Consider the following 47587-nt stretch of genomic DNA (forward strand, 5'->3'; position numbering starts at 1 on the left):
GTCGCTCTATTCGAGCTTCACACCGTTCCGGCTGACGCAGCCGGCATCGCTCTTCACGCTGATCGGCTTCCGCAACTATGTGCGCATCCTGACGGACATCGAATTCTGGACGGCCTTCGGCCGCACCGTGCTGCTGCTCACCGTCGCGCTCAATGTCGAAATGCTGCTCGGGCTTGGCCTTGCCATGCTGGTGGAGAAGGCGACGCGCGGCCAGCGGCTACTGCGCACCATCATGATGTTCCCCATGATGTTCTCGCCGATCCTCGTCGGCTTCCAGTTCAAGTTCATGTTCAACGACAATATCGGCCTCGTGAACAACGCCTTGCAGTCGCTCGGCCTGACGGATCAGGCGATCCCGTGGCTGATCGACGGGTCGCTCGCCTTCTTCGCGATCCTCGTCGCCGAAATCTGGTCGTCCACCTCCGTCTTCGCCATTCTGATCCTGGCCGGCCTGCTTGCCATGCCGAAGGAGCCGATCGAGGCGGCGCGCGTCGACGGCTGCACGCCGTGGCAGACGTTCCGCTACGTCACCTGGCCCTTCATCATGCCCTTTGCCTACATCGCCATGACGATCCGCTCGCTGGATGTCGCCCGCGCCTATGACATAGTGAAGATCATGACGGATGGCGGCCCGGCCAAGCGCACGGAATTGCTCTGGACGCTCGTCTCGCGCACGGCTTACGCCGATGCCCGCATGGGCCTTGCCAATGCCATGGCCTATGTCGCTATCCTGCTGTCCATCGTCTTCACCGTCTATTTCTTCCGCAAGCTCTCGGCCGCGCGGACCCAGATCGCGGCCGAATGGTAGGGAGGACCCGTAAGATGAACGACAACGCAAAAGCCCGTTTCAACAGCTTTCTCCTCGCCGCCGCCCACAAGATCGGCCTGTTTCTGGCCATGACCGTCATCTGCCTGCCGGGCCTGTGGATCGTGCTCGCCTCCTTCCGCCCGACGGTCGAGATCATGGCCAAGCCGCCGGTCTGGATCCCGCGGGACCTGTCCTTCGACGCCTATGTCGCGATGTTTTCCGGCATCGGGCAGGGCGGTATCCCGATCATCGAATACTTCCGCAATTCGCTGATCATTTCCGTCACCTCGACGGTGATCGCGCTCGCCATCGGCATGGCCGGCGGCTATGCCTTCGCACGCTTCCGCTTCAAGGCGAAGTCGTCGATCTTCCTCGGCCTGATGCTGACGCGCACCGTTCCCGGCATCGCGCTCTCGCTGCCGCTGTTCTTCGTCTATTCGAAGCTCGGCATCATCGACACGCATTTCGGCCTGATCACGGCCTATGTGGCGCTCAACGTGCCCTTCACGATCTGGCTGATCGACGGCTTCTTCCGGCAGGTGCCGAAGGATCTCGCCGAGGCCGCGCAGATCGACGGCTGCACGCGCTGGCAGGCCTTCTGGCAGGTGGAGTTTCCGCTCGCCGGTCCCGGCATCGCATCCGCCGGCATCTTCGCCTTCCTCACCTCGTGGAACGAGTTCGCGCTCGCCTCGCAGCTCACCCGTTCCGTCACCTCCAAGACCCTGCCGGTCGGCCTGCTCGACTACACCTCGGAATTCACCATCGATTGGCGCGGCATGTGCGCGCTGGCGGTGATCATGATCATTCCGGCCCTCGTCCTGACCTTCATCGTGCAGAAGCATCTCGTTTCCGGCCTCACCTCCGGCGCAGTCAAAGGATAATCCATGGCAACCGTTTCCCTTGAAAAGCTGGTGAAGCGCTACGGCTCGCTCGAAGTGGTGCACGGCATCGATCTCGACGTGGCGGACCGCGAATTCATCGCGCTGGTCGGTCCCTCCGGCTGCGGCAAGTCGACGACGCTGCGCATGATCGCCGGTCTCGAGCCGATCTCCGACGGCAACATCAGGATCGGCGGCCGGGTGGTCAACGACCTGCCGCCGCGTGCCCGCAACCTTGCCATGGTCTTCCAGTCCTATGCGCTCTATCCGCATATGACCGTGCGCGAGAACATGGGCTTCTCGCTGAAGATCGCCGGTCAGAAGCCGGAAGATATCGCGCCGCAGGTGGAGGAGGCCGCCAGAACGCTCGACCTCACACACCTGCTCGACCGCCGCCCCTCGCAGCTCTCCGGCGGCCAGCGCCAGCGCGTCGCCATGGGCCGCGCCATCGTGCGCAATCCGGATGTGTTCCTGTTCGACGAACCGCTGTCGAACCTTGATGCGAAGCTCAGGACGCAGATGCGCGTCGAGATCAAGAAGCTGCATGCCAAGGTCCAATCGACGGTCATCTACGTCACGCATGATCAGGTGGAGGCGATGACGCTCGCCGACCGCATCGTCATCATGCGAGATGGCCATATCGAACAGGTCGGCACGCCGGAGGATGTCTTCCAGCGTCCCCAGTCGAAATTCGTCGCCGGCTTCATCGGTTCGCCGCCGATGAACCTCAAGGATGCCGAGATCGTGGATGGCCAGGTGGTTTTCGCCAATGGCGACCGCCTTCCGCTGCCGGCCCGCTTCAGGGATCGTGTGACGGCCGGCCAGAAGGTGACGTTCGGCCTGCGGCCCGACGATCTCTATCCGGCAGGCCACGGCATCCATTCCGGTGAAGACGCCGACGTGCACAGACAGGACCTGCGTGTCATCCTGACGGAACCGCTCGGCAACGAAACGCTCGTTTTCTCCGACTTCGCCGGTGCCGAATGGGTCGGCCGCATGCTGAACCCGCGTCGGCTTTCGCCTGGCGAGGCGCTGCCCTTCTGCTTCGACCTGTCCCAGGCGCATCTCTTCGACCGCGAAAGCGGCCGCACGCTGAGAGGCTGACATGGCGAAGATCGAACGCGTCGAACTGAAAATGGTCGACCTTCGCCCGAAGGTCGAACGCACGGATGCCATCCAGAGCTTCGTTTCGCAGGAAACGCCGCTCGTCACCATCACCGACAGCGACGGCGCCGTCGGCACCGGCTACAGCTATACGATCGGCACGGGCGGCTCCTCCGTCATGCGGTTGCTCGCCGATCATCTCGTGCCACGCATTATCGGCCGCGATGCCGACCGGATCGAGGCGATCTGGCACGAATTGGAATTCGCCACCCACGCCACGACGATCGGCGCGATCACCTCGATTGCGCTCGCCGCCATCGACACCGCGCTCTGGGATCTGCGCGCCCGCAAACAGAACCTGCCGCTCTGGAAGCTCGCCGGCGGCGCGAAGGATCGCTGCCCGCTCTACACGACCGAGGGCGGCTGGCTGCACATTCCGGTCGAAGCGCTGGTCGAGGATGCGCTGGCCGCCAAGGCACAAGGCTTTACCGGCTCGAAGGTGAAGATCGGCAAGCCGCACGGTTCCGAGGATTTTTCGCGCTTGTCGGCGGTCCGCAAGGCGGTTGGCGATGGTTACGAGATCATGACCGACGCCAACCAGGGGTTTTCGGTCGACGAAGCGATCCGCCGGGCCGAGCGCCTGCGCGAACTCGATCTCGGTTGGATCGAGGAGCCGCTGCCGGCCGACGACATCGACGGCCATGTCCGCCTCAACCGGTCCACATCGACGCCGATCGCCATCGGGGAATCGCTCTATTCGATCCGCCATTTCCGCGAATATATGCAGAAGGGCGCCTGCTCGATCGTGCAGGTTGATGCCGGCCGTATCGGCGGCATCACGCCCTGGCTGAAGGTGGCGCATGCGGCTGAGGCCTTCGACATGCCGGTCTGCCCGCACTTCCTGATGGAACTGCATGTCAGCCTGACCTGCGCGGTGCAGAACGGCAAATATGTCGAATACATCCCGCAGCTCGACGACATCACCACCTCGCGCCTGAAGATCGAAAACGGCAGGGCGCTCGCGCCGATGACCGCCGGCCTCGGCATCGATTGGGACTGGGACGCCATCCGCGCCCGCTCGATTAGGGAATTTGAGCGGGAAATCCGCAAGGGAGCCTGAGACATGCAGCGCATCGGCATGGTCATCGGCGTCAAGCCGGAGAGGATCGAGGAGTACAAGCGCCTGCACGCCGCCGTCTGGCCAGAGGTGCTGGCGCGGATTTCGGCCTGCAACATCCGGAACTATTCGATCTTCCTGAAGGAGCCGGAGAACCTGCTGTTTTCCTTCTTCGAATATCACGGCGCCGACTATGCCGGCGACATGGCGAAAATGGCCGCAGACCCGAGGACGCAGGAATGGTGGGCCGTCTGCATGCCCTGCCAGGCGCCGCTCGACACCCGCAAGGAAGGCGAGTGGTGGGCCGGTATGGAAGAGGTGTTCTTCCATGGCTGATTTCGATCCGACATCACTGGCCCAATCCTGGCCCCGCCCGTCAAATCCGCGCCCGATCGTCACCTTCGGCGCCGGTTCGATCGTCGGCGATGCGCATTATCCGGCCTATCGCAAGGGCGGTTTCCCGATTGCCGGGGTCTATGATCCCGACCACGACAAGGCCAAGGGATTGGCCGAAAAATGGGGTGTCGCGGCCTATCGCACGGTCGAGGAAGCGGCGTCCGTCGAAGGCGCGATCTTCGATCTCGCCACACCGCCGGCGGCGCATGCGAAGGCGCTGGCCGCCCTGCCGGACGGTGCGGCGGCATTGATCCAGAAACCTATGGGCTCCGATCTTTCGGCAGCGACGGAGATCTTGCACATCTGCCGTGACAAGAAGCTGAAGGCCGCCGTCAATTTTCAGCTCCGTTTCGCGCCCATGCTGCTCGCGCTGAAGGATGCGATTGCCAAGGGTCTGCTCGGCGAAGTCGTCGATTTCGACGTCTATCTGGCGCTCGATACGCCGTGGGAGCTTTGGTCCTTCCTCGAAGGCCTGCCGCGCATCGAGATCGCGATGCACTCGATCCACTATCTCGACGCCATCCGCCAGATCCTAGGCGATCCGCAGGGTGTGCACGCCAAGTCGATCGGTCATCCGAACCATAAGATGGCGCAGACGCGCACGACCGCGATCCTCGACTACGGCGATAGGGTCCGCTGCGCGCTGTCGATCAACCACGACCACAAGTTCGGCCGCCGGCATCAGGCCTGCGAATTCCGTGTTTCCGGCACCGAGGGCGCGGCCTATCTGCAGCTCGGCGTCAATCTCGACTATCCGCGCGGTGAGCCGGATATTCTGGAAATCTATCCAAAGGGCGGCGATGGCTGGGTGGCGGTGTCGCTTGAGGGCACATGGTTCCCCGATGCCTTCGTCGGCCGCATGGCCAATCTCCAGCGCTTCGTTGCCGGCGAAGATGCCGAACTCGTCTCCTCGGTCGAGGATGCCTGGATGACCATGGCGCTCGTCGAGGCCGCTTACGCCTCCAGCGCTGCGTCCGCCACACCGCTTGCCGCGCGACCTTAAACAGGAACATGAGATGGAACAGCTCAAATATTTCGAGGACTACGAGATCGGCGAGGGGCGCAGGACGAGCGGGCGCACAATCACGGAAACGGATTTCGTCGTGCATGCCGGCCATACCGGCGATTTCTTTCCGCATCACATGGATGCCGAGTTCATGAAGACGCAGCCGTTCGGCCAGCGTATCGCCCACGGCACCCTAGTCTTCTCCATCGGCGTCGGCCTGACGGCGAGCGTCATCAATCCGGTCGCCTTTTCCTACGGCTATGACAGGATGCGTTTTGTCAGACCCGTCTTCATCGGCGATACGATTCACACCCGTGTGACGATATCGGCCAAGGAGGACGATCCGAAACGCGCCGGCTCGGGCCGCGTCATCGAGCGCACCGAGGTCATCAACCAGAAGGGCGAGGTCGTCCTCGCCGCCGACCATATCTACGTCGTCGAGCGCCGCCCGCGCGCCTGACGCCCTATGCAAGGAGCAACCATGAGCCTTTCTCTCGAAAACAAGCGTGTCCTCCTCACCGCCGCCGGCCAGGGGATCGGCCGGGCAAGCGCGCTCGCCTTCGCCCGCGCCGGTGCCAAGGTGATTGCGACCGACATCAATGCGGAGGCGCTGAAGAGCCTCGCCACCGAGGCCAATATCGAGACCTACGTGCTCGACGTGCTCGATGCGGACGCCGTCAACCGCGTCGTCGCCGCGACCGGCCCGTTCGACGTGCTGTTCAACTGTGCCGGCTTCGTGCATGCCGGCTCGATCCTTGAGATGGCGGACAAGGACCTCGACTTCGCCTTCGATCTCAATGTCCGCGCCATGGTGCGCATGATCCGCGCCGTGCTGCCGGCGATGCTGGAAAAGAAGGACGGCGCCATCATCAACATGGCCTCCGTCGCCTCCAGCATCAAGGGTGTGCCGAACCGTGCCGCCTATACGATTACCAAGGCCGCCGTCGTCGGCCTCACCAAGTCGGTCGCCGCCGACTATGTCGCCCAGGGCATCCGCTGCAACTGCATCTGCCCCGGCACGGTCGAAAGCCCCTCGCTGCAGGACCGCCTGCGCGCGCAGGGCGATTTCGAGGCCGCCCGCGCTGCCTTCATCGCCCGCCAGCCGATCGGCCGCATCGGCACGCCGGAGGAAATCGCCGACCTCGCCGTCTATCTCGCCGGCGCCACCTACACGACGGGCCAGGCCTACGCCATCGACGGCGGCTGGACCATCTGAACCATCAACGGCCGTCGTCCTTGCGTCGACGGCCAATCCGACCATTTCCAAGGGCGCTTCCATGACCAAGATCACCAGCCTCCGCTCCATCGACCTGCGCTTTCCCACCTCGCAGAGCCTGGACGGCTCGGATGCCATGAACCCCGATCCGGATTATTCGGCCGCCTATGTCGTGCTCGGCACGGATGAGGCGGGGCTGGAAGGCCACGGCCTGACCTTCACCATCGGCCGCGGCAACGAGATCTGCTGCGCGGCGATCGATGCGATGAAACATCTTGTCGTCGGCCTCGATCTCGACTGGGTGCGCGAAAACCCCGGCCGCTTCTGGCGCCATGTGACGAGCGACAGCCAGTTGCGCTGGATCGGCCCGGACAAGGGCGCCATGCATCTGGCGACGGGTGCGGTGGTCAACGCGGTCTGGGACCTGCTCGCCAAGCAGGCCGGCAAGCCGGTCTGGCGCCTCGTCGCCGAGATGAGCGCGGAGGAAATCCTCGATATCATCGACTTCCGCTATCTCACGGACGCGCTGACGCCGGAGGAGGCGCTGGCCATTCTCAAAAAGGCGGAAGCCGGCAAGGCGGCGCGCATCGCGACGCTCGAGAAGGAGGGCTACGCGTGCTACACGACCTCGGCCGGCTGGCTTGGTTACGATGACGAGAAGCTGCGCCGCCTCTGCCAGGAGGCCGTCGATCAGGGTTTCACCCATATCAAGATGAAGGTCGGCCGCGACCTCGAAGACGACAAACGCCGCCTGCGCATCGCCCGCGAGGTGATCGGTGACGACCGCACCATGATGATCGATGCCAACCAGATCTGGGAGGTCGGCCAGGCGATCGACTGGGTGAAGGAATTGCAGCCCTACAAGCCGTTCTTCATCGAGGAGCCGACGAGCCCGGACGATATCGCCGGCCACAAGGCGATCCGCGATGCGATCCATCCCGTGAAGGTCGCGACCGGCGAAATGTGCCAGAACCGCATCGTCTTCAAGCAGATGATCGCCGGCGGCGCGATCGACATCGTGCAGATCGATTCCTGCCGCATGGGTGGCCTGAACGAGGTGCTGGCCGTGCTGCTGATGGCGGCGAAATACGGCCTGCCGGTCTGGCCCCATGCCGGCGGCGTCGGGCTCTGCGAATATGTCCAGCATCTTTCGATGATCGACTATATCGCCGTCTCCGGCACCAAGGACGGTCGCGTGATCGAATATGTCGACCACCTGCACGAGCACTTCCTCGATCCCTGCCGCATCGAGAACGCCGCCTACATGCCGCCCTCATTGCCGGGCTTTTCCATCGAGATGAAGCCGGAGTCGATCGCGACCTATACGTTTCGGCCGTAAGGCCGTCTCAGGTCGGGAATTGCCGGTAACATTCCTCGGCGATCTGCTGGAGCAGGTCGCGGGGAATGTCGCCGGTCACAGCATAACCGAGCGCGCCGTCGATCCAGTAGAAGGTCTCGACATTCTCCGCCGAGGCGAAGCGGAAGCTGGTCTCCCGGTTATCCTCGTTGCGCCCCACTAGCACGGTGATGCGCTGGCCGGTCTCGCTTTCGTACATGAACATCGCCCCCGGCTTGTCCGCGACGGGCAGGAGGCGGCCGCCGACGAGCCTGAAGCCGAGCGTCTGGAGGTTCGGCACCTTCATGTCGTCGATGGCGAGGCGCTTTCCGAGCCAGGTTGCCAGATGCGCTTCCTGATCGGCGAAGACCTCGACGGGGTGACGCACTTCGCTTGCATAGATCAGATAGGCGTTGCGCGCTTCCTGCGGCAGCGCCTCTATCGCCGTCCGCGTCATGGGCTTTCCGAAAAGCGATGGCCCGAAATGGCCGGCAAGGCCGCCGAGCGCGAAGACCAGCACGGCGGCGGCGGCCATGGCAAGGCGGCGCGGCGGGCTTGTGGTTCTCGCACCCGCGACGAGCTGGAGATCCGACGGCCGCGTGGTGGCATAGGAGGCAAAGGCATTGCGCAGCCCGTCGTTCTGCGCCTGCCAGTCGGCGATCATGCGGGCCGTTTCCGGGTGTTCGGCAAGGTGGGCTTCCACGCGACGGCGCGCGGCCTCGTCGAGCAGGCCGTCGGCATAGGCGTGCAGGTCGGCTTCGGCAACGGGATGCGTCTCGCTCATCTCGGGCTCCGCAACTGGATCACGTTTTCCTCCTGCAGCTTCTGCCGCAGCATGTGGCGGGCGCGCGACAGGCGCGACATGACGGTGCCGAGCGGAATATCCATGATATCGGCGACCTCCTGATAGGAATGCCCTTCAACGGCCACCAGCATCAACACCGCCCGCGCATCGTTGGGAAGGTCTCCCAGCGCCCGCACCAGCCGGTTGCGCTCCAGCGGATCGGCCGGAAGCGTGTTCGACGCGACGCCCTCCGCCGCCTCGATACCGACGGAGGGGCGTCGGGCGACGGCGCGGCGCGCGTTGAGGTGAAGGTTGGTCATGATGCGATAGGCCCAGGCGCGGATATTGGCGCCGCGCCATTGCGCGCGGTGGACGAGCGCCTTCTCGACGCAATCCTGCAGCAGGTCGTCGCTCTCGGCATCCGAGCGCGTCAGGCTGCGCGAATAGCGCCGGAGCTGCGGCAGGAGCGCGAGAATCTGGGCGTCGAAGGACAGCGGCGGGGAGGCGATGCCCTCCCGCCTGCCGTCCTCGGGCTTCTGCGGCTGGTCAGGGCTTGGCGACATTCCAGACGCCGTTCATGCCGTCGCCGGTCGCATCGCCTTGCTTCTTGTCCTTGACCCAGTAGTAGAGCGGCATGCCATCCTTGGCCCATTGTTTGGCGCCATCCTTGCGGGTGACGAGCGAATATGCACCCTCCGCCTTCGCACCGGAAGCGGCAAGAGCCGGCGGCCAGTTGGCGGCGCATTTGTCGTAGCAGTAGGATTCGCCCTTTTCGTCCTTTTTGAACGTATAGAGCGTCATGCCCTTGTCGCCGGCGAGAACCTCGCCCTTGGCGGTCTTGACCGTCTTGAAGGGTTCGGCGGCAAAAGCGCTGCCGGCGAGAGCGGCAACGGCGAATGGCAAAAGGATCAGCAACTTCATGGTCGTCTCCCATCGTTACGGCGACTTTTTCCGTGCCGCCAATGTCAAGACACCGGTCCTCCCGCGATTATTCCATCGTCCTTCGAAAAAATGCGAGGGCAGGGGTCTTTATCTTTTCCTTATGCCGCCAGCCCGCCTTCCCAATCGAAACCTGACCCACGCCGCGTCTAGTCTGTCCTCTGCATAAACAGGAGAACGGACATGTCCGATTTCATATTTCTCGCGCTCGGCTGCGGCACCTTCCTCATCTTCGCCGTCTATGCCCGCGCGCTCGACCGGCTGTGAAGGAGGCGACGATGCTCGAACCGCTTTTCGGCCTTCTCGTCGCCGTAGCACTTGGCGTCTATCTCGTGGTCACGCTGCTGCGACCCGAACGCTTCTGAATTCCGGGAGAACCCCATGACCATGATCGGGTGGCTACAGATAGCCCTCTTCTTCCTCGTGGTGCTCGCCACCATCAAGCCGCTCGGCCTCTATATGGCCCGCGTCTTCGCCGGCGAGCGCACGGCGCTGTCGCCGGTGCTCGGGCGCCTCGAGACCGACCTCTACCGCATCTCCGGCATCTCGCCGGGCAAGGAGCAGGGCTGGCTGGCCTATACGCTCTCGATGCTTGCCTTTTCCATCGCCGGCTTCGTCGCGCTCTACGCGATCCTGCGCCTGCAAGCCTATCTGCCGCTCAACCCGCAGGGTTTTGCCGGCATGGCGCCGGACCTTGCCTTCAACACCGCGGTTTCCTTCGTCACCAACACCAACTGGCAGAACTATGGCGGGGAAACCACGCTCAGCCATTTCAGCCAGATGGCCGGCCTGACGGTGCAGAATTTCCTCTCCGCCGCCACCGGCATGGCGCTTGCCATTGCGCTGACGCGGGCGCTCGCCCGCTCCAAGACCGCGACGCTCGGAAATTTCTGGGTCGATATGACGAGGGCGACGCTCTATGTGCTGCTGCCGATGGCCTTGGTTGTCGCACTCGCCTTCGTCGCCATGGGCCTGCCGCAGACACTGGACGCCTCCGTTACGGCAACGACGCTGGAAGGCGCAAGCCAGACGATCGCGCTTGGCCCGGTCGCCAGCCAGGAGGCGATCAAGCAGCTCGGCACCAATGGTGGCGGCTTCTTCAACGTCAATGCCGCGCATCCGTTCGAAAACCCTACGGCTTTTGCCAATTACCTTAACATCTTCGCCATGCTGTCGATCTCTGCCGCGCTCGTTTACGCGTTCGGCGAACTCGTCGGCAACCGCCGGCAGGGCTGGGCGATCATCAGCGCCATGGCCGTCCTGCTGATTTCGGGTGTCGCCGTCATCTACTGGGCCGAAGCCGCCGGCAATCCGATCCTGACCGCTGTCGGCGTCGATCCGGCGCTCGGCAATATGGAGGGCAAGGAGGTCCGTTTCGGCCAGGCGATGACCGCGCTCTATGCCGCCGTCACGACCGGACTTTCGGATGGTGGCGTCAATGGCATGCACGGTTCCTTCACCGGGCTTGGCGGCCTCGTGCCGATGTTCCTGATGCAGCTCGGCGAAGTGCTGCCGGGCGGCGTCGGTTCCGGCCTCTACGGCATGCTGGTCTTCGCGCTTCTCTCCGTCTTCGTCTCCGGCTTGATGGTTGGCCGCACGCCGGAATTTCTGGGCAAGAAGATCGAAGGCCGCGAGATGAAATATGCCATGCTCGCCGTGCTCGTGCTGCCGCTCGCCATTCTCGGCTTCACTGCGGTCTCGGCCCTGTTGCCCGTCGCCGTCGCCAGCATCGGCACGGCAGGTCCGCACGGCCTGTCGGAAATCCTCTATGCCTATACGTCGGCAGCGGCCAACAACGGCTCGGCCTTCGGCGGGCTGACGGGCAATACCGTCTGGTACAACACGACGCTCGGCATCGCCATGCTGCTCGGCCGCTTCGCCTATGTCGTGCCGGTCATGGCGATTGCGGGATCGCTTTCCGCCAAGGTCAAGGCGCCGCCGTCCTCCGGCACCTTCCCGACGGACGGCCCGCTCTTCGTCGGCCTGCTCATCGGCATCATCCTCATCCTCGGCGGCCTGCAATTCTTCCCGGCCCTCGCCCTCGGTCCCATCGTCGAGCACTTCGCCATGCTCGCCGGCCAGACCTTCTAAGGATATTTCCATGTCAAAGGACCATCACGCCGTAAGCCTGCTCGATCCGGCGATCCTGCTGCCCGCAGCGCGCGACGCCTTCGTCAAGCTCGATCCGCGCCAACTCGTGCGCAACCCCGTGATCTTCGTCACTGAAGCCGTCGCGGCCGTCGTCACGGTGCTCTTCCTGCGCGACCTCTTCACAGGCAGTGCCGAGGCCGGCTTTTCCGGCCAGATCGCCGCCTGGCTCTGGTTCACCGTGCTTTTCGCGACCTTCGCGGAGGCCGTCGCCGAGGGGCGGGGCCGCGCGCAGGCCGATAGCCTGAAACGAACCAAATCCGAACTCGTCGCCCGCCGGCTCACCGCTTCTGGCGCGACAGAAACCGTCGCCGCGCCAAAACTCGTCGTCGGCGATATCGTGCTCGTCGCGGCCGGCGAACTCATTCCGGGCGACGGCGAGGTGATCGAGGGGGTTGCCTCGGTCAATGAGAGCGCCATTACCGGCGAATCCGCGCCCGTCATTCGCGAATCCGGCGGCGACCGCTCGGCGGTAACCGGCGGCACGCAGGTGCTGTCAGACGAGATCAAGGTGAAGATCACCGTTGCGCCCGGCTCTTCCTTCGTCGATCGCATGATCGCGCTCATCGAAGGCGCACAACGCCAGAAGACGCCGAACGAGATCGCGCTGTCGATCCTCTTGTCCGGCCTCACGCTGATCTTCCTCTTCGTCTGCGTCGCCATCTGGGGCCTGGCCGGCTATTCCGGCACGGTGCTGACGGTGACGGTGCTGGCGGCACTGCTCGTCACGCTGATCCCGACCACCATCGGAGGTCTTCTCTCGGCCATCGGCATTGCCGGCATGGACCGCCTCGTGCGCTTCAATGTCATCGCCACCTCCGGCCGTGCCGTGGAGGCTGCCGGCGACGTCGATACGCTGCTGCTCGACAAGACCGGCACGATCACCTTCGGCAACCGCATGGCAAGCGATTTTCTGGCAGCACCCGGCGTGGCGCAGAAGGCGCTTGCAGAGGCGGCGCTGATTGCCAGCCTTTCCGACGAGACGCCGGAGGGCCGCTCCGTGGTCGCGCTTGCGACAGGTGAATTCGGTGTCGTCCAGCCGGAAGCCCGTTTCGACGCGATCATCGCGTTCACCGCAGAAACCCGCCTCTCCGGTGTCGATATCGGCGGGCGGCAACTGCGCAAGGGCGCTGTTGATGCCGTATTGCGCTTTGCCGGCGTGGCCGAAGGCGATGCTCCGGCTGAGTTCCGCCAATCCGTCGAGATGGTCGCCCGCAGCGGCGGCACGCCGCTCGCCGTTGCCGATGGCACGCGCCTGCTCGGCGTCATCCATCTCAAGGACGTGGTGAAACCCGGCATCAAGGATCGTTTCGCGGCGCTGCGCGCCATGGGCATCCGCACCGTCATGGTGACGGGCGACAATCCCGTCACCGCCGCGGCTATCGCCTCTGAAGCCGGCGTCGACGATTTCCTCGCCCAGGCCACGCCGGAGGACAAGCTCGCCTATATCAGGCGCGAGCAGCAGGGCGGCCGACTGATCGCCATGTGCGGCGACGGCACCAACGATGCGCCGGCGCTTGCCCAGGCCGATGTCGGCGTCGCCATGCAGACCGGCACGCAGGCCGCCCGCGAGGCGGCCAATATGGTGGACCTCGATTCCAGCCCGACGAAGCTCATCGAGATCGTGGAGATCGGCAAGCAACTCCTCATGACGCGCGGTTCGCTCACCACCTTCTCGATCGCCAACGACGTCGCGAAATATTTCGCGATCATCCCGGCGCTGTTCGTCGCGACCTATCCGGCGCTCGCCACGCTCAACGTCATGAACCTCGCCTCGCCGCAATCAGCCATCCTCTCGGCCGTCATCTTCAATGCGCTGATCATCGTGGCGTTGATCCCGCTGGCGTTGCGCGGCGTGGCCTATCGCCCGGCGGGTGCCGCCGCCCTGCTGCGCCGCAACCTTCTCGTCTATGGCCTCGGCGGCCTACTCCTGCCTTTTGCCGGCATCAAGGCTATCGACCTTGCCGTCAGCGCCCTACATCTGGTGTAACCATGTTGAACCATCTTCGCCCCGCCATCACCCTCGTCCTCGCTCTGACCGCGCTGCTCGGGCTCCTCTATCCGCTCGCCGTGACCGGCGTCGCGCAGGCCGTGATGCCCGCCGCGGCCAACGGCTCGCTGATCGAACGGAACGGTGCCGTCATCGGCTCCGGCCTGATCGGCCAGGCCTTCACGACGGATAGATATTTCTGGCCGCGCCCCTCCGCGACCGGCCCGGACGCCTACAATGCCGCGGCCTCGTCCGGCTCGAACCTCGGCACGACCTCGGCGAAGCTGAGGGATCGCGTCGCGGCCGATGTCGAAAGGCTCAAGGCGTCGGGCCTCGCCACCCCCGTGCCGGCCGATGCGGTAACGACCTCCGGCTCGGGCCTCGACCCGCATATTTCCCCGGCTTTCGCACGGGCGCAGGTCGCGCGCGTTGCAAAGGCGCGGGGACTTTCGGAAACGGAGATAGCGAACCTTGTCGAAAGTCGTATAGAAAGCCGTCTTTTCGGTGTCATCGGCGAACCGCGGGTGAACGTGCTACAGCTGAACCTCGCGCTCGATGCGCGCGGACCTTGAGAGTGAGAATGACGGAAAACGAGCGAGGCGACAGTCTGAGGCCCGATCCCGATGCATTGCTTGCCCTGGCGGAGAAAGACCGCCGGGGCAAGTTGACTGTTTTTCTGGGGGCTGCTCCGGGGGTCGGCAAGACGTACGCGATGCTGATGCGCGCCGGCCGACTGAAGGCCGAGGGCGTGGATGTCGTCGTCGGTCTTGTCGAAACCCACGGGCGCGGCGAGACCGCTGCCCTGGTCGACGGTCTCGAAGTGCTGCCGCGCGCCCACATCGAGCATCGCGGCAAGGTGCTCGAGGAATTCGACCTCGACAGCGCGCTTGCCCGGCGTCCGAAGATCGTGCTGGTCGATGAGCTTGCCCATTCCAATCCCGAGGGAAGTCGCCACCCCAAGCGCTACCAGGATATCGAGGAGCTGATCGCCGCCGGCATCGATGTCTGGACCGCGCTCAACATCCAGCATCTCGAAAGCCTGTCCGACGTCGTGGCGCAGATAACAGGCGTGACGGTGCGCGAACGGGTGCCTGATGTCGTGCTGAAAAAGGCCGACGAGGTGCTGCTGGTCGACCTGCCGCCCACCGATCTGATCGAACGGCTGAAGGAGGGCAAGGTCTATCTGCCCGAAAGCGCCGGCCGCGCTGTCGATCGTTTCTTCCGCCTCGGCAATCTGACCGCGCTGCGCGAGCTGGCGCTGCGCCGCACCGCCGATCGCGTCGATGAGCAGGTGGTCGATTATCTCAAGCAGAATGCCATTGAAGGCCCCTGGGCGAGCGGCGAGCGGCTGCTGGTCTGCGTCGGGCCGGATGATCTGTCGGAAAAGGTCGTGCGCGTCGCAAGCCGCCTTGCCTCGGGTCTCAATGCGCCCTGGATCGTCGTTTCCATCGACCGCGCGGACCGGGAGGTCGAAACGACCGAGCGCCTGCAGCGCATGGAGGCGCTCTTCCGGCTCGCCGAACAGCTCGGCGCCGAAACGCGCCGGGTCGTCGGAAACGACTTCGTCGAGGAGATCCTGAAGCTCGCCCGCCGCGAGCACGCCACACAGATCGTCATCGGCGCAAGGCGCAATCGCGGCTGGCGGAAATTCCTGCTGCCATCGCTGCCCGATGCCCTGTCACGCAAGGCTGCCGGCCTCGGCGTCTATTTCGTGACGCCCGACAAGACGGAAAAGCCGCCGGCACCCGCCCGCTTCGCGCTGCCGGGCATCGCCTCCTACAAACAGTCGGTGCTGATTGCCGTGGCGCTCAGCGCAGCCACCGCCGCTTTCGGCAAGCTCGTCTATGTCTTCGCCGAACTGCCCAACATCTCGCTGCTCTTCCTGCTCGCCGTTCTCGGTGCCGCTGTCCTCGGCGGCTATGTCTCGGCCTTCATCGCGGCGGTCCTGTCGGCGCTTGCCTACAATTTTCTCTTCATCGATCCGCTGCACACCTTCACGATCACCGCGCCGCACGAAGTCTTCGCGCTGATCGTCTTCCTGTCGGTGGCGATCATTGCCGGCGGCTTCGCGTCGCGCATCAAGGAGCAGGCGGAGGTCGCCCGGGTGCGCGCCACCGCCTTGCAGTCGCTCTACGAATTCTCGCGCAAGCTCTCGACGGCCGGCAAAGCGGACGATGCGATCTGGCTGGCCGTCTCGCATCTCCAGGCGAGCCTCAAGCGCAATATCGTGCTGCTCCTGCCCGACAAGAGCGACCTCCGGGTCGCCGCCGTCTGGCCGCCGGATACCGAACTCGACGTCACCGATTTCACCGCCGCGCGCTGGACGCGCGACAAGCAGGAAGTGGCGGGTGCGGGCACCGGCACGCTGCCGAACAGCCGCTTCGAGTTCCGTCCCCTGATGGGGCCGCACGGTCTCGTCGGCGTCTGCGGCATCCAGCAGAGCGAAGAGCAGCTTGGTCCGAATGCCGAACGCGCGCTGTCGGCCATCCTCGACCAGACCGCGATTGCGCTTGATCGTGCACGGCTGTCGGAAGAAAGCCTCCAGCAGGCCGCGCGGCTGGAGGGCGAGCGTTATCGCGAGGCCCTGCTGTCGTCGATTTCGCATGACCTGCGCACGCCGCTCGCCACAATCATGGGCGCCGTCACCAGCCTTCGCCAGCTCGGCGACAAGATGGAGCCGGAGAGCCGCGACGACCTCCTGGAATCGATCGAGGAGGAGGGCGGCCGCATGAGCCGCTTCGTCTCCAACCTGCTCGACATGACGCGCATCGAAGCCGGCACGCTGAAGCCGAAAAGCGACTGGATCGACGTCTCCGACGTCATCCACGCCGCCGTCGACCGGGCGCGCAAATATTTCCCGGGCACGGTGATCGAGACGGGCATCGCGCCCGACCTGCCGCTGGTCGAGGGCGACAATGTGCTGCTCGGCCAGGTGCTGTTCAATCTGCTCGACAATGCGGTGAAGTTCGGCGGCGAGGAGCCGGTTAATGTCTATGCGCGGCGCGACGGACAGGACGTGCTGATCTCCGTCACCGATCTCGGCAAGGGCATTCCTCCGGCCGAGATCGACCGCGTCTTCGAAAAGTTCTACCGGCGGGGCAAGCCGGACGGGCGTTCGCCGGGCACGGGGCTTGGCCTTTCCATCGCCCGCGGCTTCGTCGAGGCGATGGGCGGCAAGATCCAGGCGGAAAGCCCGGCGGTGAAGAAGCGCGGCACGCGCATCGTGATCCGTTTCCCGGCAGGTGAGGCGGCAAAGGCCGACAAGGCGAAATGACCAGCGAACGCATCCTCGTCGTGGATGACGAACCGCAGATCCAGCGGTTTCTCAGGCCCGCCCTCAAGGCGGCCGGTTACGACGTGGTGGAGGCGCTGACCGGCGGCGAGGCGCTGAAGGCCGTGGCGACGGCTGCACCCGATCTCGTCATCCTCGATCTCGGCCTGCCCGACATGGACGGCAAGGACGTCCTCACCAGCCTGCGCGGCTGGACGACGATCCCCGTCATCATTCTCTCGGCCCGCGAGCGCGAAAGCGAGAAGATCGCAGCCCTCGATCTCGGCGCGGACGACTATATCGAAAAGCCCTTCGGCATCGGCGAGCTCACCGCCCGCATCCGCACGGCGCTGCGCCATCGCGAGCGAGCCGCAGCGGGGCCTGCGGTCATCACCACCGACGGCCTCGTGATCGATACGGTCAGGCGGTTGGTGACGCGCGGCGAGGAGACGGTGCGGCTGACGCCGAAGGAATATGATCTGCTGACATTGCTGGCGCGCCATGCCGGCCGCGTCGTCACGCACAAGACGCTGCTCACCTCGGTCTGGGGGCCGGCGCATGGTGAGGACCTGCATTATCTGCGCGTCTTCATTGGCCAGCTCCGCCAGAAGATTGAGCGTGACCCGACGCAACCGGCCATCGTGCGCACGGAGCCCGGCGTCGGCTACCGATTGGTGATCGATCTCTAGCCGATCTTTTCGACGATGGGCGGTATCTGCACGACCGTGATGTCCGTCGCGCCGGAATCGATGATGCCGAAGACGGCCTCCAGCATTTTCGGCACGTCCTGCCGCACCATCTCGATATGGTCGCCGAGCATGGCGACGAAGGGGTCCCAGTCGAAGCAGCCGAGATGCGGCATGCGTTCGGCATAGTGGCCGGAGCGGCGGATCCAGCGCATCACGCCTTCCAGCGAAATCGTCGAATTGACGAACATGCCGCGCGGCAGCGTGCTCGTGCGCTCGGCAAGCTGCTTCATGACCGTTTCGGCCTTTTCCGGCGCGTAGCCGCAGGTCTGCACCAGTGCTTCATCGACGGGAACGCCGGCCTCCGCATGGGCATCGCGAAAACCGCGCACGCGCTCCATCGTGTTGTGATCCGTGCCGCGTCCGCCGACAAAAAGGAGAGGGGCCTTTTCGCCATATTCCCGCTCGCAATTAGCCAGCACCCGCCGCGTCAGTTCCAGCGCGCCGCCATAGTTGTCGGAGATGACGGAGGGGGCGCGGGAGCCGGGCAGGTCGAGATTGATGGTGCGCACGCCGGCGCTCGCGCAGAGATCGACGATGCGGTCGGGGTCGGTCGCGCCGGTCGCGATCAGGCAGTCGACCTGATAGGACAGCATGGCGCGCGCCGCCTCCACCTCCAGCGCCGGATCACGCCGTGTGCAGGTGATGATCGGGAACAGGCCGCGCTCGCGCGCCAGATTTTCGAACTGCTCGACGATCGAACCGAAATAGCGGTTGTCGTATTTCGGCACGATCATGCCGATGATCTTCGACCGCTCGCGGCGCAGCACGCTCGCCTGCATATTGACCGCATAGCCCTGTTCTTCGGCCAGTTTCGTGATCTTTTCCGCAAGCTTGGCGCTGATGCGCCGCTTCTTCCAGTTGCCGTTGAGAACGGCGCTCACGGCGCTGGCGGATGTGCCTGCCAGCTCTGCCAGATCATAGATGGTCGTCCTTTTCGCGGGCGCTGTGCGATTCACATGTCATCTCCATTTCGAAAGCCACCTTGACACCAATCCCGTTTGGTGACAATTCTTGCTTCATCGATTGAGCAAGCCTGCTCCATCGATGAAGTTGCCTGAACAGCAAGGCTGACCCAAGGGAGGAGTCAGACGGAGCATCGACGAACCGGACGTTGCGGCACCGCTGCAGCGAACGATGATCTGCGCGCTTTCGGCGTGTGGAGGCGGTCGGGCTTTGTCGCCCTTGGCGGCTTGAGGTCGCCGGCGAACGAACTGAACATCAACTGTGGAGGAACCCCATGAAGACGCTTAACATCCTGCTCGCCTCGACCGGCCTTGCCCTGTCGCTCGGCAGCGCCGCCCTTGCCCAGGAAAACGCGACCGTCGCCTTCCTGATGCCCGACCAGGCCTCGACCCGCTACGAGCAGCACGACTATCCCGGCTTCAAGGCCGAAATGGAAAAGCTTTGCGCCACCTGCACGGTGATCTACCAGAACGCCAATGCCGATGTCGCGCTCCAGCAGCAGCAGTTCAACTCGGTGATCGCGCAGGGCGCCAAGGTCATCGTGCTTGACCCGGTCGATTCCGCCGCCGCTGCGGCATTGGTCGAGATCGCCCAGTCGCAGGACGTCAAGGTCATCGCCTATGACCGCCCGATCCCGGACAAGCCGGCCGATTACTACGTCTCCTTCGACAATCAGGGTATCGGCAAGGCCATCGCCCAGTCGCTGGTCGAGCATCTGAAGGCCAAGGGTGTTCCGGATGGCGCCGGCGTGCTCGAGATCAACGGTTCGCCGACGGATGCGGCCGCCGGCCTGATCCGCGACGGCATCCACGAGGCGCTCTCCGCTTCGCCCTACAAGACGCTCGCCGAATTCGACACGCCGGAATGGGCGCCGCCGAAGGCGCAGGAATGGGCCGCCGGCCAGATCACCCGCTTCGGCGACGAGATCAAGGGCATCGTGGCCGCCAATGACGGCACGGGCGGCGGCGCGATCGCGGCTCTCAAGGCCGCCGGCGTCAAGGAAATGCCGCCGGTAACCGGCAATGACGCGACGATTGCGGCCCTCCAGCTGATCATCTCGGGCGACCAGTACAATACGATCTCCAAGCCGTCGGAAATCGTGGCTGCCGCTGCCGCCGGCGTCGCTGTCAAGCTCCTGAAGGGCGAGACCCCGGAAGCCACTCACAAGCTCTATGAAACGCCTTCTCAGCTGTTCGTTCCGGCGGTCGTGACGGCGGAGAACATCAAGGCCGAAATCTTCGACAAGGGCATCAACAAGCCCGAAGAGGTCTGCACGGGCGAATATGTTGAAGGTTGCCGCAAACTCGGCATCATCAACTAATTCAGCCCAGCGTATCCGGCCGTGGCCTCCCGCGGCCGGATATCCATCAGTCGAAGGTCTTTCTGAAGGTTCTAGGGGCCATGACAGCCACGTTAAGTCTTCCCGCCAAGGGGCAATCGGTCATACGTCTCAGCGGCGTATCCAAGAATTTCGGCGCCGTCTCCGCGCTGACGGATATCGAACTCGACGTGAAGGCGGGCGAAGTTGTCGCGCTGGTCGGCGACAACGGCGCCGGCAAGTCGACGCTGGTCAAGGTGCTTGCCGGCGTGCACCAGCCCTCGTCCGGCACGATCGAATTCTGCGGCCAGCAGGTGTCGCTCGACACCCCCGCCAAGGCGCTGGACATGGGCATCGCCACCGTCTTCCAGGACCTTGCGCTCTGCGAGAATCTCGACGTCGTCGCCAACCTCTTCCTCGGCCACGAAATGTCGCCCTGGGCGCTCGATGAAGTGGCGATGGAAGTGCGCGCCTGGACGCTGCTGCGCGAGCTTGCCGCGCGCATCCCGTCTGTCCGCGAACCCATCGCCTCGCTCTCCGGCGGCCAGCGCCAGACGGTGGCCATCGCCCGCTCGCTGCTACTCAATCCCAAACTCATCATGCTGGACGAGCCGACGGCGGCGCTCGGCGTGGCGCAGACGGCCGAGGTGCTGAACCTCATCGAGCGTGTGCGCGATCGCGGCCTCGGCGTCATCATCATCAGCCACAATATGGAGGACGTACGCGCCGTGGCGGACCGCATTGTCGTGCTGCGGCTCGGCAAGAACAACGGCGTCTTCACGCCGGAATCCTCCAATCAGGACCTCATTTCCGCCATTACGGGCGCCACGGACAATTCCGTCTCGCGCCGCGCCGACCGCAAGGCCGGCGAAGCCCAGGACCATCAAGGGGGACCAGCATGAGCCAGAATCCATCCCAGCCCCTGCTGGACCGCAGCGACGAGCGCGTGCGCCATGACGACAGCCTCGCCGCCATGGCCAAGGGCTTTATCGACCGCGTGCGCTCCGGCGATCTCGGTATGCTGCCCGTCGCCGTCGGCCTCGTCGTCATCTCCATCGTCTTTTCCGCGCTGAACCCGATCTTCCTGGCGCCGAACAACCTCGTGAACCTTCTGTTCGACTGCGCCACGGTCGGCGTCATCTCGCTTGGCATCGTCTGCGTTCTGGTGCTCGGCGAAATCGACCTGTCCGTAGGTTCGATGAGCGGTCTCGCCTCGGCGATGGTCGGTGTGCTCTGGGTCAATCAGGGCTGGCCGATCGCCGGTGCCATCCTGGCCGCCCTCGTCGTCGGTGCGGGCGTCGGCCTGCTCTATGCCACGCTCTACAACCGTCTCGGCATGCCGAGCTTCGTCGCCACGCTTGCCGGCCTGCTCGCGCTGCTCGGCTTGCAGCTCTACATTCTTGGCCCGACGGGCTCAATCAACTTGCCTTATGCCTCCTCGCTGGTCCGCTTCGGCCAGATCCTGATCATGCCCGACTGGTTGTCCTACACACTGGCATTGGTGCCCGGTCTCGTGATGATCGGCCGCGGCCTTCGCACCCGCAATCAGCGCCTCGCCGCCAATCTTTCGGCCCAGCCGATGCGGGCGCTGATCCTCAAGGCCGCCGTTCTGACGATCGCGCTGGAAGCCGCCGTCTTCTATCTCAATCTCGGCCGCGGCATGCCCTGGATGTTCGCGCTCTTCATCGCGCTCGCGGTCATTCTCAACTATGCGCTGACGCGCACGCAATGGGGCCGCTCGATGTTTGCCGTCGGCGGCAACAAGGAGGCGGCGCGCCGTTCGGGCATCAATGTGCGCCGCATCTATATGAGCGCCTTCATGCTCTGCTCGACGCTCGCCGCACTTGGCGGCATCCTCTCGGCCTCGCGCCTTGCCTCCTCCAGCCAGCAGGCCGGTACGGGCGACGTCAACCTCAACGCCATCGCCGCGGCCGTCATCGGCGGCACCAGCCTGTTCGGCGGACGCGGCAGCGCTTATTCGGCCCTGCTCGGCATCATCGTCATCCAGGCGATCTCGAACGGGCTGACGCTGCTCAACCTGTCGTCCTCGCTGCGCTACATGATTACCGGTGGGGTTCTCGCCATCGCCGTCATCGTCGACTCGCTCGCCCGTCGCTCCCGCGTCAGCCACGGCCGCGCCTAACGCATATGGAAATGGAGTTTTAGATCATGGCTGACCTCATGAAGGGCAAGATCGCCGCCATCACCGGTGCCGCCTCCGGCATCGGTCTCGAATGCGCCAAGACGCTCTTGGCCGAGGGTGCGAAGGTGGTGCTGGTCGATCGCGCCAGGGACAAGCTGGAGCAGCTCTGCGGGGAGCTGGGGCAGAACGCCCTGCCGCTCGTCGTCGACCTGCTGACGCCATCAGATGTTTCCGGCATGCTGCCGCGCATCCTCGAGATTGCCGGCGGGCTCGATGTCTTCCACGCCAATGCCGGCGCCTATATCGGCGGCCCGGTGGCAGAAGGCGATCCGGACGCCTGGGACCGCATGCTGAACCTCAACATCAACGCGGCCTTCCGCTCGGTGCATGCGGTGCTGCCCTACATGATCGAGAAGAAGACGGGCGACATCCTGTTCACCTCGTCGATTGCCGGTGTCGTGCCGGTCATCTGGGAGCCGATCTATACGGCGTCGAAATTCGCCGTTCAGGCTTTCGTGCATTCCACCCGCCGCCAGGTGGCGCAGCATGGCGTGCGCGTCGGCGCGGTGCTCCCCGGCCCGGTCGTCACGGCGCTGCTCGACGATTGGCCGAAGGAGAAGATGGACGAGGCGCTGGCGAACGGCAGCCTGATGCAGCCGAAGGAAGTGGCCGATGCCGTGCTCTTCATGCTGACACGGCCGCGCAATGTCACGATCCGCGACTTGGTCATTCTGCCCAACAGCGTCGATCTCTGAGCGAGCGGCAAGCGGCATGACGCCGCTTGCTCCAAGAATTCCTGATTGCAGGCGGTAGACCCATGAACACTCCTTCCTCCGCGCAGCCTCCGGGCGGCGAACGCTACCTTATCGGCGTCGATGTCGGCACGGGCAGCGCCAGAGCCGGACTCTTCGATCTCTCCGGCCGCATGCTCGCCTCTGGCAAACGCGACATTTCGCTGTTTCGCGAACCCGGCGCGATGGTCGAACAATCGAGCACGGAAATCTGGGCTGCCGTCTGCGCCTCGGTGCGCGAGGCGGTTGAAAAGGCGGGTATCGCACCAGAAAACGTTGCCGGTATCGGCTTCGATGCGACCTGCTCGCTGGTCGTGCTCGGGGAAGGGGGCAAGCCGTTGCCCGTCGGACCCTCCGAGGACCCGGAGCGAGACATCATCGTCTGGATGGACCACCGTGCCGTGGATCAGGTCGAGCGCATCAATGCCGGGGGCTACGATGTGTTGCGCTATGTCGGCGGCATCATCTCGCCGGAAATGGAGACGCCGAAACTGCTGTGGCTGAAGGAAAACCGTCCCGCGGTTTTCGATGCCGCCTGGCAGTTTTTCGATCTCGCCGATTTCCTGACCTGGCGCGCGACCGGCGATCTTGCCCGCTCCACCTGCACGGTCACCTGCAAATGGACCTATCTGGCACACGAGAAGCGCTGGGATCCCGGCTATTTCCACGGCATCGGTCTCGGTGTTCTCGCGGATGAAGATTTCGCGCGCATCGGCCAGCGCGTCGTCGAGCCCGGCACGCCGCTTGGCAATGGCCTGACCGAGAGGGCGGCCGCCGAGCTCGGCCTTGTCGCCGGCATCCCAGTCGGCGCCGGCATGATCGATGCCCATGCGGGCGGCATCGGCACGGTGGGTGTCGATGGCTCGCCGGAAAACAATCTCGGTTATGTCTTCGGCACCTCTTCCTGTACCATGACCTCGACGCATGAGCCGGTCTTCGTGCCGGGGGTCTGGGGACCGTATTTCTCCGCCATGGTTCCGGGCATGTGGCTGAACGAGGGTGGCCAGTCGGCGGCGGGCGCCGCCATCGAGCAGCTTCTCTCGTTCCATCCGGCGGCAAACGAGGCTGCGGCGCTGGCGAAGACGCGCGGCCTTTCCCTGCCGGTCCTGCTGGCGGAGCTGGCTTCGCAGAAGGCCGGCACGCTTTCGGAGGTCGCAAGGCTTGCGGACAACCTGCATGTCGTGCCGGAATTCCTCGGCAATCGCGCGCCGTTTGCCGATCCCCACGCTCGCGCCGCCATTGTCGGCCTCGGCATGGAGCGCGACCTCGACAATCTCGTCGCGCTCTACATCGCCGGCCTCTGCGGCATCGGTTACGGTCTGCGCCAGATCATCGAGGCGCAGGCTGCGGCGGGCGCGCCGGTCGACAAGATCGTCATCAGCGGCGGCGCCGGCCAGCTCGATCTCGTGCGCCAGCTTCTGGCGGATTCCGCCGGCAAGCCATTGCTTTCCACGCGGGCGGAAGAGCCGGTGCTCCTCGGCGCCGCCATCCTCGGCAGCGTCGCGGGTGGTGCCTTCCCGGATGTCCGGGACGCCATGGCTGCTCTTTCAGCCGTCAATCGCACCTACCATCCAGCGGGCGCGGAAACTGAGGCCCTGCACGCGAAGCGTTACGATGCCTTCCGGCGTTTGCAGGATCTGGCGCGGGAAATCCGCTAGGCGCCGAGCAGCAGTGCGACGGGCGCGCCCGAGAGTGCGTCCGAAAGCGGGAGCACGCCGCCGAGCTTAATCGTGCGGCCATCGAGTACGGACCGCACGCTGCGCCCTTGGAAATCCGCCGAGATGGTCAGCGAAATATCCTGCATAGCCTCGTCGCGCAGCCGAAGGCCCTCATGCGCTGTCTTGCCAAAGGCGAGCCGCGGCACGACCGTGATCGCGAAGGCCTCCGGCGTGCCGCGCAGAAAGGCGAGGGCCTGCCGGCCGCCATCGGAAAGCTCCAGCGGACGATAAGGGCCGTCGAACAGCCGGGGTGCGGCATTGCGCGCTGCGAGCACCGTTGCGGTGAGCCATTGCTTGTAGTCGGCGAAGGTTTCACGGTGGGGGTGCGGTTGCTCGGGAACCGTCAGCGACGCAACATCCAGCAGCGGCCGGTTGTCCGGGTCGACGAGGGAAAAATCGCCGCGTTCGCTGCCCTGATAGATGTCGGGAATGCCCGGAGCCGTCAGCTTGATCAGGGTCTGCGACAACGAATTCAGAAGCCCCGCATCTATGAATGGCGACAGCGTTTCCTCGAAATCGGCCAGGAAGGCCTCGTGCCGCAGGATATCCTCGACGAAGCGCATGACCTTCCGTTCATAGTCCACATCGGGCTGGTTCCAATTCGTGCCGATCTTGGCCTCGCGCAGCGCCTTCTCCATGTAGGCGGTCATGCGTTTGCCGAGATCCGCGCGGCCGGATACCGGCCAAACCCCGGCAAGCGCCTGATAGATCAGCCACTCGACATCCGGCTCCGGTACGGTTCGTCCGCCATGCGTCTGACGGAAGTGTCCGTTGAGGGGTGTCCAGCGCCCGACGGCAGCGACCCAGAGGTCGGGTGCTTCGCTCAGCGTATAGAGGCGTGCGCGTGCGTCCTCGCCTCGTTTCGTGTCGTGCGTCGATGTTGCCGAGAGGCCGTGCGGCATGGTCTCCAGCCGTGCCCGCATGGCGTCGTGGAAAGCGGCAGGGCCGCCAGCCGGTTCGCCGGGATTGCCGCCGACCTCGTTGGCCGCAATGAACGCGTTTTCGCGGTAGAAGAGCGTGTCTTCCAACGCCTTGGCCATGATCGGACCGCTCAGCTGCTGGAAGCGGCCTCGGAATTCGGTGCAGGCCTCATAGGCGCCGGCGACGCAATCGTCGACGAGGATTTCCCAGATGAAGTCGATCGCCTCGCGCGCTTCGGGCTGGGCGCGTCCCTGCGCGGCCTGCCGTGCGGCTGCGAGAAGCTGGCGATCACGCTCCGTGACATCGGCCGGCGTCATATAGGTGCGGTAAACGGGCAGCGCGATGATGATGGCGCGGATCGCTTCGGTCAGCGCGCTGCGCGAAAAATCGGCTTGCGAAAGGTCGGCAATGCCCTTCGCCAGTGTGGCGAGGCGGTGCATCTCGCCCTCGAAATTGTCGGTAAGCATCTGCTGCTTGCTGGCCTTGGCCTCTTCGGCATAGCTGCCGCGATGCTCGTCGTCTTTGAGGGCGAGGAAAGCCGCCGCAAGTCGCCCGCCTTCCTGCTCGTCGGCAAGTGCATCGGCAAGCGAGGCGATGAATTCGTAGCCCGTCGCACCCGCCACCGGCCAGTCCGCAGCGAAGGGCTCGTTTTTCTCGAGAATCTTCTCCACGACGATATAAACATCGGGCCCCACGGCGGCGCGCAGGCGCGCCAGATAGCCGGCGGGATCGGCAAGGCCATCGACATGGTCGATGCGCAGGCCATCGACGATACCGTCGCGGACAAGGTCGAGCGTCAGCCTATGGCTGTCGTCAAAGACAGCGGGTTCCTCGACGCGCAGGCCCGCAAGCCCGGCGATCTCGAAGAAGCGCCGGTAGCTGAGATGCCGGCTCGCCGTCTTCCAGTCCGTCAGTTTCCAGGGTTGCGCCGCGTGGATGGCCGTGATCCGGCCGGGCTGTGCGGAGAGGGTGTCGAGATGGTTTTCCAGGGTGCTGCGAGCAGCGGGATCCGGGAGTGCGGTAGAGAAAAGCGCACTGCCCTGCGGGTCCATCTCCGGAGAGGAAAGGGCGGCTGCGATGCCCGCCTCCTGCAAAAGCGCCTGGCAGGTCCTGGGATGCAGGGGATAGAAACTGTCGTGATAGGCAAGCGCGACCGCATCGTATTGCGGGTCGATGGCGAGCCGGATGGTGCCATCGGCCAGTTCCTCCGCGAACCCCTTGCCGAGAAAGGGCAACGTCAGCTTCTGCGACCAGTCGATATCGAAATGGCGGGCGAAGATGCTCTCCGCGCCCCAGGCGATAACGCTGCGCCACCATGGATTTTCAAGGCTCGCCGCCATGTGGTTGGGGACGATGTCGAGAAGGAGGCCCATATCGTGGCTGTGCAGTGCATCCGCCAGCCGGCGCAGCCCATCGAGGCCACCAAGCGCGGGATCGATCTCGTTCGGGTTCGTGACGTCATAGCCATGCGTCGAGCCGCCGACGGCGGTCATCAGAGGGGACGCATAGAGATGGCTGATCCCCAATCGCTTGAGATAGGGAACCAGTTTTTGTGCCCGTGCGAAGTCCATGCCATTGCGGAACTGCAGGCGATAAGTAGAGCGGGGAGATGTCATAAAGCCCAGAAGATGCGAGTAAAGCCCGTTCCAAAACGTAGATTCACCGGTTTTGTTCCAAACGGCGCGGCGGGCGCTTGGGGACGGTGCCCTCGCGGCCAAGGTTCCCACTGGCGTGCCCCGCGCACGATGTGACAAGGTGCAGGCAGCAGGGAGAGGACATATCCATGGGCAATCATCTTTTCGACGCGATCCGGGCGGTTGCAAAGCCGGACGCCGTCTTCATCGAGACGATCGATGGCAGGCGATGGACCTACGGCGACATGATCGCCCTTTCCGGCCGGCTGGCGGGCACGCTTCGGGCGCTTGGCGTGCGGCCGGGCGATCGGGTCGCCGTGCAGGTGGAAAAGAGCCCCGAGGCGCTGATGCTTTATCTCGCCTGTATCCGGGCGGGCGCGGTCTATCTGCCGCTCAACACCGCCTATACGCTCGCGGAACTCGATTATTTCATCGGTGACGCCGAGCCGGCGCTCGTGGTCGTCGGACCGAAAGCGCGCGAAGGTGTCGAGGCAATCGCCAGGGCCCATGGCAGCCGCGTCGAGACGCTCGATGCCTCGGGCCATGGCAGTCTCATCGAGCGCGCCACGGATGAGAACCCCGATTTCGCCGATGTCGAGCGCGGGCCGGATGATCTGGCGGCGATCCTCTACACGTCGGGCACGACCGGCCGCTCCAAGGGCGCGATGCTGACGCATGACAACCTGCTGTCGAACGCGCTGACGCTGCGCGACCATTGGCGCTTCACCAGCGAAGACCGGCTGATCCATGCCCTGCCGATCTTCCACACGCATGGTCTGTTCGTCGCGTCGAACGTCACGCTGCTGTCAGGCGCGTCGATGTATCTGCTCCCGAAATTCGATGCCGACGAAGCCCTTGGTTTGATGGATACGGCGACCGTCCTGATGGGCGTGCCGACCTTCTATGTCCGGCTCGTGCAGCATCCCGGCCTGACCCGTGAGGCGACCGCGAAGATGCGGCTCTTCGTTTCCGGCTCCGCGCCACTTCTGGCGGAAACGCACCGCGCCTTCTCGGAAAAGACTGGTCACGCCCTGCTCGAACGCTACGGCATGACCGAGACGAACATGAACACCTCAAACCCCTATGACGGCGACCGCATCGCCGGCACGGTGGGCTTCCCGCTGCCGGGCGTTTCGCTGCGCGTCACCGAACCGGAGAGTGGCGCGCCGGTGCCGGACGGCGAGACGGGCATGATCGAGGTGAAGGGGCCGAACGTCTTCAAAGGCTATTGGCGCATGCCGGAAAAGACGGCGGCCGAGTTCCGCGCCGATGGTTTCTTCATTACCGGCGATCTCGGCAAGATCGATGAACGCGGCTATGTTCATATTGTTGGACGCGGCAAGGACCTCGTCATTTCGGGTGGCTACAACATCTATCCGAAGGAAGTGGAGACCGAGATCGACGTCATGCCGGGCGTCGTCGAAAGCGCCGTCATCGGCGTGCCGCATCCGGATTTCGGCGAAGGCGTGACGGCAGTCGTGGTGCGTGCGAAGGATGCCGCGCTCGATGAAAAGGCGGTTCTGGACGGCCTGAAGGACCGGCTGGCGCGCTACAAGCAGCCCAAGCGCGTGCTTTTCGTCGACGACCTGCCGCGCAACACGATGGGAAAGGTTCAAAAGAACGTGCTGCGCCAGACCTATGAGGACCTCTACAAGGCCTGATCGTAGGCGAAATGCCGTCGCAGGATATCGAGCACCTCGGTTGCAAGCTCGCCGACGATGCCGCTCCGTTCCCAAGAATAGAGCGAGGCGACGACGGGCGGTTCCGGCGCAAAATCGGCAAGCGGCCTGATGCGCCATCCCTTGGCGGCATCGACCGGCAGCATGGAGAGGCCGAGCCCGGCCTCGATGGCCATCAGCACGTTGCGCAGGCTGGCGGAGGTGAAGGCGACGTACCAGCGCCGCCGCTCCCGCTCCAGCCGCTCGAACATCGCGTCGCGATAGAGCCCGCCGGGCGGGAAGGTGACGAGGGGGACGGGATCGGGAAGGTCGTTTGCCGCATCCATGGCCGCGTACCAAGCGATGGGCTCGGCAAAGCTCGCCCAGGCGTCGGCGGTCGGCGTATCCTCCTTCAGGACCACGATGTCGAGTTCACCGGCCCTATAGCGCCGTGTCAGGTCGGATCGCAGGCCGGTTGTGACGTCGAGCCGGGCTTGCCTGTGGCGCTTGGTGAAGGCGGCGAAGACGCGGGCCATCTCGGGGGTGGCGATATCGTCGGGCATGCCGATGCGCACCGAGGTCGTGCCGGAGGTCTCGGCCACCAGCGTCAGTGCCTCGCTCTGTAGCGTGAGGATGCGCCGGGCATGGCCGAGCAGGCGCTCGCCCGTCACCGTCAGGCGTACCGGGCGCGCCGCGCGATCGACGAGATCGCGGCCGATCGCCTCCTCGAGCCGGGCGATCTGCTGGCTCATCGTCGATTGGGTCATGTGCAGGCGGTCAGCGGCGGCGGTGAAGCTGCCTGCATCGGCGACCGCCACAAAGGCCCGGAGCAGGCGCGGATCGAGCACGATGCCTCCATCGAAAATCGGAATGATGGGTATCTAAACATGTAATTTGCGCATGATTCAAGCGGATGGTAGCGATAGCGGGAGGGTGGCGCGATCCCGCGAGCCGCCCGGTACAGCAGAAAGTCCTACCATGGCAGATACCAAGCAACCGCGCCCGGCCCGCGATTGGGCAATGCTCGGGCTGGTCGTCCTCGTCGCTCTCAACCTTCGCCCCTTCATCGCCGCGCCCGCGCCCATTCTCAACGAGATCATGACGGATACCGGCCTTGGACTGGGCGGGGTTTCACTCCTGACGCTGCTGCCGATGTTCCTGATGGGGGCCGGCGCTTTCATGGCGCCGGGATTGCAGTTGCGCATCGGCACGCGGCGGGGCCTGCTCGTGGCGCTTGCCATTCTGCTTGCGGGCTCGGCGCTGCGTTTCTACGCGGAGAGCGGTGCTGCACTGATTGCGACGGCCGGGCTCTGCGGCATCGGCGTCGCCTTCATCCAGGCGGCCTTTCCCGGCATCATCAAGACGCGATTCCCGGCAAGCGTGCCCGTCGTTACCGGGCTCTATTCCGCGATGATCATGGCAGGCGGCGCCTTCGGCGCGCGGCTGATGCCGGTACTCACCCATGCCGGCTATTCCTGGCGGGCGGCCCTTGCCTGGCTCGCCGTGCCGGTCGCCATCGCGCTCGCCGCCGCCTGGCGCATCCTTTCCGATGTCCAGGCGAGCCGCCCGGACGGCACGCTGACGCGCAGGCTTCTGGCGCGGCCGCGCACCTGGGTGCTGATGGCCGCCTTCGGCCTCGTCAATGCCGGATATTCCTCGATGATCGCCTGGCTGGCGCCCTATTACCAGGCGCAAGGCTGGACGAGCGCCGACAGCAGCGGCCTCGTCGCGGTCATGGCCGCCTGCCAGGCTGTCGCGGCCCTCAGCCTGCCGACGCTGGCGCGTGGCAATATCGACCGCCGTCGCTGGCTGTGGCTGACCATCGCGTTTCAGCTTGTCGGCTTCTTCGGACTGGCCAGCATGCCGGGAGCGGCACCCGCGCTCTGGGCGGGGCTGTGCGGCGCCGGCCTTGGCGGCAGCTTCTCGCTGGCCATCGTCACCGCGCTCGATCATCTGCCGCGCCCCGAACAGGCGGGCGCGCTGGCGGCGCTCATGCAGGGCGGCGGGTTCCTCATTGCAGCGCTCGGCCCCTATGCGGTTGCCCTGCTGCATGACTGGACGGGCGGGTTCGCCGCCGGCTGGCTACTGCATTTCGGCTGCGTGCTGGTGACGGCGCTGCTCTATCTGCGCTTCGACCCGCGCCACTATCCGGCGGCGATGCCCTCGGCCGGCTGAACGAAAAAACCCGCGCCGGTGACGGCGCGGGCTTCAAGGGAATTGCCGGTCTTCAGCGACGGCCGCCGAACGGCTTCAGCGCCGCATGGCGGTTGACGTCCTTGTAGAGCAGGTAACGGAACGGGCCGGGGCCGCCGGCATAGCAGGCCTGCGGGCAGAAGGCGCGCAGCCACATGAAGTCGCCGGCTTCTACCTCCACCCAGTCCTGGTTGAGCCGATAGACCGCCTTGCCCTGCAGCACGTAAAGGCCGTGCTCCATGACATGGGTTTCGGCGAAGGGAATGACGGCGCCGGGCATCAGCGTGACGATGGTCACGTGCATGTCGTGGCGCAGGTCGTTCGGATCGACGAAGCGCGTCGTTGCCCAGCCGCCGTTCGTGCCGGGCATTTCCGAGGGCTTGATATCCTTTTCGTTGAGGATCAGCGGCTCGGGATGCGGCAGGCCCTCGACGGCCTCATAGGACTTGCGGATCCAGTGAAAGCGGGCATGAGCGCCGGAGCGGTTGCGCAGCGACCATTTCAGGCCCGGCGGCAGGAAGGCGTAGCCGCCCGGGTCCAGCGTGTGCGTGCCGGTCGGGATCGTCAGCTCCACCGTGCCATCGACGACGAAGAGCACGCCTTCGGCATCCGGGTCCTGTTCCGGATTGTCGCTGCCGCCACCCGGCGCCACTTCCATGACATATTGCGAGAAGGTCTCGGCGAAACCGGAAAGCGGGCGGGCGATGATCCAGAGCCGCGTGTTGTCCCAGAAGGGCAGGAAGCTGGTGACGATGTCCTGCATCGTGCCCTTGGGCAGCACCGCATAGGCCTCGGTGAAGACGGCGCGGCCGGTCAGGAGGTCGCTCTGCGGCGGATGGCCGCCGAGGGAGGAATAGTAGCTTCGTTGCATCGTCTCAGGCCCTTTGCTGTGAGTGGTTCCGATTTTTTTATGAGCGCAGCCTTGGGTGCCGCGCCGATCTTGAAGGCGTTACTTCGCCCCTGTCTTTTCGAGCAGTGCGGCGATCTCCTCAAAGCCGCGCCCGCGCGCATGCTGCAGCGGCGTCACGCCGTCATTGTCTGCGAGATTGACGTTGGCCCTTGCCTTGACCAGCAAGTCGACGATCTCGACATGCCGCCGTCCGCCGTCGCCGAGGATGATGGCCTCGAGAAGCGCCGTCCAGCCGAGCCGGTTGACATGGTCCACGTTCACGCCGGCCTTGATCAGGGTATCGACCGTCTCGACATGGCCGCGCTCGGCGGCGGGAATGAGCGCCGTGCCGCCGTAGCGGTTGATGCTCTTGAGATCAGCACCGTGAGAAAGCATCAGTTTCAGGATGTCCAGATGGCCGCGCGCACCGGCATAGAGATAGGGGCTGTCCTCGATGCCGTCCTTGGCATTGACGTCTGCCCTGGCCTCGATCAGCGCGCGGGCGGCATCGAGATTGTTCGCATGGGTGGCGACGAGAAGGGCGGTGGCACCACTGCCGTCCCGCGCCTCGATATCGGCCCCCTTATCGAGCAGGGCCGTGATCGCTGCTACATCATTGGCGGCGGCCGCCTTGTGCAATTGAAGGTCCATGGCATCACCGGCGGCAAGAAGGGGAGACGAGAGGGCTGCGAGGAAGAGCCAGGCCGACAGCAGGGAGAATTTCAGCATGCGCCATCCCATGGGGTTATGCCGGCAAAATTAACAGGCGGGCATGCCATTTGAAAATTAAATATGCAAATCCCTATCATGCAGAAGGTGAATTTGGCGGGTTATCGTGCCGGAACGCCCGACCCTCGCCAGAAGGCCTGTAGCCACTTTTCCGGCAAGTGCTCTATAAGCGGGAAACATCAGAAACACGGAAAGGGCATGATCCATGCAGACGGAACAGGGGCTGTTGCGCATTTCGATTGCGGTCACCATCGTGCTGGCCGGCGTCGGCATCCTGTTCGGTATTCTCTCAGGCTCGTTTGCCATCGTCTTCGACGGCGTCTATGCGCTGACGGATGCGGTCATGACGGTGGTCGCCTTGCTGGTCTCCAATCTCATCGCCGCCTCGGCCTCCGGCAGCGGGCGTTTCGTCAAGCATTTCACCATGGGCTTCTGGCATCTGGAGCCGATGGTGCTCGGCCTCAACGGCATCATGCTGACGGGGGCTGCCATCTACGCGCTGATCAACGCCATCGGCTCCATCATGGATGGCGGGCGCGCGCTCGATTTCGATCAGGCCATCCTCTATGCGGTGCTCACGATCGCTGTCACCGTTACCATGGCGGTCATAGGCACGCGGGCGAACCGCACCATCCAGTCGGATTTCGTGGCGCTCGACGCCAAGGCCTGGGTCATGTCGGCAGGGCTGACCAGCGCTCTGCTCGTCGCCTTCGTCATCGGCTACTTCATCCAGGGCACGAAGCACGAATGGCTGTCGCCCTATATCGATCCGGTCGCGTTGGCGCTCGTCTGCGTCGTCATCATTCCCATTCCCGCCGGCACGATCCGCCAGGCGCTCGCCGATATCCTGCTCGTCACGCCGTCGGATTTGAAACGCCATGTTGATGCGGTCGCAAAGGCGATTGTCGAGAAGCGCGGTTTCCTGTCCTACCGCGCTTATGTCGCCCGTGTCGGCCGCGGCCGGCAGATCGAACTCTACTTCATCGTGCCGGAAGATTTTCCCGCGCAGAAACTGCAGGAATGGGACCAGATCCGCGACGAAATCGGCCTCGCCATAGGCGATGAAGGCCCGGATCGCTGGTTGACCATCGCCTTCACGACCGATCCGGAATGGGCGGATTGATCATTCCTTTATGGAATGTTTGGTATTGTGACTATCTATTTGTGTAATGCATGGTCATGCCCGATCTTCCCTTCAGCTAACCAAGGGGAACGACATGTTCAAAAGCCTTCTATCCTGCGCCATGGCCGCCGGCCTTGCTTTCTCCGTTCTCGCGACGCCCTTTGCGGCGAGCGCTGACGACCTGGAAACCATCAAAGCAGCCGGTGAATTCAAGTTCGCCAACAGCGGCGCCTACCCGCCCTTCAGCTTCGTCGACGACAGCAACCAGACCGTCGGTTTCGACGTCGATATCGGCAACGAGATCGCCAAGCGCCTCGGCGTGAAGGGCACCGGTCTCAGCACCGCCTGGGACGGGATCATCGCCGGCCTGCTTGCCGGAAAATACGACTCGGTCATCGGCAGCATGACCATCACGCCCGAGCGCGAAAAGGCCGTCGATTTCGTCGGTCCCTACTACAAGTCCGGCCGCGGCGTCTTCGTGCTGGATGGGTCCGACGTGAAGTCGATCGACGACCTCAAGGACAAGACCATCGGCGTGACGCTCGGCGAAACCCACGAAAAGTGGGCCCGCGAGCGCGGCGGCTGGGAAATCCGCACCTACAAAGGCCTGCCGGAACTCTTTCTCGAGCTGAAGGCCGGCCGTATCCAGGCGATGATCGTCGATGCCGTTCCGGTGTCGATCGCCATCAAGGAAACCGGCGAGAAGTTCACCAAGCTCGACGTGCCGGAATTCAAGGGCACCGAGGACAAGATCGGCATCGCCATCCGCAAGGGCAATCCCGAGCTGAAGGCGGCCATGCAGAAGGCGCTCGACGACATGATGGCCGACGGCACCTACGAGGCCATCGCCATGAAGTGGATCGGCTCGGACATCCGCTGATCGTTTTCGCATCCTGAGACGGCTGGCCGGCGGGAAAAACCGCCGGCGGCCTGACCGACTGCCGAGGATCCGGGAATGGACATCGCTCTCATCGGCCGCATCATCCCTGTCTTCGTCCAGGCGGCCTGGACGACCGTTCAGATTTCGCTCATCTCGCTCGTCCTCGGCCTTGCCGTGGCGGCGCTGATCGCGGGCCTGCGGCTTTCCCATCTGGCAGTGTTGCGCTTCGTCGGGGCTGCCTATGTCAGCGTCTTCCGCGGCACGCCGGCGCTTCTCCAGATCTTCCTGCTCTATTTCGGTGGCCCGCAGCTCGGCATCCAGCTTGAGCCCTTCGCGGCAGGCGCCATCGCGCTCGGCCTTAACATCGGCGCCTATATGGCGGAATCGATCCGGGGTGGTGTGCTGTCGGTCGATCGCGGGCAGATGGAGGCGGCGCGCTCGCTCGGCTTCGGCGAAGGCCAGTCCATGCGCTGGATCGTGCTGCCGCAGGCCGCCAAGCTGATGATCCGCCCGCTCGGCGTCAATGCCGTGGCGCTGGTCAAGGGCACGGCGCTCGTTGCGACAATCTCGGTGGTGGAACTCACCTATACGGCGCAGCGCTTCATCGGCTCCACCTACAAACCCTTCGAGATCTTCGCGGTAACGGCAGTGCTCTACATGATCATGGTCTATGGCCTTACGCTCGTCATCGACAGGCTCGACCGCGCCTATGCCGGGGAGGCCTGAGCCATGCAGGGTCTCGATTTCAGCATCGTCCCGGAATATCTACCGCTGATCGGCAAGGGCCTGTGGTGGACGGTCGTCATCTCCGTTGTTTCCGCGCTGTTCAGCATCGTCGCCGGCATGGGCTTTGCCCTCATCGTGCTTTATGCCTCGCCCGTGGTGCGCTATCCCGTGCGCTTCTTCATGTGGCTCTTCATGGGCACGCCGCTGCTTTTGCAGCTGTTCCTGATCTATTTCGGCCTCGTGCAGATCGGCATCGACATTCCGGCCCTCTGGTCCGGCATCATCGGCCTCAGCCTGCATTTCGCCGTCTACAATGCCGATATCTTTCGCGCCGGCATTGCCTCGCTCGATAAGGGGCAGACCGAGGCAGCGCGCTCGCTCGGCTTCGGCGCCTGGCAGACGCGGTTCTACATCGTCGTGCCGCAGGCCCTGCGCAACACGGTGCCGGCCGTCGGCAACATGATGATCGCGCTTCTGAAAGAATCGTCGATCGTCTCGATGATCGGCATCGCCGAGCTCGTTCATAGCGCCCAGCTCGTCATCAGCGAGACCTACCGGCCTTTCGAATTCTACCTGACGGCGGCCGCCCTCTATTACGTCCTCAATCTCATTCTCGAAGCGGTCCTCAGGGGGATCGAACGGAAAGTGGAGCTTTCGCGATGACCGATGTCCGTCCGATGATCGAGGTGCGCGGCGCGCGCAAATTCTTCGGGCCGCTGGAGGTGCTGAAGGGCATCGATTTCAGCGTGGCGCGCGGCCAGATCGTCGCTGTGATCGGCCCGAGCGGTTCGGGCAAGAGCACGCTGCTGCGCTCGATCAACCACTTGGAAACGCTCGATGGCGGCGAGGTGTGGCTGGATGGCGTTCAGGTCAACCAGACGCTTCCCCGCCGCGCCTTCGAAAGGCATATCAACAGCGTGCGCCAGCAGATGGGCATGGTGTTCCAGCACTTCAATCTCTTCCCGCATCTGAGCGTGGCGGAAAACATCACCATCGCGCCGATGAAGCTGAAGGGCATGGCGAAGGCCGACGCACGGGCGCTGGCGCTGAAGATGCTCGACAAGGTGGGCCTTGCCGACAAGATCGACGCTTTCCCGGCGCGTCTTTCCGGCGGGCAGAAGCAGCGCGTCGCCATTGCCCGCGCGCTCGCCATGCAGCCGAAGGTCATGCTGTTCGACGAGGCGACGTCGGCGCTCGATCCGGAGCTGGTGGACGAGGTGAACCTCGTCATGAAACAGCTCGCGGCCGAGCACATGACCATGGTGATCGTCACGCATGAGATGCGTTTTGCCGCCGAAGTCGCCGACCGGGTGATCTTCATGGCGGATGGCGCGGTCGTCGAGGAGGGCAAGCCCGACGATCTCTTCCGAAATCCGGTGCAGGAACGCACCCGCAGCTTCCTCAAGAAGTTCCTCAACGGCTAGACTACGTCCGGCCGCTGCATTCTTATCTTTTTCAATGGATCGATCATGAGCCAGCAATCGACTGCGCCCGGTGAACGCCCGGCATCGCACCTCTTCTACCAGTCCCGCATGCGCCGGCCGCTCGCCGACCGCGCCGAGGGCATCTATATCTGGGACGAACACGGCCGGAAGGTCATCGACGGCTCCAGCGGCGCCATGGTCGTCAATATCGGCCATTCCAACCGCAACGTGCTCGATGCCATGAAGCGGCAGATGGACAAGGCGACCTTCGCCTATCGCCTGCATTTCGAAAACCAGCCGGCGGAAGACCTCGCCCGCCGGCTCGCCGGCCATATGCCCGAGGGGCTCGACCGGGTGTTCTTCGTTTCCGGCGGTTCGGAAGCCGTGGAATCCTGCCTGAAACTCGCCCGGCAATGGGCGCTCGCCACCGACCAGCCGGAGCGCTGGAAGGTCATTTCGCGCTTCCCCTCCTATCACGGCTCGACGCTCGGGGCGCTTGCCGTCACCGGCTACGACGCGCTGAAAAAGCCCTTCCTGCCGATGCTGCGCGACATGCCGCACATCAAGGCGCCGACCGCCTATCTCGACCGCGACAATTTCTCGATGGAAGAGCGCGGGCTGCGCTATGCCGATATGCTGGAGGAGAAGATCCTGGAGGAGGGGGCCGAAAGCGTGCTCGCCTTCATCATGGAGCCGATCGGCGGCGCCTCCACCGGCGCGCTGGTCGCCCCAGACAGCTACTATCCGCGCATCCGCGAGATTTGCGACAAATACGGCATCCTGCTGATCCATGACGAGGTGATGAGCGGGGCGGGCCGCACCGGCCGTTATCTCGGCGGCGATCACTGGAACTGCCGGCCTGACATCATCGCGCTCTCCAAGGGACTGGGTGCCGGCTATTGCCCGCTCGGCGCGATGATCGCCCATTCCAAGCTGGTCAAGCCGGTGCTCGACCGCGGCGGCTTCGCGCATGGCTACACCTATGCCGGCAATCCTCTCGCCTGCGCCGCGGGCCTCGCCGTGCTCGACGAGATCGAGCGGCAGGACCTGCTCGGTAACGCCACCCGCATCGGCGACCTAATAAAGGCCGAGCTTGAGGGACTTGCGGAGCGCTACCCTTTCATCGGCGACGTGCGTGGCAAGGGCCTGCTGCTCGCCGCCGAATTCGTCTCGGATCGCGAGACGATGACCCCGCTGCCCAGGGCGCTCGACGCACACCAGCGCGTCGTCGATATCGCCTATGAGCGTGGCCTCATCATCTATTCCCGTCGCACGCGCGGCGGGGTGGAGGGCGATCATTTCCTCGTCTGCCCGCCGATGATCACGACGGAAGAACAGGTCGGCGAGATCGTGACCATCCTTGATGCGACGCTGGCCCAGCTTGCCGGCGAGCTGTCTTTGCCGGTGCGGAAATAAGGGGCGGATCATGAAATCCAAAAAGGTCATCATCACCTGCGCCGTGACAGGCTCGGTGCACACGCCCTCGATGTCGCCGCATCTCCCTTACACGCCGGAGGACATCGCCGCTCAGGCCATCGAGGCGGCCGAGGCCGGCGCCTCGATCCTGCACCTGCATGCCCGCGACCCGGAAAATGGCCGCCCGACGGCCGACCCCAAAATCTTCCAGCGCTTCCTGCCCGTCATCAAGCAGGCGAGCGATGCGGTGATCAACATCACCACCGGCGGCTCTTCGCTCATGACGCTGGAGGACCGCATGGCGGCGGCGCTGGCGGCCGAGCCGGAAATGTGCTCGCTCAACATGGGTTCGATGAATTTCGGCCTCTACCCGATGCTTGACCGTCCACGCGAATGGCAGCACGCCTGGGAGCCGGAACTGCTGGAGGCGACGCGCAACACGATCTTCCGCAACACGTTCGGCGATATCGAGACGATCCTGAAGCGGCTCGGCGAGGGCTGCGGCACGCGCTTCGAGTTCGAATGCTACGATGTCGGACATCTCTACACGCTCGCGCATTTCCGCGATCGCGGCCTGATACCGGGCACGCCCTTCATCCAGTTCGTGCTCGGCATTCTGGGCGGAATCGGCGCCGATCCCGAGAACCTCATGCATATGAAGCGCATTGCCGACAAGCTGTTCGGCGACGACTACCGCTTCTCCGTACTCGCCGCCGGCCGCAAGCAGACGCCGATGATCACCATGGCCGCGACCATGGGCGGCAGCGTGCGCGTCGGGCTGGAGGACAGCCTGTTCGACGGCCGCGAGCTTGCCACCTCCAACGCCGCGCAGGTGCGCCGCATCCGCGCGATCCTCGAAGGTCTGTCGCTTGAGGTCGCGACGCCCGACGAGGCGCGCGCTATGCTCGGCCTCAAGGGCGGCGATCGCGTCGCCTTCTGAGGAGAGACCATGCAAGACGACATCCGCATCCGACCCGCCGTCATCGAGGACGCCGAAACCATTCATACGGCGCTGAAGGACATGGCCGCCGGCATGAAGGCCGGCCCGAAATTCGTTTCGACGGTCGAGGACATCAGGCGCCACGGCTTCGGTGCGGCTCCCGCCTTCGAGGTGCTGATCGCGGAGACGGCCGATGCCTTCGCCGGCCTCTGCCTGACATTCCCGAGCTTTTCGACCTGGATGGGCACGCCCGGCATCTATGTGCAGGACCTGTTCGTGGTGCATGCCTTTCGCAGCCGGCGCATCGGTGAGCGGCTTTTGCAAGCGGTGGCCCGGCGCGGCCGGGACAAGGGCGCGCGCTATATGCGCCTCTCGGTCGATGTCGAGAATCCAAGGGCGCAGGCCTTTTATGACCGGATCGGCATCCGCCATTCCCGCGATGAGCTGATCCATATGATCAAAGGCGCGGATTTCGACGCCTTCGCCGGTGAGGAGAAGACATGAAGACCTTTTTTGCCGAAGAACAGAAGCGTCACGATCCGAGCTTCTTCCTGTCGAGCGGCGCGCCGCAGCCGAACCCGGAACAGCCGGAACGCGTGGAGCGCCTGCTGTCCGGCGCAAGGGCGGCGGGCATGGAAATCCTGCGCCCGAAGGATCATGGCCTCGGCCCGGTCTCGGCCGTGCACACGCCGGAATATCTGGATTTCCTGCGCCGCATCTATGAGCGCTGGCAATATATCGAGGGCGCGTCGGCCGAAGTCATTCCGAACATCCATCCCATCGCCCGCACCGGCAGCTATCCTGCCTCCGCCGTCGGCCAAGCCGGCTACCATATGGCCGATACGTCCTGCCCGATCTCCGAACACACCTGGGAAAGCGCCTGCTGGAGCGCATCGACCGCCGTCTCCGCAGCCGAGGCCGTCATGGGTGGCGACGCCTGGTCCTACGCGCTCTGCCGCCCACCGGGGCACCATGCCTTTCGCGATGTCGCCGGCGGCTTCTGCTTCTTCAACAATTCCGGCATCGCCGCCCAGCACCTGCTGCAACAGGCAAAACGCGTCGCCATCCTCGATGTTGACCTGCATCATGGCAACGGCACGCAGGGCATGTTCTACGAGCGTGCCGACGTGCTGACCGTGTCGATCCACGCCGATCCGGTGCGCTTCTACCCGTTCTTCTGGGGCCATGCGGATGAGCGCGGCGAGAGGCTCGGCCTCGGCTACAATCTCAACCTGCCGCTTGCCCGCAAATCCGGTGATGCCGTCTATCTCGAAGCGCTTGCCGCCGCGATCCGCCGTATCGAGGCGTTTTCGCCGGATGCGCTCGTCGTGGCGCTCGGCCTCGATGCCTTCGAGAAGGACCCGTTCGGCGGCCTCTCGGTCTCGACACCGGGTTTTAGCCGCATCGCCGACGCGATCGCCAAGCTCCGCCTGCCCACGGTCATCGTCCAGGAGGGCGGCTATCTCTGCGACGAGCTTGGCGACAACCTGACGGCCTTCCTCACCGGTTTCGGCGCGACGGCTTAAAGGTAGGTCCGTTGCTCGAAGGGGATGGTCGCAATCGCCTGGCGCAGTTCCGCCAGCAGCAGGTTTTCCGCCCGGCTGCGGCGGGCCGCACCGTCATACACGACATGCACGTCGATGACGGGCGTGTTCTCATAGGGCGGCAGGCGCCAGAGGCGGCCGGCGCGCACATCCTCCTCCACGACATGGATGGGCAGCGGCCCAAAGCCGAAACCGGCGATGATCAGCCGCTTGACCTCCTCGAGGTTCGAGGAGGTGCCGACGGTCTGGCCCTCGAAACCCTCCTGCTGGCGCAGGAGCGCCACCGGCCAGAGCGCGCCGGACATCTGGTCCGTCTTGAAGGAGACATAGGGCTCCTGCCGCAGGGCCGAGATCGGCAGGTCCTGCACGCCGAACAAAGGATGCCGCCTGCCGCAGAAATAGCCGAAGGTTTCGCGGAACAGCACGTCGTATTCCAGGCGTGGATGACGGTCCTGCATCAGGCAGATGCCGAAGCAGACGTCGCGGTTCAGCACCGCCGCCACCACGTCGTTGCTGGAAGCGACGGTCAGCGACAGCGTGACCTGCGGGAAGGCGCGGTGATAGGCGGCCAGCGCCTCGTCGAGGATCGGGCAGACGACGTGGCTGGCGAGCGCGATCTCGATATGGCCCGTCAGGTCGCCGGGCTGTTCCTCCATATGCTGCGGCAGGCCGGAAACGATGTCGAACAGCGCGACGCATTCGCTGTAGAGCCGCTGGCCGGCCGGCGTGACGGCAAAATGCGAGGCGTTGCGCTCGATCAGCCGGCTGTCCATGTGGGTTTCGAGGCGTTTCAGGGCATTGCTGACTGTCGGCTGCTTCAAGGAAAGTTTTTCACCGGCGGCCGTCAGCCCGCGCTCCTGCACGATCACCATGAAGGTGCGCAGCAGGTTCCAGTCGATTTCCCAGACGAAGCGCCGTCTTTGCCGGGCCATGCGCATCATTCCCCAAAACTATGCTCTCGGGAAAAGCTATTGCATGGCGCGATCCGGCGTCAAAGTCCCGTGAGGGACAAAGGAGGTTCGCCGTGCCGCTTCTGACCTATCAGGGTGTGGTCTATCCCGCGCAATGCGATGCGATGGGCCATATGAACGTGCAATATTATATCGCCGCCTTCGACCAGTCGCTCTGGCACCTGATGGCGGCGGCCGGCTATTCGGCGGACTGGATCAAGGAGCGGAAAGAAGGCTGGGCTGATCGCCGCTACGAGATCGATTTCCGCCAGGAATTGCGGGTCGGCAGCCTGTTCGAAATCCTTTCTTCCGTGGTGAAGGTGGGGCGCACATCGCTTACCACCCGCCATCATCTGACGAACAAGGCGGATGGAGCGCTCTGCGCGGAGCTGCTGGCCGTCTCGGTCTATTTCGACCTTGCAGCGCGGCAATCCCTCCCGTTGCCGGCCGCAATCGTCGCTGCGGCCGGAAATCTGATTGAACCTGCTTAGAGGCCGGCGGCCGCGATGGCGGCGTCGAGGCGTTCGCGGGCCTTCTTCGGCAGCTTGCCGGTCTTGACCACGTCGAGATTGGCCGGCGCATCGCCGACGATCACCACGCCGACCATGCCCATGCCGACATGCGGCGTGCACTTCACGCCATAGGCGCCGGGTTTGCCGAAAGTGACCTTGTAGGTCTCGTTCATCTTGCTCTTGAAGGCTTCCGCGCCCTCGGGGATGAAGCCCTTGATCGTCTCGACATTGTGGCCCTTGTCGGTGGGGATGAAGGTGACCGTGTCGCCGGGCGCGACCTTCACGAAGGCGGGCTCGAATATCATGGCGCCCTCGGCCCCCTTGTTGAGCATGTGCACTTCGAAATCTGCCGCACCGGCGGGAAGGGCGAGCGCGAAAAGGACCGCTGCTGCGCCGACGATGCTCTTTGCCGTGATACGCACTGGAATTCTCCTTGCTGACGAACGTCGATCGTTCCTGCGCAAGAGATAGGGCCGCGAGGTGCGGGCTTCTTTGACTTTGGTCAAACAAGCCGGCGATGCGGCGTGGCGTGCTGTCGCAGGCGTCAGCGGATGCGGATACCTGCGCTGTCGAAGAGGAAGGATCTGTCGGCGGCGAGGCCGACGGTCAGCCGGTCGCGGCTGTCGGCGCCGCGAAAACCCTCATGCTCGACGATGATGCGCTCGTCCGGCGAGACATTGGCATAGACATAGCTGGTATTACCGAGATGTTCGGCCACGTCGACATCGAGAACCAAATCCGCATCGCCCTGGCCGGCGGGGCGGAAATGCTCGGGGCGAACGCCGAGGCTCACATCGTCGCCGGGCTTTGCCGTGCCCGATCGGGCGGGAAGGCTGAGTTTCACGTCAGGCTGGCTGACCAGAGAGAGGGTGACGTAGCCCCCTTCACTGGAGACCACACGGGCTTTCAAAAAATTCATGCGCGGCGAGCCGATGAAGCCGGCCACGAAGGTGTTGTCGGGGTCGTCGTAGAGGTCGAGCGGCGCGCCGACCTGCTCGACGATGCCGGCGCGCAGCACGACGATCTTGTCGGCGAGCGTCATCGCTTCCACCTGGTCGTGCGTCACGTAGATGATGGTCGATTTCAACGCTTTGTGCAGCTTGGCGATCTCGACGCGCATGTGCACGCGTAGCTCCGCGTCGAGGTTCGACAGCGGCTCGTCGAAGAGGAAGACGTCGGGATTGCGCACGATGGCGCGGCCGATGGCGACGCGCTGGCGCTGGCCGCCGGAGAGGGCCTTCGGCTTGCGCTCCATCAGCGGTCCGAGTTCGAGGATGCGCGCGGCGTCATTGACGCGCCGCTCGATCTCGTCCTTGGCCATGCCGGCGAATTTCAGCGCGAAGCCCATGTTCTCGCGCACCGTCATGTGCGGATAGAGCGCATAGGACTGAAAAACCATGGCGATGCCGCGCTTCGACGGATCGATATCGTTCATGACCGTGCCGCCGATGGTCAGTTCGCCCGAGGTGATGTCCTCGAGGCCGGCGATCATGCGCAGCAGCGTCGATTTTCCGCAGCCCGAGGGGCCGACGAAAACGACGAATTCGCCTGTCGTGATCGAGAGGTCGACGCCTTTGATGATCTCAAGGGAGCCGAAACGCTTGCGAATATCGGTGAGGCGAACATCGGCCATGGGGCAAAATCTCAGCTGACGGTGAAGGTGATGGACTGCGGCAGCAGGCGGCGGGTCGAGGCGGTCAGATAGAGCTTGCCCTTCTCGTCGCCGGCCTCCACCCAGAAGCCGGTCGCGCCGCCCTTCAGCGTGTGTTCGGCCGGGCCGATGATACGGCCGGGGCCGGAGAGCACAAGCGACACCGGCTCCTCGAAATAGGGCAGCAGGTTGCCGCACTGGTCGAGCACGCGCACGACGACGCGCACTGCATCCTTCTCGCCGGCGCGCAGCGCCGTATCGTCGGCCACGACCTCCAGCGTCGTCGGCACCGGATCCGCCGGCAGCGTCATGGTGGTCACCGCCTTGCCGTCGACATAGCCGGTGAAGGTGCCGTCACGCCAGACACGGCCCCAGGTGCCGAATTCCTCCGGCGTGACGGAGCGCAGGTCGAGCACGACGGGCGGGTGCGCCAGATGCGGATAGTTTTCCTTGTCCGGATAGACGCGCTTGGCCGGCCATTCGCCGAACTTCACCTCGACATAATCGCAGTTGGTGAGAATGATCAGCGGCAGCACGCCGCCGATATTGCGCTCGCCGCGCGCCCAGAAGGTCACGGGCTGCATGACGACCTTGTCCGCCGGATCGCCCTGCGAGGCATAGGCATAGGCGGCGAATTTCGGGATGCGGTACATGTCGAGCACGCCGTGATAGCAGACGCGGTCGCCGGAGCCGAAATCCTTGTGTGTGTTGTAGTCGAACATGCACCAGCCGGTGGAGCCGGAAATGTCGCTGTCGCCGGCCACGGCGTTGAGGATCAAGAGGTGGCGGGTCACATGCTCGGCCTGGCGCTGCTCCTGGTCGAAGCGCTTGGTCGGATACATGTGGCCGTTATATTCGGTGATCATATAGGGGATCGGCTTGGTGATGCCCGTCGTTTCCACCCGGTCGCGCAGCACGACACGGCCGCGGTTGTTGCCGGGCATTTCCTCCTGGCCCAGGATGAAATCGTTCATCGTGTAGACGTCTTCGAGCATCTCCGAATTGGTGATGAAGCGCACGCCGCCAGTCTGGCGCGTCGGGTCCAGCTCGCGGGCGAGGCGGTTCGTCTCGGCGTAGAAGGCGTGGTTGTCCTGGCTTTCGTTGATGCGCACGCCCCAGATGATGATCGACGGATGGTTCCAGTCGCGCTCGATCATGCGACGCACGTTCTCGATGGATTCCTGCTGCCAGGCCTCGCCGCCGATATGCTGCCAGCCGGGGATTTCTTCGAAACAGAGCAGGCCGATCTCGTCGCAGCGCTCGATAAACCATTTCGACTGCGGATAGTGCGAGGTGCGCACGATGTTGCAGGCGAGATCGTATTTCAGGATGTCGGCATCCTTCTCCTGCGCGCGCCGGCCCATGGCATAGCCGGTATGCGGCCAGGCCTGGTGGCGATTGAGACCGCGCAGCTTGAGTGGACGGCCGTTGAGCAGGAAACCTTCAGGCGTGAACTGTGCGGTACGGAAGCCGAAGCGCTGTGTCAGCACGTCCTCGCCGTGGGCGGTGGTGAGCTTCAGGGACAGCGCATAGAGGACGGGATTGTCGATGTCCCAGAGTTCGAGGCCGGTGAGGCCGGAGAAAGTCAGCGTCGCCTCGTTGCCGTCGATGGCAATGGAGGTGGCCGCGACATCGCCGCCGCCTTTGCGGCGGATCTTGGCGTCGAGTGTGCCGGAGACGGCAAGGCCCTGCGGATTGGCGAAGAAGACGCGGGCGGTGACGGTCTTCTCGCTCGCCAGCGCATCCGGCGTCTCGATCTTCACATTGGCGATGGAGACGAGGCTTGTCACCTTCAGCCAGACGTCGCGGTAGATGCCGGCATAGCAGAGATAGTCGATCTGGCCGCCGAAGGGCGGGATTTCCGGGTTTTCGGAGCCGTCGATCTTCACGGTGATCAGGTTTTCACCCTCAATCAGATGCGGCGTCAGCCGCGCCGTGAAGGGCGTGTAGCCGTCCTTGTGGGCGATGATCTCCTTGCCGTTGAGATAGACCACGCTGTCAGCCATGGCGGCGTCGAAGACCAGCGAGACTTCCCGGCCCTCAAAATCCGGGCGCCAGTCGAGCACCTTCTGGTAGGTGAAGGGTTTCTGGTATTCGGTCTCATCGAAATAATTGTAGGGCAGCTCGACGGCGCTGTGCGGCAGACGCACGGTCTCGCCCTCCTGCATCACGCCCGCGCGGGCGGCATCGAAACCGTGGCGGAAGAGCCAGTTGCCGTTGAAGTTTTCGGTAATGCGCATGGGGGGTATTCCTATTTGACCGAGCCGAGCATGCCCTGCACGAACTGGCGCTGCATGACGAAGAAGACGAAGAGGGTGGGGAGCGTGGCGAGGATCGTGCCGATCATGACCACGCCGTAATCGGGATAGTAGGCGGAGGCGAGCGAGGAGACGACGAGGGTGATCGTCTTGGTCTCGTTCGACTGGAGAACGATGAGCGGCCAGAGATAGTTGTTCCAGTTCGTCATGAAGACGATGACGAAGGCGGCCGCATAGGTGGACCGCATCACCGGCATGTAGATGTAGAAGAAGATCTGCCATTCCTTCAGCCCGTCCACCTTGGCGGCGTCTCGAAGCTCCGTCGGGAAGGCCTTGGTCGACTGGCGGAAGTAGAAGATGATGAAGGCGGACGCGATGGTGGGCAGCATGATCGCGATATGCGTGTTGATGAGCCCGGTCTTCGCCATCATCATGAAAAGCGGGATCATCAGCGCGCCGAAGGGGATCATCAGCGTGAGCAGCACTAGCGAATAGACGCGTTCGCGCGCCTTCGACTTGAACATCTCGAAGCCGTAACCGGCAAGCGACGAGACGACGATGGTGAGAACGGTGGCGAGCACCGCGACCTTGGTCGAGTTCCAGAACACCAGAGGCACATCGACCTGCGTGAAAAAGTTCGTCACGTTGGTGACGAAAGCGTCGCCGAGGCTGGTCTTGCCGCCGATGATGTCGATCGACGTGTTCGTCGCACTGATCACCATCCAGAAGAACGGGAAGATCGAAAGAAAGGCGGCAAGCCCGAGGAGGGCATATTGCGACGCCGTGCCGAAAAAGCGCGAGACGTTCATGACCGGTCCCTCGCGGCGTAAAACTGAAGGAAGGAGAACAGCGCCACCATGATGACGATCACGTAGGAGATCGTCGCCGCGTAGCCGAAGCTCGGCATGAAGCGGAAGGTAAGGTTGTAGATGTAGAGCGAGAGCGTGATGGTCGCATTCGCCGGGCCGCCTCTGCCCTCGGTGAGGTTATAGACCTCGTCGAAGAGCTGGATCGTGCCGATGGTCGAGATGATCGTCGTAAAAAGGATCACCGGTTTCAGCATGGGAACGGTGATATAGAAGAACCGCGCCCAAGCCGGCACGCCGTCGATCTTCGCCGCCTCGTAGATCGACTTGTCGATGTTCTGAAGGGCCGCGAGATAGAAGATCATGTTGTAGCCGGTCCAGCGCCAGGTGATGGCGAGGATCACAAGCACCTTGGCCCAGAACGGCTCCGTCAGCCAGCCGATCGGCGAGCCGGTCAGGCCGATCGCCATCAGCGCCTGGTTTACGACGCCATCGACCGAGAACATGCTTTTGAACAGCACCGAATAGGCAACGAGCGAGGCGACGCAGGGCAGGAAAATCGCGGTGCGAAAGAAGCCGATGAACTTCAGCCTGTCATTGTTCAGCACGGCCGCCAGCATCAGCGCCAGCAGGATCATGATCGGCACCTGCACGACGA

At 64.2% G+C, this 47587-nt stretch carries 46 protein-coding genes; 32 read left to right on the forward strand and 14 right to left on the reverse strand.

The window, feature by feature from the left end:
• From ACOZKU_RS11640 to ACOZKU_RS11680, 9 genes are all read left to right on the forward strand, one after another.
• Positions 1-808, forward strand: an 808-nt coding sequence (locus ACOZKU_RS11640; RefSeq protein ID WP_421579005.1) for a carbohydrate ABC transporter permease, incomplete at its 5' end; no start/stop codon positions are given.
• Positions 809-822: 14 nt separating this feature from the next.
• Complete coding sequence (locus ACOZKU_RS11645) at positions 823-1689, forward strand: carbohydrate ABC transporter permease (RefSeq protein ID WP_421579006.1); 867 nt, start codon at positions 823-825, stop codon at positions 1687-1689.
• Between the two features lie 3 nt (positions 1690-1692).
• Positions 1693-2790, forward strand: a complete 1098-nt coding sequence (locus tag ACOZKU_RS11650; RefSeq protein WP_421579007.1) for an ABC transporter ATP-binding protein — start codon at positions 1693-1695, stop codon at positions 2788-2790.
• A 1-nt stretch (position 2791) separates the two neighbouring features.
• Entirely contained in the window at positions 2792-3910 is a 1119-nt protein-coding gene (locus ACOZKU_RS11655) for a mandelate racemase/muconate lactonizing enzyme family protein (RefSeq protein ID WP_421579008.1), read from the forward strand.
• Positions 3911-3913: 3 nt separating this feature from the next.
• Complete coding sequence (locus tag ACOZKU_RS11660) at positions 3914-4243, forward strand: L-rhamnose mutarotase (protein ID WP_421579009.1); 330 nt, start codon at positions 3914-3916, stop codon at positions 4241-4243.
• On the forward strand, positions 4236-5306 hold the full coding sequence (locus ACOZKU_RS11665) for a Gfo/Idh/MocA family protein (RefSeq protein WP_421579010.1): 1071 nt from the start codon (positions 4236-4238) through the stop codon (positions 5304-5306). Before ACOZKU_RS11660 ends, ACOZKU_RS11665 begins: the two co-directional genes overlap by 8 nt.
• Before the next feature lie 13 nt (positions 5307-5319).
• Positions 5320-5769 carry a MaoC/PaaZ C-terminal domain-containing protein gene (locus ACOZKU_RS11670; protein ID WP_421579011.1) on the forward strand — a complete coding sequence of 150 codons (450 nt, stop codon included), beginning with the start codon at positions 5320-5322 and terminating at the stop codon, positions 5767-5769.
• Between the two features lie 21 nt (positions 5770-5790).
• The gene (locus tag ACOZKU_RS11675) at positions 5791-6525 is read left to right on the forward strand and encodes an SDR family oxidoreductase (RefSeq protein WP_421579012.1); all 735 of its coding nucleotides are present in this window, start codon (positions 5791-5793) and stop codon (positions 6523-6525) included.
• 61 nt (positions 6526-6586) lie between these two features.
• Positions 6587-7864 carry an L-fuconate dehydratase gene (locus ACOZKU_RS11680; protein WP_314088448.1) on the forward strand — a complete coding sequence of 426 codons (1278 nt, stop codon included), beginning with the start codon at positions 6587-6589 and terminating at the stop codon, positions 7862-7864.
• A 7-nt stretch (positions 7865-7871) separates the two neighbouring features.
• Here ACOZKU_RS11680 and ACOZKU_RS11685 read toward each other — a convergent pair whose 3' ends face one another.
• The 3 genes from ACOZKU_RS11685 to ACOZKU_RS11695 are packed head-to-tail and all read right to left on the reverse strand — an operon-like array spanning position 7872 to position 9566.
• On the reverse strand, positions 7872-8645 hold the full coding sequence (locus tag ACOZKU_RS11685) for an anti-sigma factor family protein (RefSeq protein WP_421579013.1): 774 nt from the start codon (positions 8643-8645) through the stop codon (positions 7872-7874).
• Positions 8642-9208 (reverse strand): RNA polymerase sigma factor, encoded by a 567-nt coding sequence (locus ACOZKU_RS11690; protein WP_314088444.1) that lies wholly within the window; start codon positions 9206-9208, stop codon positions 8642-8644. The genes ACOZKU_RS11685 and ACOZKU_RS11690 overlap by 4 nt, the downstream gene beginning before the upstream one ends.
• Positions 9192-9566 (reverse strand): hypothetical protein, encoded by a 375-nt coding sequence (locus ACOZKU_RS11695; protein ID WP_314088441.1) that lies wholly within the window; start codon positions 9564-9566, stop codon positions 9192-9194. The genes ACOZKU_RS11690 and ACOZKU_RS11695 overlap by 17 nt, the downstream gene beginning before the upstream one ends.
• Before the next feature lie 281 nt (positions 9567-9847).
• Here ACOZKU_RS11695 and kdpF point away from each other — a divergent pair, with 281 nt between their 5' ends.
• Genes kdpF through ACOZKU_RS11725 form a run of 6 tightly spaced genes read left to right on the forward strand, consistent with a single transcriptional unit; the run spans position 9848 to position 17682 of the window.
• Positions 9848-9949 carry a K(+)-transporting ATPase subunit F gene (kdpF, locus tag ACOZKU_RS11700; RefSeq protein WP_421579014.1) on the forward strand — a complete coding sequence of 34 codons (102 nt, stop codon included), beginning with the start codon at positions 9848-9850 and terminating at the stop codon, positions 9947-9949.
• 16 nt (positions 9950-9965) lie between these two features.
• Positions 9966-11675, forward strand: a complete 1710-nt coding sequence (kdpA, locus tag ACOZKU_RS11705; protein ID WP_421579015.1) for a potassium-transporting ATPase subunit KdpA — start codon at positions 9966-9968, stop codon at positions 11673-11675.
• Positions 11676-11685: 10 nt separating this feature from the next.
• Positions 11686-13722 carry a potassium-transporting ATPase subunit KdpB gene (gene kdpB, locus ACOZKU_RS11710; RefSeq protein ID WP_421579016.1) on the forward strand — a complete coding sequence of 679 codons (2037 nt, stop codon included), beginning with the start codon at positions 11686-11688 and terminating at the stop codon, positions 13720-13722.
• 2 nt (positions 13723-13724) lie between these two features.
• Entirely contained in the window at positions 13725-14294 is a 570-nt protein-coding gene (kdpC, locus tag ACOZKU_RS11715) for a potassium-transporting ATPase subunit KdpC (protein ID WP_421579017.1), read from the forward strand.
• A gap of 8 nt (positions 14295-14302) precedes the next feature.
• On the forward strand, positions 14303-16996 hold the full coding sequence (locus ACOZKU_RS11720) for an ATP-binding protein (protein WP_421579018.1): 2694 nt from the start codon (positions 14303-14305) through the stop codon (positions 16994-16996).
• The gene (locus tag ACOZKU_RS11725; RefSeq protein WP_314088423.1) at positions 16993-17682 is read left to right on the forward strand and encodes a response regulator; all 690 of its coding nucleotides are present in this window, start codon (positions 16993-16995) and stop codon (positions 17680-17682) included. Before ACOZKU_RS11720 ends, ACOZKU_RS11725 begins: the two co-directional genes overlap by 4 nt.
• On the opposite strand, the gene ACOZKU_RS11730 is transcribed toward ACOZKU_RS11725, so the two are convergent.
• Positions 17679-18698 carry a LacI family DNA-binding transcriptional regulator gene (locus ACOZKU_RS11730; RefSeq protein WP_314088419.1) on the reverse strand — a complete coding sequence of 340 codons (1020 nt, stop codon included), beginning with the start codon at positions 18696-18698 and terminating at the stop codon, positions 17679-17681. The genes ACOZKU_RS11725 and ACOZKU_RS11730 overlap by 4 nt on opposite strands.
• Positions 18699-18979: 281 nt before the next feature.
• Here ACOZKU_RS11730 and ACOZKU_RS11735 point away from each other — a divergent pair, with 281 nt between their 5' ends.
• From ACOZKU_RS11735 to ACOZKU_RS11755, 5 genes are all read left to right on the forward strand, one after another.
• On the forward strand, positions 18980-20026 hold the full coding sequence (locus tag ACOZKU_RS11735) for a sugar ABC transporter substrate-binding protein (protein WP_117370237.1): 1047 nt from the start codon (positions 18980-18982) through the stop codon (positions 20024-20026).
• Positions 20027-20106: 80 nt separating this feature from the next.
• A complete protein-coding gene (locus ACOZKU_RS11740) occupies positions 20107-20925 on the forward strand; it encodes an ATP-binding cassette domain-containing protein (protein ID WP_421579019.1) in 819 nt (272 codons plus the stop codon).
• Positions 20922-22166 (forward strand): sugar ABC transporter permease, encoded by a 1245-nt coding sequence (locus ACOZKU_RS11745; RefSeq protein WP_421579020.1) that lies wholly within the window; start codon positions 20922-20924, stop codon positions 22164-22166. The genes ACOZKU_RS11740 and ACOZKU_RS11745 overlap by 4 nt, the downstream gene beginning before the upstream one ends.
• A 26-nt stretch (positions 22167-22192) precedes the next feature.
• Positions 22193-22921: an SDR family oxidoreductase gene (locus tag ACOZKU_RS11750; protein ID WP_421579021.1), complete on the forward strand. Its 729-nt coding sequence runs from the start codon at positions 22193-22195 to the stop codon at positions 22919-22921.
• A gap of 62 nt (positions 22922-22983) precedes the next feature.
• Positions 22984-24615 (forward strand): FGGY-family carbohydrate kinase, encoded by a 1632-nt coding sequence (locus ACOZKU_RS11755; RefSeq protein ID WP_421579022.1) that lies wholly within the window; start codon positions 22984-22986, stop codon positions 24613-24615.
• On the opposite strand, the gene treY is transcribed toward ACOZKU_RS11755, so the two are convergent.
• Positions 24612-27212, reverse strand: coding sequence for a malto-oligosyltrehalose synthase (treY, locus tag ACOZKU_RS11760; protein WP_421579023.1), 2601 nt, complete (start codon positions 27210-27212; stop codon positions 24612-24614). The genes ACOZKU_RS11755 and treY overlap by 4 nt on opposite strands.
• Before the next feature lie 167 nt (positions 27213-27379).
• Between treY and ACOZKU_RS11765 the strand changes: the two genes are divergently transcribed.
• On the forward strand, positions 27380-28891 hold the full coding sequence (locus ACOZKU_RS11765; RefSeq protein ID WP_421579024.1) for a malonate--CoA ligase: 1512 nt from the start codon (positions 27380-27382) through the stop codon (positions 28889-28891).
• Here ACOZKU_RS11765 and ACOZKU_RS11770 read toward each other — a convergent pair.
• Positions 28879-29736: a LysR family transcriptional regulator gene (locus ACOZKU_RS11770; protein WP_314088401.1), complete on the reverse strand. Its 858-nt coding sequence runs from the start codon at positions 29734-29736 to the stop codon at positions 28879-28881. The genes ACOZKU_RS11765 and ACOZKU_RS11770 overlap by 13 nt on opposite strands.
• 130 nt (positions 29737-29866) lie before the next feature.
• Between ACOZKU_RS11770 and ACOZKU_RS11775 the strand changes: the two genes are divergently transcribed.
• The gene (locus tag ACOZKU_RS11775; protein WP_421579025.1) at positions 29867-31063 is read left to right on the forward strand and encodes a cyanate transporter; all 1197 of its coding nucleotides are present in this window, start codon (positions 29867-29869) and stop codon (positions 31061-31063) included.
• 52 nt (positions 31064-31115) lie between these two features.
• Here the strand turns inward: ACOZKU_RS11775 and ACOZKU_RS11780 are convergent, their stop codons facing one another.
• Together ACOZKU_RS11780 and ACOZKU_RS11785 are read right to left on the reverse strand one after the other, a co-directional pair.
• The gene (locus ACOZKU_RS11780; RefSeq protein WP_421579026.1) at positions 31116-31952 is read right to left on the reverse strand and encodes a bifunctional allantoicase/(S)-ureidoglycine aminohydrolase; all 837 of its coding nucleotides are present in this window, start codon (positions 31950-31952) and stop codon (positions 31116-31118) included.
• Positions 31953-32030: 78 nt separating this feature from the next.
• Positions 32031-32621, reverse strand: a complete 591-nt coding sequence (locus tag ACOZKU_RS11785) for an ankyrin repeat domain-containing protein (protein WP_421579043.1) — start codon at positions 32619-32621, stop codon at positions 32031-32033.
• Positions 32622-32904: 283 nt separating this feature from the next.
• Here ACOZKU_RS11785 and ACOZKU_RS11790 point away from each other — a divergent pair, with 283 nt between their 5' ends.
• The 9 genes from ACOZKU_RS11790 (at position 32905) to ACOZKU_RS11830 (ending at position 40734) form a co-directional block, all read left to right on the forward strand.
• Entirely contained in the window at positions 32905-33822 is a 918-nt protein-coding gene (locus ACOZKU_RS11790) for a cation diffusion facilitator family transporter (protein ID WP_421579027.1), read from the forward strand.
• A 94-nt stretch (positions 33823-33916) separates the two neighbouring features.
• Entirely contained in the window at positions 33917-34702 is a 786-nt protein-coding gene (locus ACOZKU_RS11795; RefSeq protein ID WP_421579028.1) for an ABC transporter substrate-binding protein, read from the forward strand.
• 75 nt (positions 34703-34777) lie between these two features.
• Positions 34778-35428, forward strand: coding sequence for an amino acid ABC transporter permease (locus ACOZKU_RS11800; protein ID WP_421579029.1), 651 nt, complete (start codon positions 34778-34780; stop codon positions 35426-35428).
• 3 nt (positions 35429-35431) lie between these two features.
• On the forward strand, positions 35432-36091 hold the full coding sequence (locus ACOZKU_RS11805; protein ID WP_421579030.1) for an amino acid ABC transporter permease: 660 nt from the start codon (positions 35432-35434) through the stop codon (positions 36089-36091).
• Positions 36088-36852 (forward strand): amino acid ABC transporter ATP-binding protein, encoded by a 765-nt coding sequence (locus ACOZKU_RS11810; RefSeq protein ID WP_421579031.1) that lies wholly within the window; start codon positions 36088-36090, stop codon positions 36850-36852. The genes ACOZKU_RS11805 and ACOZKU_RS11810 overlap by 4 nt, the downstream gene beginning before the upstream one ends.
• A 45-nt stretch (positions 36853-36897) precedes the next feature.
• Positions 36898-38268, forward strand: a complete 1371-nt coding sequence (locus ACOZKU_RS11815) for an aspartate aminotransferase family protein (protein ID WP_421579032.1) — start codon at positions 36898-36900, stop codon at positions 38266-38268.
• A 10-nt stretch (positions 38269-38278) separates the two neighbouring features.
• The gene (locus ACOZKU_RS11820; protein WP_421579033.1) at positions 38279-39208 is read left to right on the forward strand and encodes a 3-keto-5-aminohexanoate cleavage protein; all 930 of its coding nucleotides are present in this window, start codon (positions 38279-38281) and stop codon (positions 39206-39208) included.
• A 9-nt stretch (positions 39209-39217) separates the two neighbouring features.
• Positions 39218-39712 (forward strand): GNAT family N-acetyltransferase, encoded by a 495-nt coding sequence (locus ACOZKU_RS11825; protein ID WP_421579034.1) that lies wholly within the window; start codon positions 39218-39220, stop codon positions 39710-39712.
• The gene (locus ACOZKU_RS11830) at positions 39709-40734 is read left to right on the forward strand and encodes a histone deacetylase family protein (protein WP_421579035.1); all 1026 of its coding nucleotides are present in this window, start codon (positions 39709-39711) and stop codon (positions 40732-40734) included. The genes ACOZKU_RS11825 and ACOZKU_RS11830 overlap by 4 nt, the downstream gene beginning before the upstream one ends.
• Here ACOZKU_RS11830 and ACOZKU_RS11835 read toward each other — a convergent pair.
• Positions 40731-41684: a LysR family transcriptional regulator gene (locus ACOZKU_RS11835; protein ID WP_421579036.1), complete on the reverse strand. Its 954-nt coding sequence runs from the start codon at positions 41682-41684 to the stop codon at positions 40731-40733. The genes ACOZKU_RS11830 and ACOZKU_RS11835 overlap by 4 nt on opposite strands.
• A 92-nt stretch (positions 41685-41776) precedes the next feature.
• Here ACOZKU_RS11835 and ACOZKU_RS11840 point away from each other — a divergent pair, with 92 nt between their 5' ends.
• Positions 41777-42193: an acyl-CoA thioesterase gene (locus tag ACOZKU_RS11840; RefSeq protein WP_421579037.1), complete on the forward strand. Its 417-nt coding sequence runs from the start codon at positions 41777-41779 to the stop codon at positions 42191-42193.
• On the opposite strand, the gene ACOZKU_RS11845 is transcribed toward ACOZKU_RS11840, so the two are convergent.
• From ACOZKU_RS11845 to ACOZKU_RS11865, 5 genes are all read right to left on the reverse strand, one after another.
• Complete coding sequence (locus tag ACOZKU_RS11845) at positions 42190-42636, reverse strand: pseudoazurin (protein ID WP_421579038.1); 447 nt, start codon at positions 42634-42636, stop codon at positions 42190-42192. The genes ACOZKU_RS11840 and ACOZKU_RS11845 overlap by 4 nt on opposite strands.
• A 122-nt stretch (positions 42637-42758) precedes the next feature.
• A complete protein-coding gene (locus tag ACOZKU_RS11850) occupies positions 42759-43847 on the reverse strand; it encodes an ABC transporter ATP-binding protein (protein WP_421579039.1) in 1089 nt (362 codons plus the stop codon).
• A gap of 11 nt (positions 43848-43858) precedes the next feature.
• On the reverse strand, positions 43859-46105 hold the full coding sequence (locus ACOZKU_RS11855) for a glycoside hydrolase family 2 protein (protein WP_421579040.1): 2247 nt from the start codon (positions 46103-46105) through the stop codon (positions 43859-43861).
• Positions 46106-46116: 11 nt separating this feature from the next.
• The gene (locus tag ACOZKU_RS11860) at positions 46117-46932 is read right to left on the reverse strand and encodes a carbohydrate ABC transporter permease (protein ID WP_421579041.1); all 816 of its coding nucleotides are present in this window, start codon (positions 46930-46932) and stop codon (positions 46117-46119) included.
• A partial coding sequence (locus ACOZKU_RS11865) for a carbohydrate ABC transporter permease (protein ID WP_421579042.1) occupies positions 46929-47587 on the reverse strand: 659 nt, incomplete at its 5' end. The genes ACOZKU_RS11865 and ACOZKU_RS11860, both read right to left, overlap by 4 nt.

The organism is Shinella sp. M31 (assembly GCF_049199205.1).
Lineage (GTDB): Bacteria > Pseudomonadota > Alphaproteobacteria > Rhizobiales > Rhizobiaceae > Shinella.

Bases quoted from the DNA above. Each gene is read 5' to 3' on its own strand.
- ACOZKU_RS11680 (WP_314088448.1), top strand. From the start codon at position 6,587: ATGACCAAGATCACCAGCCTCCGCTCCATCGACCTGCGCTTTCCCACC.
- ACOZKU_RS11765 (WP_421579024.1), top strand. From the start codon at position 27,380: ATGGGCAATCATCTTTTCGACGCGATCCGGGCGGTTGCAAAGCCGGAC.
- ACOZKU_RS11855 (WP_421579040.1), bottom strand. From the start codon at position 46,105: ATGCGCATTACCGAAAACTTCAACGGCAACTGGCTCTTCCGCCACGGT.
- ACOZKU_RS11815 (WP_421579032.1), top strand. From the start codon at position 36,898: ATGAGCCAGCAATCGACTGCGCCCGGTGAACGCCCGGCATCGCACCTC.
- ACOZKU_RS11670 (WP_421579011.1), top strand. From the start codon at position 5,320: ATGGAACAGCTCAAATATTTCGAGGACTACGAGATCGGCGAGGGGCGC.
- ACOZKU_RS11785 (WP_421579043.1), bottom strand. From the start codon at position 32,621: ATGGACCTTCAATTGCACAAGGCGGCCGCCGCCAATGATGTAGCAGCG.
- ACOZKU_RS11820 (WP_421579033.1), top strand. From the start codon at position 38,279: ATGAAATCCAAAAAGGTCATCATCACCTGCGCCGTGACAGGCTCGGTG.
- ACOZKU_RS11665 (WP_421579010.1), top strand. From the start codon at position 4,236: ATGGCTGATTTCGATCCGACATCACTGGCCCAATCCTGGCCCCGCCCG.
- ACOZKU_RS11775 (WP_421579025.1), top strand. From the start codon at position 29,867: ATGGCAGATACCAAGCAACCGCGCCCGGCCCGCGATTGGGCAATGCTC.
- ACOZKU_RS11695 (WP_314088441.1), bottom strand. From the start codon at position 9,566: ATGAAGTTGCTGATCCTTTTGCCATTCGCCGTTGCCGCTCTCGCCGGC.
- ACOZKU_RS11790 (WP_421579027.1), top strand. From the start codon at position 32,905: ATGCAGACGGAACAGGGGCTGTTGCGCATTTCGATTGCGGTCACCATC.
- ACOZKU_RS11830 (WP_421579035.1), top strand. From the start codon at position 39,709: ATGAAGACCTTTTTTGCCGAAGAACAGAAGCGTCACGATCCGAGCTTC.
- ACOZKU_RS11860 (WP_421579041.1), bottom strand. From the start codon at position 46,932: ATGAACGTCTCGCGCTTTTTCGGCACGGCGTCGCAATATGCCCTCCTC.
- ACOZKU_RS11755 (WP_421579022.1), top strand. From the start codon at position 22,984: ATGAACACTCCTTCCTCCGCGCAGCCTCCGGGCGGCGAACGCTACCTT.
- ACOZKU_RS11740 (WP_421579019.1), top strand. From the start codon at position 20,107: ATGACAGCCACGTTAAGTCTTCCCGCCAAGGGGCAATCGGTCATACGT.
- ACOZKU_RS11805 (WP_421579030.1), top strand. From the start codon at position 35,432: ATGCAGGGTCTCGATTTCAGCATCGTCCCGGAATATCTACCGCTGATC.
- kdpC (WP_421579017.1), top strand. From the start codon at position 13,725: ATGTTGAACCATCTTCGCCCCGCCATCACCCTCGTCCTCGCTCTGACC.
- ACOZKU_RS11835 (WP_421579036.1), bottom strand. From the start codon at position 41,684: ATGGCCCGGCAAAGACGGCGCTTCGTCTGGGAAATCGACTGGAACCTG.
- kdpA (WP_421579015.1), top strand. From the start codon at position 9,966: ATGACCATGATCGGGTGGCTACAGATAGCCCTCTTCTTCCTCGTGGTG.
- ACOZKU_RS11675 (WP_421579012.1), top strand. From the start codon at position 5,791: ATGAGCCTTTCTCTCGAAAACAAGCGTGTCCTCCTCACCGCCGCCGGC.
- ACOZKU_RS11795 (WP_421579028.1), top strand. From the start codon at position 33,917: ATGTTCAAAAGCCTTCTATCCTGCGCCATGGCCGCCGGCCTTGCTTTC.
- ACOZKU_RS11850 (WP_421579039.1), bottom strand. From the start codon at position 43,847: ATGGCCGATGTTCGCCTCACCGATATTCGCAAGCGTTTCGGCTCCCTT.
- ACOZKU_RS11750 (WP_421579021.1), top strand. From the start codon at position 22,193: ATGGCTGACCTCATGAAGGGCAAGATCGCCGCCATCACCGGTGCCGCC.
- kdpB (WP_421579016.1), top strand. From the start codon at position 11,686: ATGTCAAAGGACCATCACGCCGTAAGCCTGCTCGATCCGGCGATCCTG.
- ACOZKU_RS11655 (WP_421579008.1), top strand. From the start codon at position 2,792: ATGGCGAAGATCGAACGCGTCGAACTGAAAATGGTCGACCTTCGCCCG.
- ACOZKU_RS11650 (WP_421579007.1), top strand. From the start codon at position 1,693: ATGGCAACCGTTTCCCTTGAAAAGCTGGTGAAGCGCTACGGCTCGCTC.
- ACOZKU_RS11825 (WP_421579034.1), top strand. From the start codon at position 39,218: ATGCAAGACGACATCCGCATCCGACCCGCCGTCATCGAGGACGCCGAA.
- ACOZKU_RS11720 (WP_421579018.1), top strand. From the start codon at position 14,303: ATGACGGAAAACGAGCGAGGCGACAGTCTGAGGCCCGATCCCGATGCA.
- ACOZKU_RS11800 (WP_421579029.1), top strand. From the start codon at position 34,778: ATGGACATCGCTCTCATCGGCCGCATCATCCCTGTCTTCGTCCAGGCG.
- ACOZKU_RS11660 (WP_421579009.1), top strand. From the start codon at position 3,914: ATGCAGCGCATCGGCATGGTCATCGGCGTCAAGCCGGAGAGGATCGAG.
- ACOZKU_RS11690 (WP_314088444.1), bottom strand. From the start codon at position 9,208: ATGTCGCCAAGCCCTGACCAGCCGCAGAAGCCCGAGGACGGCAGGCGG.
- ACOZKU_RS11685 (WP_421579013.1), bottom strand. From the start codon at position 8,645: ATGAGCGAGACGCATCCCGTTGCCGAAGCCGACCTGCACGCCTATGCC.
- treY (WP_421579023.1), bottom strand. From the start codon at position 27,212: ATGACATCTCCCCGCTCTACTTATCGCCTGCAGTTCCGCAATGGCATG.
- ACOZKU_RS11735 (WP_117370237.1), top strand. From the start codon at position 18,980: ATGAAGACGCTTAACATCCTGCTCGCCTCGACCGGCCTTGCCCTGTCG.
- ACOZKU_RS11645 (WP_421579006.1), top strand. From the start codon at position 823: ATGAACGACAACGCAAAAGCCCGTTTCAACAGCTTTCTCCTCGCCGCC.
- ACOZKU_RS11810 (WP_421579031.1), top strand. From the start codon at position 36,088: ATGACCGATGTCCGTCCGATGATCGAGGTGCGCGGCGCGCGCAAATTC.
- ACOZKU_RS11745 (WP_421579020.1), top strand. From the start codon at position 20,922: ATGAGCCAGAATCCATCCCAGCCCCTGCTGGACCGCAGCGACGAGCGC.
- ACOZKU_RS11780 (WP_421579026.1), bottom strand. From the start codon at position 31,952: ATGCAACGAAGCTACTATTCCTCCCTCGGCGGCCATCCGCCGCAGAGC.
- ACOZKU_RS11725 (WP_314088423.1), top strand. From the start codon at position 16,993: ATGACCAGCGAACGCATCCTCGTCGTGGATGACGAACCGCAGATCCAG.